The organism is Bordetella sp. FB-8, from assembly GCF_000382185.1.
In the GTDB taxonomy this organism is placed as follows: domain Bacteria; phylum Pseudomonadota; class Gammaproteobacteria; order Burkholderiales; family Burkholderiaceae_B; genus Bordetella.
In genome coordinates this window covers 1,375,850-1,431,132 of sequence record NZ_KB907784.1, presented here as the reverse complement: position 1 = coordinate 1,431,132, position 55,283 = coordinate 1,375,850, and the positions used below count along the sequence as shown (strand labels likewise).

Here is a 55,283-nt window from a genome sequence, read left to right as displayed (position 1 = left end):
GATATGGGTCGCACCATACTCCAGGGCGAGATCCTGACGGGTCTTGTGACGGCTCATGGCGATGATGCGCCCGGCTCCCATCTGCTTGGCCGAGAGCACACCCATCAGTCCCACCGCGCCGTCACCGACCACCACAGCGGTACACCCTGGCTCGACCCGTGCCGCGTTGGCGGCATACCAGCCTGTGCCGAGCACGTCGGAAGCCGCCAGCAAGCTCGGGACCAAGTCATCGCAGGGATGCTCAGCCAATGCCACGAGCGTGCCGTCTGCCAACGGCACGCGTGCCAGCGGCGCCTGCGCTCCGGTCATGAATTCGCGTTGCTCGCAGGAAGATTGGAAGCCAAAGCGGCAATGCGGACAGGTGTTGTCGGACAAGCAGAACGAACCGACGACGAACTGGCCCGGCTTGATCGAGGTAACCGCGCTGCCCACTTCGACCACGACGCCGCAATATTCATGTCCCATGTTTCTCGGTTCATTGACGTCGTTCAGGCCGCGATAGGGCCACAAGTCCGAACCGCAGATACACGTGGCCGACAGCCTGATAACAGCATCGGTCGGCTTGATGATTGTCGGCTCGGAGACCTCTTCGAAGCGAACATCCCGTGCACCATAAAGAACTGTAGCTTTCATACTGGTTTCTCCTTTGAGTCTGATCGGCTTATTGCGGGGCCAGGTCGCCAAACCAATAGGATGCGGTCACACCGCCATCCATGAGGAAATCACTGCCGGTGATGAATCCTGCATCCGGCCCCACGAGCAGCGCGCCGATATTTCCCACGTCATCGGACGCCTGTCGGCCCGGCCGACAGGCGTCCGTTCGATCATGCGGCGGCAACCCGCGCCGCGTGATCCGGTGAGTTCATCGTTGGCGAGCGGCGTGATGACAATGCCCAGGCTGAGCGGACGCAATGGGCTCAGGGGACATGGGGTGATGTGTGTATTGCACCCAACTTTAAGCGCTGCCATCTCAATCCGGTAGTCCATTTCAGCTTGCATCACTTTCAATTTGAAATTGATAATGCAATAACTTCGGATCGGCATTTCCGTCATAGGCCCGCCATGTCTTTCAATCACGTCAGAGCAATTGCCACGTTCTCCAAGGCTGTCGAACTGGGCAGTATCCGGCAGGCTGCATTGGCGCAGGGCGTAACCCCTCAGGCGGCCAGCCAGACGATCGCCCAGTTGGAGCAGCACCTTGGCGTGCGCTTATTGCATCGCACAACACGCAGCTTGGCGCTGACCGAAGAGGGCCAGCATTTCCTCGAGAACACGCAACCGGCCCTGGCGGCGCTGGATCGGGCGCTGGCGCTGGCCCGCGAAGGCAAGGACGAGATTGCCGGACCGCTTCGCATCGTGGGCCCCAAGTCGTCTTTTGCCCCCATTCTGATGCCGCTGCTCGATGAATTCTGTCGGAAGCATCCGGGTATCCAACCCGACGTCCAGCTCGATGACGGCCTGGGAAACTGGGTGCTGGATCGGGCAGACATCGGATTTCGGATCGGCACCTCGCCGGATGAAGGCGTGATAGGCCGACGACTGTTCCCAGTCCAGTTGATCCTGTGTGCCGCGCCGGCCTATCTGGCCACGCACGGTGTGCCGGCCTCGCTGGACGAGTTGTCAGCGCACCGCTGCAGCGTTTTCCGGCATCCGGCATCCGGCAAGATCACGCCGTGGTACCTCACCGTAAATGGCGAAATCGAACATCGGCAGATGTCTCCGGCGATCTCGACCAATGACACCGAGCTGGAGGTACAGGCGGTGCTGTCGGGACAAGCGATAGGCCAACTGGCCAGCTTTTCGATCGCGGAACACATCCGGGCCGCGCGCCTGGTTCCCGTGCTGCTCCCGCATAGGAGCGACCCTATCGGAGTGCATATCTACTACGGCAGCCGAGCAGCCCAGCCCAAGCGAGTTCGTGCATTTCTGGACCTTGCTGTCTCCCGGCTCTTGAATTGCTCGGACTATGTCTTGTCCAGCAAGGAACTGGCCGCGGCCGCGCAGCGATACAAACGCTCCCATCAGCGCCGGTAGGCGCGGCGCGGCATCGCTACCACGTGGCCATGGTAACGAGCCTGGTGCCTAAGATCCGCATCGATCCGTCCCGCGCCTCCGGACAGGGTCCGGGTAGCCGGGCATGGCGCAGCGCGCCAGATCATTGTTGCCAGCGGCTGGCCGCGATTCTTTTCCACGCTGCGCATCAGTAGATTTCTCAACCACCCGAGCGGGGCGGCTCCGTCCGGTCTCGCGTACGAGCGCATGTCATCGCCGGATTGACGCAAATCTGGCACGCGGAAACAGGCGCGCTGTGACCGGGCGGGCTGTCGTCTAACCGCGACGTCGGCGCAGCAGACCCAGCACCCTCCTGGCCGCATAAGGCAGCACCGCCAACGCGAGCAAGGCGGCCAGAACGGCCGGAGATACGGCATCGCCCAGGGACGTCACGCTGGCGAGTCGGGTGCCGACGCCGACATAGAGGGCCGTGGCCGGCAGCGTGCCCATCTGGCTTGCCCACCAGAAGGTCGACAGCCTGATGGAGGTCACCCCCATCAGCAAATTGATCAGCCAGGATGGAATGACCGGAATCAGGCGCAAGGACAGCAAGTACATCCATCCTTCGCGTTCGATGCCGGTATTGATCGCGCGCACCCGGTCCGGGAAGCGGGCGTGGACGAACACGCGCAGCAGATAGCGCGACATGCCGAAAGCCAGTGCCGCGCCGAGCGTGGACGCGAACGAGACCAGGCCGGTGCCCCACACTGCGCCGAACAAGGCACCCGCTGCGAGCGTCAGCACCGTCGCTCCGGGAATGGATAGTGCCGTCACGATGACATAGACGGCGCAAAAAACCAGCGAGGTCGCCACGGGATGCAAATCGCGTTCATGCGCGAAGGCGGCCTGTTGCGCCTTCAGGTAATCGATGGATAGGTAATGCAAGCCATCGGCCTGGACGAAGCCGATCGCCAGCGCCGCGATCAGCGCCAGCAGCGCGATCCGGCCTGCGCCGCACCGCGCGATGATCGACTTGCTGCGAGCATTGTTTCGGGAGCCGGATGCTGCTTGCATTTCAAGGGTTCATTAAGGCTTGGAGGACGACGGCGAGGATATCGCGCCTGACGCGCCTGTGCATCCATCCGCCGGCTTTTCCGGGTGGACAAGGCGATTACCGCAGACATGGCATGTAACAGCGACATCGCTCCGGCTTGCCGCCCGAACCGCCGAGTCGCGCACCGGACGGACGGTTTGTGTCGGCTTGCGCGGTGGTATCGTTGCTATGCAACTGGCGGCGTCACCAGACTAGCCAGCCTGTGGCTGGCTTTTGGCGGCGCGCACCGTACATTGACCAGAAAATCAATCCGCTCAGAATGAAGGAGAATCTCATGTCCGACGATATCGTGATCGTGGCGGCGCAACGAACGGCGGTTGGCAAATTCGGCGGCACGCTCGCCAAAACGCCGGCGGCGGAACTGGGCGCGCATGTGGTGAAAGGCCTGCTGGCCAAGACGGGGGTGGCCGGCGACGCCATTTCCGAAGTCATCCTGGGCCAGGTGCTGACGGCCGGCGTGGGCCAAAATCCGGCGCGTCAGGCCGTCATCAAGTCCGGCTTGCCGCAAAGCGTGCCGGGCATGACCATCAACAAGGTCTGCGGCTCGGGCCTGAAGGCCGTGATGCTGGCCGCGCAGGCGATCAAATGCGGCGACGCCGAGATCATCATCGCCGGCGGACAGGAAAACATGAGCGCCGCGCCGCACGTGCTGCTGGGTTCGCGCGACGGCCAGCGCATGGGCGACTGGAAGATGATCGATTCGATGATCGTCGACGGCCTGTGGGATGTCTACAACCAGTACCACATGGGCATCACGGCCGAAAACGTGGCCAAGAAGTACGGCATCACCCGCGAGATGCAGGACGCGCTGGCGCTGGCCTCCCAGCAGAAGGCCGCAGCGGCCCAGGATGCGGGCAAGTTCAAGGATGAGATCCTGCCGTTCAGCATCGCGCAAAGAAAGGGCGATCCCCTCGTCTTCGAGGTCGACGAGTTCGTGAACCGCAAGACCAGCGCCGACGTGCTGGCGGGCCTGCGTCCCGCCTTCGACAAGGCCGGCTCGGTGACCGCCGGCAATGCGTCGGGCATCAACGACGGCGCTGCCGCGGTGATGGTGATGTCGGCCAAGCGCGCCGCCAGCCTGGGCCTGCAACCGCTGGCCGTGATCCGCGCCTACGCCAGCGCCGGGCTGGACCCGTCCATCATGGGCATGGGTCCGGTACCCGCCTCGCAACTGTGCCTGAAGAAGGCCGGATGGAACGCGCAGGATCTGGACCTGATGGAAATCAACGAGGCCTTTGCCGCGCAGGCCTGCGCCGTCAACAAGGAAATGGACTGGGACACGAGCAAGATCAACGTCAACGGCGGGGCCATCGCCATCGGCCATCCGATCGGGGCGTCGGGCTGCCGCATCCTTGTGACCTTGCTGCACGAGATGAACCGCCGCGGCTCGAAGAAGGGCCTGGCCTCGCTATGCATCGGCGGCGGCATGGGCGTAGCGCTGGCGGTCGAGCGCGCCTGATTCCGATCTGGCCGCTCGCGGTTCGCTAGGAGCTCAAGCAACAGGCCAGCCTTTTGTAGGCTGGCCTTTTTGCGTCAAACGAAATCTGTGCCACTCGGCAAGATTGTCTAGAAAAGCACCTTAATGCCTTCGGGTGTCTGGATTTTGGCCGTGTATTTAAACGCCGAGCCTTGAATCACCGCGGGCGCGCCAGCAATGTTCAAAGTCCGATAAAGAGCCCCTATCTTTTCGGCATCCGGATGCTCGAGCACAAAGTCGAGCAGATTGCAGCCCTTCTGCGCTTCCGACGAAAAAGAAATGGTCGGTGCTCGCCACCCAGCCGCGCAAGCGGCGCCCTTCATCCCATGCTTTACGAACCGCTGCGCGATTGTCGAGGTCGAACCATCTAGGACCCACGACAGGTGGCGCCTTCTCGTCGATCTGGCGCGCCAGCGCCTGCCTTGCGCCGCGTAGCCGCCGCCGTCTAGTACGGCAGGGCGCGCCCCGACTTCTCCCCACGCCAAACGGCATCCGCGTTTGTCGTATGCTTGAAAGAACAACGACAAAGCGAGACACCTTATGAACCCCAACGAACAGAAGCTGCACTACCCCTTGGGCGATGTCCAGCCCGAGCCTGGCCTGACCTGCCCGATCGCCGACGGCGTGGCCTGGGTGCAGATGCCCCTGCCCTTTGCCTTGAACCATATCAACCTCTGGCTGCTGCGCGACGAGATCGATGGCCGCCAAGGCTGGACCATCGTCGACTGCGGCGTGGCGCGCGAGGACACCAAGGCCTTGTGGGAGCGCGTGTTCGAGACATCGCTTGACGGCCTGCCGGTGCTGCGCGTGCTGGTCACCCATATGCACCCCGACCATATCGGGCTGGCCGACTGGCTGTGCCAACGCTGGCAAGCGCCTTTATGGATCAGCATGACCGACTTCATGACGGCCTCGTTCTGGTCGTCGCGCGCCGGCGGCTCGGGCGCCGGCGGGGAGGGCGCGGTGGCGCATTTCGCCCGCCACGGCCTGGTCGACCCTGAATCGCAGGCCAAGATTCGCGAGCGTTCCAACTACTACCTGGGCCTGGTGCCTTCCGTTCCGCCGCGCTTCACGCGCCTGATGCACGGCGATACGGTGCACATCGGCAGGCATGACTGGCGCGTGATCACCGGCTACGGGCATGCGCCCGAGCACGTATCGTTGTTCTGCGCCGATCTCAATCTGCTGATCTCGGGCGACATGGTGCTGCCGCGCATATCGACCAACATCAGCGTGTTCGATCACGAGCCCGACGCCAACCCGCTGCCGCTCTACCTGAAATCGCTCGAGGCCTACGCCGATCTGCCCGAAGACACGCTCGTGCTGCCCTCGCACGGCCGGCCTTTCACCGGGCTGCACGAGCGCGTCCGGCAGCAGCAGGACCACCATGCCGAGCGGCTGGCCGAAGTGCAGGCCGCCTGCAAGGAAGGCCCCAAATCGACGACCGATATCGTGCCCGTGCTGTTCAAGCGCGCGCTCGATTTGCACCAGCTGACCTTCGCCATGGGCGAGGCGCTTGCGCACCTGCATGCGCTTTATTACGCGGGCAAGCTGCGGCGGCATCTCGGCGAAGACGGCATCATCCGTTTCACGGCGGCCTGAGGCCCCGCATCATGCAGACGCCCGCCGACCGCGGCGACGCGCAGCTGGAGAAGTGGCTGCGCGAGCGCTACAGCTGCCGCGCCTTTCGCCCCGAGCCCGTGCCGCGCGAAACCATCGAGCGCATACTCGAACTGGCACAGCGCACGGCCTCGTGGTGCAACTGCCAGCCCTGGCAGCTGGCCATCGCGTCGGGCGCGGGCATGGAGCGCGTGCGTGCCGCGCTCGCGGCCCGTCATGCGCAGGACGCGCAGGGCAAACGCGACTTCGGCGACCCCAGCGCCTACGAAGGCGTCTACCTCGAGCGGCGCCGCGAATCGGGCTACCAGCTCTACGAAGCGCTGGGCATCGCGCGCGGCGACCACAAAGCCTACGAGCGCCAGGCGGCGCGCAATTTCGTGCTGTTCGATGCGCCGCACCTGGCCGTCGTCACCAGCCCTGCCGAGCTCGGCGCGTACGGCGCCATCGATTGCGGCGGCTACGTGTCCACCTTCATGCTGGCCGCGCGCGCCAACGGCGTTGCCTGCATCGCTCAAGCCGCAATCGCACAATACCCGGACGTGCTGCGCCGCGAGCTCGGCCTGGCCGATAATCAACTTGTGGTCTGCGGCATTTCCTTCGGCTACGAAGACAGCGACCATCCCGTGAACCAATACCGAACCCGTCGTGCGCCCACGTCAGAAGCCGTGAGCTGGATCGACGCATAAAAGCCATGTCCGACTCTTCCAGACAGATAGCCACCTTCCTGGCCCACGCCGGCGCCGCCCCCTTCAACCCCGAGACCGGCGTCGCGCCGGTCAACCTGCCGCCGATGCGCGCCAGCACCGTGCGCTTTCGCGACATCGCCAAGCTGGAGCAGGCCCAGCGCCACCGCGCCGAAGGCGGCCGTCCGGCCAGCTACGGCATCTACGGCATGGACACGCACATCGCGCTGGAAAACATCTTCAAGGAGCTGGAAGACGGCGAATACTGCGCCCTGCAGCCCTCGGGCCTGGCCTCCATCGCCATGCTCTTCCTGGGGCTGTTGTCGGCGGGCGAGCACGCGCTGGTGGCCGATTGCGTGTACGGACCGGTCCATGAATTGAACAACGCCTTGCTCAAGCGCATGGGCGTGGAGATCACCCTCTTTCCCAGCGATGCCGCGCCCGGCGAAATCGAAAAGCTGATCCGGCCCAATACGCGGCTGCTGTATGTGGAGACGCCCGGTTCGCTGCTTTTCCAGATGATGGACATACCGGCGCTGGCCGAACTGGCCGCCCGGCGCGGCCTGGTACTGGCCACCGACAATACCTGGGGTTCGGGCTACATCTACCGACCGCTGCAGCTGGGCGCGCACGTCTCGGTGATCGCAGGCACCAAGTACATCGCCGGCCATTCCGACGTGATGCTGGGCGCGGTAGTGGCCCGCGACTCCGCGATCTTCCAGCGCATCGCCCGCACGCAATACGCCGTCGGCAACTCGATCAGCGCCGATGATGTCTGGCTCGCCCTACGCGGGGTTCGCACCATGCCCGTGCGCATGGACCAGCATGCCAGGCACGCCATGACCGTCTGCGACTTCCTGGCCGCGCGGCCCGAAGTCTCGCGCCTCTACAACCCCGCGTGGCCGCAGGACCCGGGCCACGCCTTGTGGCTGCGCGACTGCAGCGGCACCAACGGCATGCTGGCGGTCTCGCTCAAGTTCACGCCCGCGCAGGCGCGGCGCTTCGTGGAATCGCTCACGCTGTTCGGCATCGGTTTTTCCTGGGGCGGATTCGAAAGCCTGGTTCAACTGGTGACGCCGGGCGAACTGGCGCGGCACGCCTACTGGACCGAAGGGGACCTGGCGCTGGTACGCCTGCACATCGGCCTGGAAGACCCGCGCGACGTGATCGCGGACCTGACGCAGGCACTGGAAACCGCGAAAAAAGCCTGACCAATCCACCCTTTGCAGTCCGGCGTCCGGCAGGGCAAAGCGCAAAGACGAAACAAAAGAAAAAGCCGCATGGAACAAAACCCCATGCGGCCTTATGCCTGCGCGACTTCAATAAATTACTTGCTGCCGCGCGCCATCGGAATCAGCTTGTCGACTTCCTGCAGGGCGCCTTCATAGCTGTTGCCCGCCAGCACGGGCGAGGTCAGGTACTTGCCGCCCACGGCATAGGACGGAGTTCCATCGACATTGTAGATCTGGGTCAGCTCGTCAGCCCGCTTCACATCGTTCTGCACGGCGAAGGAATCGAATACGGCCACGAACTTGTCCTTATCCAATCCCTGTTTGACGGCCCAGTCGACCATGGGGCCCTTGGTGAACAAGGGGATGTGCTGGACGTGGATGGCATCGAACACCTTGGGGCTCAGATCCAGCCGATTCATGGCCTTGAGCGTGTAGTAAAGCTGCTGCATGGGCTTCATGCTCGCATTCCACGCCACCGGGATCTGCTTGAAAACGACATCCTTGGGTTCGGTCTTGATCCAGTCCAGCACCATGGGTTCCATGTGGAAGCAGTGCGGACAGTTATAGGCAAAGAACTCGAGCACCTCGATCTTGCCCGGGGTGTCGGAAGGCTGGGCGGGAGAAACGACCTGATAGGCCTGCTGAGCGGCCTGCGCCCGGCTGGTCGAAGCGAAGCCCAGGCCCGCGAGGGCGATCGTGGCGGCAACGAAAGCGCGCCGGGTAAGGGAACTGGCCTGCATACGGGACATGATGTGGGGTCTTCCTGAAAAAGTGGGGTTGGCGAGCCCGAAGATGGGACCGGGACATGGGCCCGGAAGTTCAATCGGCGGGGACTACTGGCGCACGACCGTCGATTGGATTTTGTTGTCGGACAGCGTGACGCGAGCGCGGTTCATGTCGTCGAGCCTGCCGTAGGGACCCACGCGCACCCGGTACCACTGCGTGCCGCCGACCTGCGCGCGCTGCACCGCGGCCTTCAGGCCTAGAAGCAGAATGCGGGCTCGCACCGACTCCGCATCGGCCGATTGCCTGTAGGCGCCGGCCTGCAGGAAATAGGCCTCGCCGGAAGCGGCCGGAGCAGGCGAGTTTTTGGACGCCGCAGCCGGCGGCAGGGACACGATCGGCGCCGGACTCGCCGCGGCCGGCTTGGCCTGCACGGAAGGGGCAGGGGCAGGAATCGGAACGGGCGCCGAGACCACCGGCGCAGGCGCGGCCGGGGTGGATGACGGCTTGCTGTCGGAAGGCGGAAGGGAGGCAATCAGCGCGCCCAGGTCGTCCGTTTTCTTGTTTGCCGCGTCCTCCTCGTCGCTGGGCACGGGAACGGGCGGCACCGTGACCGTGCCGCCGGAGAGTCCTTGATTGGGATTGACCTGGCTCAGGTCGGGCATCTTGCCCGGCTCGTGCTGCCGCGAAGCCCGGTCGACGAAAGGCATGGGCGCGCGCGTCACGTAGAAAGCGACGCCCGCCGCGATGGCCAGCCCGATCAGCAGACCGGCAAGCACACCGTACATCGTGCTGCCGACCGAAGCGCTGGAAGCTTTGCGTTGCGAGGCCATAGTTTGAAAGGGATCCGTTGACGGGCGGCTGCGAATTACATGCTCTGCGGCGCCGATACGCCCAGCAATGCCAGACCATTGGCCAGAACCTGGCGCGTGGTGTCAGCCAGGCGCAGGCGGGCAAGCTTCAAAGCCGTGTCCTCGACCAGTACGCGGCAGGCGGAGTACCAGGTGTGCAGATCCGCCGCGCAGTCGTTCAGCCAGAAGGCCACGTGGTGTGGCGCAAGCTCCTGTGCGGCCAGCGCCACCATGGCCGGGAATTCGGCCAGGCGCTGCATCAGCGCGAATTCGCTGGGCGCGGTGAGCAGCGCCGCGTCGGCCGCGGCGATGTCGGCCGCCGGCGCGCCCGAATTGGCGATCATGGTGCAGATGCGCGCATGGGCGTACTGGATGTAGTAGACCGGATTCTCGTTGCTCTTGGACAGGGCCAGGTCGATGTCGAACACGAACTCGGTATCGGCGCGGCGCTGCATGAGGAAGTAGCGCACGGCGTCGCGGCCCACATCGTCGATCAGGTCGCGCATGGTGACGTAGCTGCCAGCGCGCTTGGAAATCTTGACCTCCTCGCCGTTGCGCATCACCTTGACCATCTTGTGCAGCACGTAGGCGGGAAAGTCCTTGGGTATGCCTTCTTCCAGGCCTTGCAGTCCGGCGCGCACCCGCGCCACGGTGCCGTGGTGGTCGCTGCCCTGGATGTTGACCGCGTGGTGAAAGCCCCGCTCCCACTTGGCCTTGTGATAGGCGACGTCGGGTACGAAATAGGTGTAGCCGCCTTCGCTCTTGCGCATCACGCGGTCTTTGTCGTCGCCGGTGCCCAGCTCGGTGGTGCGCAGCCACAGCGCGCCGTCCTGCTCATAGGTGTGCCCCTTGGCGATGAGCGTCTTGACCGTTTCCTCGACGCGGCCCGATGTATAGAGCGCACTCTCGAGATAGAAGTTGTCGAAGCTCAGGCCGAAGGCCTGCAGGTCCAGGTCCTGCTCGCGGCGCAGATAGGCCACGGCGAACCGGCGGATGTCCTCGAAATCGTCGAGATCGCCGCTGGCCAGGATGGCCTGGCCATCGGCCGCCTGCACCGACTTGCGCGCGAGGTAGTCGTTGGCGACGTCGGCAATGTAGTCGCCCTTGTAGCCGTCGGCCGGCCATTCGGGCGCGTCCACGCCGATGCCGCGCGCGCGCGCCTGCACGCTCACGGCCAGATTGTGGATCTGGTTGCCCGCGTCGTTGTAGTAGAACTCGCGGGTCACGCTCCAGCCGCGGGCTTCGTACAGGCGGCAGATGGCGTCGCCCAGGGCTGCCTGGCGTGCATGGCCCACGTGCAGGGGACCGGTGGGGTTGGCCGAGACGAATTCGACCAGCACCTTCTCGCCCGTGGCCTGGGCACGACCATAGGCCTCGCCCTGCGCGGCCACGGCGGCGATCACGGCCTGGCGGGCAGAGACCGTCAGGCGCAGATTGATGAAGCCGGGGCCGGCGATCTCGGCAGCCTCGACCAACGCGCGCGAAGCGGGCTCGGCCATGAGAACGTCGACCAGCGCCTGGGCCAGTTCGCGCGGATTGCGCTTGGCCGGCTTGGCCAGCTGCATGGCGACATTGGTGGCGACATCGCCATGCGCGGCGACTTTGGGGCGCTCGAGCTGAACGTTCGGCTGCGCGTCAGGAACAAGGCGCGCGACTGAAGCCTGGATCAGGGAAATGAGTTGTTGCTGTTGCTCGGGGAGCATGGGGAAAATTGCGTTGGGAAATACGGTGAATCATAACCGCGAATCGTTCCCAAGCCCCGCACTAGCGGAGCCGGCCAGCTTGAGTTAGGGTTATAGATGAAATCATCTGGAAAGGAATTGCACGATGTTGATTAAATTTCATTCCAAAGCCTGCGCCGACGTCATGATGCGCGTGGACGATGCGACTCCGCTGCTGCGTGCCGCGGGCAAGGCAATCGGTGGCGATTTTCCCGTCCTGGGCGTATTCACGCACGACCAGCTGCCTGCCGCGATTGCCGGCCTGGAAGCCGCCGTGCATGCATCCCCGACGCCCATGCCCGACGACGACGAGATCGATCACCGCCATGCCAAGGTCACGCTGCGCCAGCGCGCATTTCCGCTGCTGGACATGATGCGCAAAGCGCTGGATGCCAATACCGACATCCTCTGGGAACGCGCGCACGGCTGAGCGCTTGCGCCCCTTCCCGCCAGCCGGCGCAAACCCCGGCCGGCCGCCGGCCTCAGCGTATCCCCGCCCGCATGAACGACTGCACGAATTGCCGCTGAAACAGCAGGAAGGCCACCAGCAGCGGCGCCGCGGACATCAGCGTGGCTGCGGTGATCACCGACCAGTCTATGCCCTGGTCGGTCGATGAGAACACCTGCAGCCCCACTGTCAGCGGGCGCGTGTTCACAGAATCGGTGATGATGAGCGGCCACAGAAAATTGTTCCAGTGCGTGCTCACCGACACCAGGCCGTAGGCCACGTACACCGGCCTGGCCAGCGGCACGAACACCTTCATCAGCACCTGCAGCGGGTTCGCGCCCTCCACCCGCGCGGCCTCCTCGAGTTCGCGCGGCACCGTCTTGAAAGTCTGCCGCAGCAGGAAGATGCCGAAGGCCGAGGCGAAATAGGGCAGGCCGATGGCAAACACCGTGTCACGCACCCCCAGCCAGCTTATCGTGCGGTAATTCTCGACCAGCAGGATGTCGGGCATCACCATCAGCTGCAGCAGCACCAGCATGAAGAGCGTGTCGCGGCCCCGGAACTGCAGGCGCGCGAAGGCGTAGCCGGCCAGCGTGGACAGCACCAGCTGCGCGGCCAGCACCATGGTCACCAGCAAGAACGTGTTGAGGAAGTAGCGCGCGAACGGTGCGGCCGCCCAGGCCCGGGCGAAATTGTGCAGGGTCAGCGGCGCGAGCAGATCAAAATGCGTGGCGTAGGCCGGCGGATGAAAGGCCGCCCAGAACGAATAGAACAGCGGCGATATCCACAGAATGCCCAGCAGCCAGGCACCCAGCGTGTCCAGCACACGGTTCGCGCGATGCATGCGGATCTTCATTGATAGTGTGTCTTGCGATCGAGCCAGCGGAACTTCACCGCGGCAATCGTGCAGAGAATAGCCAGCAGAACGACGGTAAGCGTCGCGGCATAGCCCGTGTCCCAGAAGCTGAACCCAACTTGATAGATGTAATAGAGCAGCAACATGCTGGCGTTGTCGGGTCCGCCGTGCGTCATCACCACGACGTGGTCGACCAAGCGAAAGGCATTGATCAGCGCATTGATCAGCACGAACAGCGTAGTGGGCATGAGTAGCGGCCACAGCACGCGCCGCAAGTACTGCCAGCGCGAGGCGCCCTCAAGCATGGCCGCTTCGCGCAGCGAAGGCGGAACCGCCTGCAGGGCGGCCAGGTAGAAGATCATGAAAAAGCCGGATTCCTTCCATATCCCCACGACCATGAGCGCGGGCAGTACTGTGTCGCGCCTGCCCAGCCAGTTGATGTCCGGCAGACCGAGTCCATGCATCGCCTGCGCGATCAGGCCGTATTGCGGGGTATAGAAGAAAAGCCAGATATTGGCCACCGCCACCATGGGCAGCACGGTGGGGGTGAAGTAGGCCATGCGCAGCAGGCCGCGGCCCGGCAGCCTGCCGTCGACCCACAGCGCCATGGCCAGCGCCAGCGCGATGGACACCGGAACGGTCCCCAGGGCGTAGACCAGGTTGTTGCGCAGTGCCTGCCAGAACACGTTGTCATCAAACAGGGCTGCATAGTTGTCCAGGCCCACGAAGCGGGACGGGCGGCTGCCCATGGGCGTGGAATGCAGGCTGTGCCAAAGCGTGGCCAGGGCCGGATAATGCGTGAACGCCGCGAGCAGAACGACGGCCGGCAGCAGCAGCAGCCAGCCATATACCGTTTGCATCGCACGGCTCATTCGCCCGCGTCCCTCGCCTGTCGGCCTTGGCTATTGTTGGTAGGGACGCAGCAGGCGATCGGCTTGCTTCTGCGCGTCTTGCAGGGCTTGCCTGGGCGTCTTGGCATTGGTCAGCATGGCCTGCAGCGCGTCGTTGAGCACCTTGGTCACGCGCTGGTTGTCGTGTGTGGAGAACTCGGCCACGCTCACGGCCAGTTGGTCGCGCGCGACGGCGGCGGCGGGCATCTTGGCGACGTACTGCTTCATTTTTTCGGTCTGCCAGGCGGCCGGCGTCACGGCCACGTAGCCGGTGGCGATGCCCCAGTCAGCCGCGTGCTCGGGCGTGGTGGCCCATTGCACGAACTTGAGCGCCGCGGCCTGCTGGGCCGGCGTGCCCGACTTGAAGATATAGAAGTTGCCGCCGCCCGTGGGACTGCCCCCGCGCTTGTTCCTGGGCATCATCGCCACACCGAAGGGAAAGCTGGCGTTGCTGGCGATGTTGGTCAGATTGCCGGTGGTTGTCCAGATCATGGCAGCCTTCTTCTCCAGGAAATCCTTGGGCGTAGTGCCCCAGTCAATGGTGCCCTTGGGCATGACGCCGTCCTTGTAGGCCAGGTCATGCCAGAACTGGGCAGCCTCGATCACGGCAGGCTTGTCCAGGTAGACCCGATTGCCGGCCTGGTTCATGAGCATGGCGTCGTTGGGCGTGGTGAGCGCCTGGAAGAGCCAGTAGGCGAAAGCGCCGCCCGAGGGGATTTCCAGGCCCCACTGCGTGACGTTGCCCGCGGCATCCTTCTTGGTGAGCTTGCTGGCGTCGCTCACCAGTTCGGCCCAGGTGGCGGGGCCGTGGTCCGGGTCGAGGCCGGCCTGCTTGAACAGGTCCTTGTTGTAGTAGGCAACGATGGTCGAGCGTTGGAAAGGCACGCCCCAGACGTGGCCTCCGGTTCGGCTGTTTTGCATGAAGGCGTCGTAGAAGCCGCCCAGCCACTTCTTGTCGGCATCGGTCTTCATCATGCTGTCGATGGGCACGATGGCGTTTTCGTCGACCAGCGTGAACATGTCGGTCGACAGGAGCACGGCCAGCTGCGGCGGCGTACCGCCCTTGAACGCGGTCAGGGCCTTGGCGATGGAATCCTGGTAGGAGCCCGAATAGACCGGCTTGATGCGGATGTCGGGGTTCTCCTTGTTGAACTGCGCCGCCATATCGTCGACGATCTTGGTGATGGGGCCGCCCACGGCCACTGGGTAGTAGAACTGCACGTCCACCGGCTGCTGTGCGTGAACGGGCAGGACCGCCGTGCCCAGAAGGCCGGCCGCAAGGGATTTCAGGACGATGCGTCGCATGGGTTGTCTTCCTCTGAATTGAGAGTGTCGTCGGCAAAGAAATGCTGGTGCCCGGCGTCCCAGGCCAAGCCAGTACGTACGCCGCGCTCGGCGCGCAGATGGCCGCCCACCCGCACCGCCACGCGGCAATCGCCCACGCGGCAGGTAGCGATGGAGTCGGCGCCGAAGTACTCCACGTCCTCGATCTGCGCCGGCAGGCCGGCGGCATCGAGCCGCACATGCTCGGGCCTCAGACCCAGCACGCGCGCGCCGCGAGGCGCCCCCGCGATGCCGGGTCCATGGGTTCCGCGAATGACGCGCTGGTCGAACATGGATTCGAGCGCAACCAGATTCATGGGCGGCGTGCCGATGAAGCGCGCCGCGAACGGCGTGGCCGGACGCGTGTAGAGTTCTTGGGGCGTACCTTGTTGTTCAATGCGGCCGGCATTGAGCAGTACGACCTGGTCGGCCATGCTCATGGCTTCGGTCTGATCGTGGGTGACGTACACCATGGTTATTGCCAGCTCCTGCTGCAGGCCTCGAATTTCACGGCGCATGTCTTGCCGCAGTTGGGCGTCGAGGTTGGACAGGGGTTCGTCCATCAGGCAGACGGGCGCCTCGGAAATAACCGCGCGCCCCAGGGCCACGCGCTGCTGCTGACCGCCCGAGAGCTGCGCGGGCTTGCGCTCGAGCAGCGTGGCCAGGCCCAGCAGGCCCGCCACGCGCGACAGACGGCGTTCATAGTCGCGCTTGGGTTCCTTGCGCACGCGCAAGCCGAACAGGATATTCTCGCGCACCGACAAGTGCGGAAACAGCGCATACGACTGGAACACCATGGCAACCCGCCGCTGAGCGGGCGCAAGCGCGGTGACGTCGCGTCCACCTATCAGGATGCGGCCGGATGTCGGCGTATCCAGGCCTGCGATCATGCGCAGAGTGGTCGATTTTCCGCAGCCCGAGGGTCCCAGCAGGGCCGTGAAGCTGCCTGCCGGCGCGTGCAGGTTCACGCCGTCGACCGCGACATTTCCCGCGTATTGCTTGCCGAGATTTTGCAGGACGAGCATCACGTGGCCGGAATCCTTGAAGACTTGGGGCTACAGAATGAAAACCTTTTCATTCTGCAGCCCCAAGATGACCGCCGCGTGTCAAATCGCCACTGCGCCTACTCGTCGATCAGCGCGCCGTCTTCATGAAACGGGTAGGGGCCCGGATAGCCGTCGATATAGGCATGGTGCGTATTGAGAGCGCCATCACACCAGTGGTGCAAATGAAATCCCGGGGGCTCCATGACGAAGGCCGAAGGCCCCTGGGGCCGCAGGTCCAGCACCACTTGATGCGCGGGACTCGGGCAGGTGGAAACCACCGTACCGCCGAAGCGGCGAAAGATGGTGCGATGCAGGTGGCCGCACAGGATGCGCTCGATATTCGGATGGCGCGCCACCAGCGCCTGCAGGGCCTGCGCACCTTGCAGCAGACCGATCTTGTCCATATGCCCGATGCCCGTGGCGAAAGGCGGATGATGCATGGCCACGATGGTGGGCCTGGCTGGCTGCTCGGCCAGGCGGTCCGCCAGCCAGGTCAGCCGGCGCTCGCACAGCGCGCCGTGGCTGGCCTTGGGCACCACGGTATCGAGTGTGATCAGGCGAACGGGAAGATCCTCGATCGTGTACTGCAGGAATTCCCCCGTCCCCTGCAAATAGGGCAGATGTTCGAACGACTGCGCAAGCTGCGTACGCTCGTCGTGATTGCCAGCTAGCAGGTAGTAGGGCATGCGCAGGCCGTCGAGCATCTGGCGCAAGTGCGCGTACTCGGCGGGCCGGCCGAAGTCGGTGAGGTCGCCGCTGACGATCACCCGGTCGGGCAGCGGATCCAGCGCATTGATGGCCTGAACGGCGGGCGGCAGATAGCGGTCGGTCTCGACCACACGATAGGCCTTCTGTCCGGGCATGCGGATATGCATGTCGGAAATCTGGGCAATGAGCATATTGTGCATCCTGAAATGATCTAGCAGGAAATCGAAGGCGTCTAGGATTGGACCAGCCTGACGCTGACCCTATCGCCTGCCTGGTGGACACTGTCGGCGGGCGTCACGGCCGAAAAGCGCTGCTCGTCAGGCAAGGCCAGCTCGTAACGCACCGAGCCGCCCAGGAAAAAGCGCGCCAACACACGCACCTGCAGCGCCCGGGGCTGCGGCGCCAACAGCACCGCGTGATGCGGGCGAAACGCCAGCTCGCCGACGCCCGGCGCCAGCAGACCGTCTTCGAGGGCGGCGCGCACATGGCACAAGGTGCCCAGGAATTCCCCCACGAAGTCGGTGGCCGGCTGGCGGTACAGCGCCTCGGCCGTGCCGATCTGCTCGATGCAGCCGGCGGACATCACGGCGATGCGGTCGCCCAGCATCATGGCCTCCTCCTGATCATGCGTGACGATGACGGTCGTGACACCCAGTTCGTGCAGCATTTGCGCCAGTTCCACGCGCAGGTGCTCGCGCAGCTTGGCATCGAGCGCGGTCAGCGGCTCGTCGAGCAGCAGCACGCGCGGCTCGATGGCCAAGGCCCGGGCCAGGGCGACGCGCTGGCGCTGCCCGCCCGACAACTGGGTCACGTTGCGCCCGGCGAATTCCGTCATGCGCACCAGCGCAAGCATGTCCATGGCGCGCCGCTTTCGGCTGTCGGCAGCCTGGCCGCGCACGCGCAGGCCGTAGGCCACGTTGTCGACCACGCTCATATTGGGAAACAGCGCGTAGTTCTGGAACACCACGCCGGCGCCGCGCTGCTCGGGCGGCAATTGCGTGACGTCTTCTTCGCCGTAGTAGATTTTGCCGCCCGCGTCGCTGCGCTCGAGCCCGCAGATCATGCGCAGCAGGGTGGTCTTGCCGCAGCCCGAAGGACCCAGCAGGGCGAGAATCTCGCCGCCGCTGACGCGCAGATCGAACGGCTGCAGGGCGCGCGTGCCATCCGGCCAGGTCTTGGCGCATTCGCTCAGGGTGATGGAAGTCTTGTTCATAGGGATAGGGCGTAGTCGGTCGCGTTATTTCAGGCGCTCTTGCCGGCGCCAGTGCGGCGCGCATCCAGCCCGGCCAACCACTGCAGGCCCACCAGCAGCGGCAGGAGCATCAGCAGAAAAACCAGGGTATAGGCGGAGGCCACCTCCAGCCGCATCGAGGCGTAGCTGTCGGCCAGACCCACGGGCAGGGTCTGAGTAAGCGGCGTATGCAGCAGCCAGGTCAGGTTGAACTCACCGATGGACAGCGTCAGCACCGTCAGGCCGCCCGTAAGAATGCCCGGCCGGGCATTGGGCACCACGATGGTCATAAAGCGCTGCAGGTGCGAAGCGCCCAGCGTGGCTGCCGCCTCGTCCAGCACCGCCAGGCCCGCTCCGGTCATGCTGGCGCGCGCCGAGCGCACCATGAAGGGCAGCGTGAACAGCACATGGCCGATGACAATGAACAGCGTACTGGTGCGCAGACCCCGCACCGTACCCCAGGAAATGATCAGCGCCAGCGCCGTGGCCAGGCCTGGCACGGCCACCGGCAGGGTCAGCAGTTCCTCGAACGCGCGTGCCAGGCGGCCGCGGTACAGCGTCAGCACCCAGGCGGCCGGCACGCCGGCGAGCAGACAGACGGCAAGCGTCGTCACGGCCACGATCAGTGATCGCCAGACGGTGCCGTCGTACATGTCCCAGACCTGTGCCACCCAGCGCAGCGTGAGCCCGCTGGAGACGCCCACGAAGTAGTTCTTGGTCAGGCCGGCAAGGATCGACAGCACCACCGGACCGACGAGAAAGGCCGCCACGGCCAATGTGATGGCCAGGCCCAGGCGGGTATCGGTTTTCGAGTGCAGCGCGCTCATAAATAATGCCTCCCGATCCTGGCGCCGTGTCGCCCCGGGCTGGGCGACACGCGCACCTGCCGGGGAAGGCGCCGAACACGCAATATGAGGCGGGGGATGGGCATCATGCGCCGGCTCCTCTTTCGTTCGATCCAGCCACGCTGTGCGCGACGAACAACACTGCCCAGGTAGCCAGGCCCAGCACGATGGACAGCGCCGCCGCGACCGGGATGTCGGCGTAGTTGGTGAACTCGTTGTAGATGGTCATGGGCAGCACGTCGATATTGGTGCCCAGCGTGAACACGGTGCCGAAGGCGCCCATATTGGTGGCGAAGCTCATGGCGCCCGCACCGATCAGCGCGGGCCGCAGCGCCGGCAGTTCGATGTCGGCAAAGCGCCGCCAGGCCGAGGCGCCCAGCGTGCAGGCGGCCTCGATCAGGCTGGCATCGAGCTGCATGGCCGCCGCTTCGATCACGCCTATCGTGCGCGGCAGCGAAAAATAAAGATAGCCCAGGAACAGGCCGCCCATGTTGTAGGCGAACACCAGCGAGTCGCCTGTCAGCCATTGGACGAACTGATTTATCACGCCCTGGCGTCCGGCCAGAAGAATGATCAGAAAACCCACCACCACGCCGGGAAATGACATGGGAAACATCAACAGCCCCACCAGCACGCGGCGGCCGGGAAACGCGCGATGCCAGGCCAGGAAGCGCCCGACCGGCAGGCAGATCAGCAGGGTGACCAGCATCGCGGCCAGCGATAGGGCGACCGTGTTCAAGAGGCTGCGCCAATAGCGCGGCGTGCTCACCACGGCCATGTAGGCCGAATGCCCATGCACCGGGCTGGCACCGCGCAGCGCCAACTCGGCCATGGGCAGCAGCCAGAACGCCAGGAACAGCGCCGCGGCCGGCGCGGCGAAGATCAGCCATCCGCGGCGCCGCATGGTCAGTGAACTTCCTTGGCGTAGCGGTCCGAGAAGGCGCGCTCGACGTCGGCCATCTTCTGGTAGTCCACCGTACCAGCGCGGGCATAGTCGCTGGCGGGCAGGAATTTCTTCTGCGCCTCGGGCGATATCGCGCTGGCACGCACCGGACGCAGGTAGGCGTTGGCCCATAGCGCCTGGCCCTTGTCCGACAGCACGAAATCCAGCACCTTGTGGGCGTTGGCAGGGTCCGGAGCATTGGCGACCATGGCCATGACATAGGGCACGGTGATCGTGCCTTCGGCGGGAATCACAAAGGCGACATTGGCGCCGTCGGAATATTTGGCGCGGTAGGCGTCGAAGTCATAGTCGAGCAGGATCGGAATTTCGCCCGAGAGCACCCGGGCATAGGCCGTCTGCTTGGGAACGATCGGCTGGTTCGCCTGCAGTTTCTTGAACCAGTCGATGGCGGGCGTGAAATTGTCCAGCGTACCGCCCAGTGCGCGGTTGACCGCCACGGCGCCCACATAGCCCACGAAGGCCGACGCCGGGTCCAGGTAGCCGATCATGCCTTTGTATTCGGGCTTGAGCAGGTCGGCCCACGACTTGGGCACCGGCTTGCCATGCAGCGCGGCCACATTGACCATGAAGCCCATGGTGCCCGAATGAATGGCGAACCACTTGCCGTCCGGGTCCTTCAGGCCAGCGGGAATGTCGTCCCAATGGGCCGGCTTGTATGGCTGCACCAGGCCTTGCTTGGCAGCCTGGATGCCGAAGGTCACGCCCAAGTAGGTCACGTCGGCCACGGGGTTGGCTTTCTCGGCCGCGATCGCGGCCAGAGCCTGGCCCGAATTCTTGTCGTCCGGCGGAACGACGACACCGGTGGCTTGCTTGATGGCCTTGATCTGACCGGCCCAATCGGCCCATTCCGGCGGGCAGTTGTAGCAGATTGCCGTCTCGGCGGCCTGGGCGCCCGTGGCACCGATCGCCAGGGCAAGCAGCGCGCCGCCCAGCGCGATGTTGATCATGCGTTTCATGGAGTCTTTCTCCTCGCGGTACGAGTGGATGTGGGGGGCGCGGCAACCGTGCCCCCCGGGAGAATCCGGTGCGGCAAACGCACCGAACGGATTTGGCCTCCTTGCAGGCAAGCCAATAACTGGGCGCAGGCCGTGGCGCCGATCTGGCGGCTGGGCTGTTCCACGGAAGTCAGCGAAGGCACCATCAGCGTTCCGATGGCCGTGCCGTCGAAACCGCACACCGAGAGATCGCGCGGCACGGCATATCCCATGGCCACCAGGTGCTTGATGACCGAGGCGGCCAGCAGGTCGTTGGAGCAGAACAGCGCCGTAGGCGCATCCGGGCCGCTCAGCGCAGCCTGCAGAACGTCGCGGTCGGCCGCGGTATGCGCCGGCATGACGAGGTGCCCGACCTCGCCCAGACCCAGCGCGAGCGCTTGGGCGCGCGCCCCGTCCAGGCGCCGGCGGGCGCGGTCGGACTCGGGCAGCGGGCCGGTGGCGACGGCGATGCGCCGATGGCCCAGCGCGGCCAGGGCCTGCATCATCTCGCGCGCGGCGGCGCGGTTGTCGACCGAAACGAAGGGATGCTTGCCGGACTCGTTGTAGACCAGCATGTGCGGCATATCGACCGCCTGCAGCATCTGCAGGGCCGCGTTGCGCACCGGCGTGCCGACGGTAAGTATGAGTCCATCGATCTGGTGGTCGAGGAAAGCCTGCACCACCGTGGCCTCGACTTCGGGCACGTAACCGGTGGTCGCCATCATGACGCTGTAGCCTGCCTGGCGTGCGTGCCGCTCGGCGCCTTCGAAGCATTCGGCGAAGACGGGGTTGCTCAGCGTCGGCAGCAAAAGGCCGATGGTGCGCGTGCTGCCGGCGCGCAGGCTGCGGCCCACGCGGTTGGGGCGAAAGCCATCGTTGCGCGCCACCGCCTTGATGCGCGCCAGCGTGGCCGGCTTGAGCAGCTCGGGCTGATTGAATGCGCGCGATACGGTCGCGGGAGACACGCCTGACTTGCGGGCGACCTCGACGATGGATGAACGGCTGGCAGCTTTACGGGGCACGACGCGGCACCTGGGTTCGACGCTTGACTGAAAACGTTTTCATTTCAAGCGGCCAGCTTACGCCGCGCATGTGACAAGTCCATGTCACCCGGCCATGCTGCACTGCGCTATTCTTCGTGCCAGCGGTCTTCAGCCAACATGATGCGGTTGTGTCCACCTCCGGCCGGAATCATGGGAAAGCAGTTTTCCTGCGCCATGACCACCGCATCCAGGAAATACGGGCCGGGATGTTCCAAGCAGCGCGCCAGCGCCGCGTCCAGCTGCGCGGGATCACTCACCCGCTCGGCCTGCCAGCCGAAAGCGCGGGCCAGCGCCACGAAATCGGGCAAGGCCTCGTTATAGCTGTGGCTGTAGCGCCCGCCGTGTATCAACTCCTGCCATTGACGCACCATGCCCATGTAGCCGTTGTTGCACAGCACGACCTTGACCGGCGTTCGGTGCTGGGTCGCCGTGGCCAGTTCCTGGATGTTCATCAACACCGACGCATCGCCGCTCACGCACACCACGGTCGAAGTGGGGTGCGCGATCTGCGCGCCGATCGCGGCCGGCAGGCCGTAGCCCATCGTGCCCGCGCCGCCCGAGGTCAGCCAGCGGTTGGGGCGGTCAAAGCGCAGGTACTGCGCGGCCCACATCTGGTGCTGGCCCACGTCGGTGGACACGATGGCGTCGCGCTCTGCCAGGGCGGCATCGAGGCGGCGCATCAACTGCTGCGGCAGGATGGCGTCCGCGCTTTCGACATAATCCAGGCAGCGCTGCGCGCGCCAGCCTGCGATGCGGGACCACCAGTCGCCCAGGCGCTCGAGCGGCAGCTCGCGCTGCTTCAATCCTTCGCGCAGCGCCTGCACCAGGGGCAGAGCATCGCCCACCAGCGCCACGTCCACCCGCACCACCTTGTTGATCGAGGCCGGGTCGATGTCCAGGTGGATCTTGCGCGCGCGCGGACAGAAGTCGGCCAGCTTGCCGGTGATGCGATCATCGAAACGCGCGCCCACGCACACCACCAGATCGGCCTGGTGCATGGCCAGGTTGGCTTCGAGCGTGCCGTGCATGCCCAGCATGCCCACGAATTGCGGGTCGCTGGCAGGAAAGGCGCCCAGGCCCATCAGCGTCAGCGTGCACGGCGCGCCGGTGGTCCGCACCAGTTGCGCGAACGCGGCGCAGGCCTGGGGGCCGGCGTTGATCAGTCCGCCACCACCATAGAACACCGGCCGGCGCGACTGCGCGATCAGCTCCACGGCGCGCTGCACCGCGCCCTGGGCAATGCGCTGCTCGCGCTTGCCCGCCTGGCGCTGTGCGCTCAGCGCGGCCGTGCGCGGCGCATCGCCGTCCCGATCCTTCGACGCCGCGACGGCCAATTGCACGTCCTTGGGAAAATCCACCAGCACGGGGCCGGGCCGCCCCTGCTGCGTCAAGGCATAGGCACGCGCGACGACGTCCGCCACGTCGCGCGCATCGCGTATCTGCACATTCCACTTGGTCACCGAGCGCGAAATGCCCAGCGCGTCGCATTCCTGGAAGGCATCGGTGCCGATGGCCGCCGTCGCGACCTGGCCACTCACGCACAGCACGGGTATTGAATCGCACCAGGCGTCGAGCAAACCGGAAGTGGTATTGGCCATGCCCGGGCCGGAGGTGACGAACACCACGCCCGGCTTGCCGGTGCTGCGCGCATAGCCTTCGGCCGCGTGCACGGCGGCCTGCTCGTGGCGCACCAGCACATGTCGGATACGCGGCTCGGCATGCAGGGCGTCGTACAGCGGCAGCACCGCGCCGCCCGGATAGCCGAACACGGTGTCGACGCCGCAGGCGATCAAGGCGTCGAGCAGGCGGCGCGCGCCGTTGGCGGCCGGTTGTTCGTCGCTGGCATCGGCGCAGGCCACCCCGTCCAGGGTGGCCAGCAGGGGGGCGGGAAGGCGATCGTTCATGCTGACCATCTTATCGGCCAAATCGAAGAATTTTCGTCTTATTTTCTTCTATTTAAAGAACTATCAAGTAAATTAATCTTCAAATTTTAGAATATAAAGAAAATGCACCTGGACAAATTCGATCTTGCCATTCTCAAGGTCCTGCAGGACGATGCCCGCGCCAGCCTGAACGACATCGGCGCGGCCGTGGGACTGTCGGCCACGCCCTGCTGGAACCGCATCAAACGCATGGAGCGCGAGGGCGTTATCCGCGGCTACACGGCGGACATCTCTCCCGAGGCCCTGGGCTTCATGGATACGGTCATCGTGCACGTCACGCTGGAGAGCCACAGCGACGCCACCCTCTACGAGTTCGGCAGGGCGTTGGCCGAGATCCCCGAGGTGCTCGAGGCCTTTTTGGTGTCGGGCGACTACGACTACATCATCCGCATCGCCGTGCGCGACACGCGCGACTACGAGCGGTTGCTGCGCGAACGGCTTTATCGCATCCCCGGCATACGCCACAGCAAATCGGGCTTCGTGCTGCGCAGCCTGAAGCAATCGCGCCTGCCGCTGTCGGCGGTCGCGCCAGCGGCATGAGCCCCCATGGCGCGCGTCGTCGCCAGGCAACACCCCTATCCTATAATTCGCGCTCACGTGCCCGCGACGGGCTCGCGTCTTCAGCCCCCCCACATGACTATCGACACCGAAAAGCCCTGGCACATCGTGCGCCGCTCCAAGCTGCACGGCAACGGCGTGTTCGCCACGCGCAAGATCCCGGCGGGCACACGCATCATCGAATACACGGGCAAACACATCTCCGACAAAGAGGCCGACCGGCGCCACCCCACCAATCCGGATGATCCTTTCCATACGTTCTTCTTCTCGCTGTCTTCCGGCAAGATCATCGACGGCGGCGACCAGGGCAACGATGCGCGCTGGATCAACCATGGCTGCGAACCCAATTGCGAGTCGCAGGAAAGCAAAGGCGGCAAACGCGTCTATATCGTCGCGGCGCGGGACATCAAGCGCGGCGAGGAACTGTCCTACGACTACGGCCTGGTGATGGACGGGCGCATCACCAAGACGCTCAAGGAAAGCTACCGCTGCCTGTGCGGCGCGCCTTCCTGCCGCGGCACCATGCTGGCGCTGCCCGGCAAGAAAAACAAGAAATAAGCCAAGCGTAAAATACGCCTGGGCCGCGCGCCTTGCGCGGTCCAACAGTACGTCTTCAGGGCGGGGCGAAATTCCCCACCGGCGGTATGCCGCGCAATGCGGCGAGCCCGCGAGCGCCTGTCCCCGATGCGGATCCGCATCGGGGACAGGGACAGCAGATCTGGTGCGATGCCAGGGCCGACGGTCATAGTCCGGATGAGAGAAGATGTGTCGACGCGATCACGGCGCGGGCAGTTGCCCGCGCCAGTGCCGTTGCGTTCGGCTGTCAGCAGCCCTGGAACGTTTTTCGCAACCCTTAATCCGCGAGAACGAGGCCGACCTCATCGTCGCGGCCGACACCCTCACGACACCCGTCATGGCCCAGCTGATCCGCGATGGCAGCGGCATCGTCTGCCTGTGCCTGCCCGGGCAGACGCTGGACCGCCTGGGCCTGACGCCCATGGTGGCCGACAACGGCAGCCGCCACGGCACGGCGTTCACCGTATCGGTCGAGGCGCGCCAAGGCGTGACCACGGGCGTTTCGGCGGCCGACCGCGTCACGACCATCAAGGCGGCCGTCGCGCCGGATGCGGCGCGCGCCGACCTCGTCAGCCCCGGCCATGTATTCCCGCTGCGCGCGCAGCCCGGCGGCGTGCTGGCCCGGCGCGGACACACCGAGGGATCGGTCGACCTGGCCAGGCTGGCAGGCCTGAGTCCGGCCGGCGTGCTGTGCGAGCTGATGAACCCCGACGGCACCATGATGCGCGGCGAGGAGCTGGCCCGTTACGCCGCGGCAAACGGGCTGGCCGCGTTGCATATCGCCGAGCTGGCGCAACACATGCGCGGCCTGCAGGACGAACAGGCCGCTAGCGCCGGCGACTTGGCCCGCGCTGCCTGAGCGCAATGCCTGAAATCGCCGCGGCCAGTCAGGCCGCAGCGGCGATTTGCCGCAGGCAGGCCTGCGCGTCACCCACGATCACGCGCGCCGCGCAGGCCAGCATGAGATTCACATTCAGACCGAAATCCTCGACCGTATAGCCCTGCGCATCGACGATGCGCGCAGCCTCGCGTCCCGTTCCTGCCTGCGCCACCAGCGGGCGGGCATCATCGGTATAGGCCCATACCGGCTTGCCCAGGGCCGCGCCATACCCCACCTCGAAGGCCGTGCCGGAATCGGGTTCGAGGCCGCGAAACGCGTTGAGATTGGCCATGATCAGATCGGCCCTGCGTATCAGGCCGATGTTCTGCTCGTAGATCCACTGCGCCGCCGCGCGGCCGGCAAGACCGGCGGGCAGGGCGTTATCCAGTGGGTAGAATCCATCAAAGCCGTGCGCCAGGCACAGGGCCTTGAGGCGCTCACCCTGCCGCGCGGCGTCGGCGCGAAATACGTCGAACCCCGCCAGATAGATGCCGCGCATGCGTCATGCCCCTTTCGAAACGCGCAGATCCCGCATGACATTCATCCTTGCCGTGCGGCGCGCTGCGCCAGATAGACCTGGATGTGGACGTAGGCCGCGCGCAGATACGGCACTTGCAGCCCCAGCCCGTCTGCGCGCTGCACGAGGTCGCCGATGAGATGCTCGCCCTCGATCTGCCCGCCCTGGCGCAGGTCGCGGAACATCGAGGCTGTCGCGCCGGAGGCGGAATCGGTCAGCATGCCCGCCGAAAACGCCTCGGCCTTGGGCCGCATGCCATGCCCATGCCCCTGCGCGATGCGGTCGATTTCACCGAGCAGGCTGCGCATGAACGGCTCGCCGCCCGTGGAGCGGACGATCTCCCCCACGCTGCCGCGCATCAGGCAGGTGGCCGCAGCCAGGGTCGACAGGAAGATGTATTTCTCCCAGATGTCCTGGTTGATGTCGTCGCTGGGCTTGGTCTCGAAAGCGGCGGGTTCGAGCGCCTTGCGTAGGGCCTGGCACCGTTCGCTCGTGCCGCCCGCGCGCTCGCCGTAGATGATGGCGCCCAGCGGCCCCATGATCACGATCTCGCCCTGCGGCCCCATGGTGGCCATGACGTGGCACAGGCCGCCCAGCACGCGTTGCTTGCCGAAGGCCGCATCGAGCGCGTCGTAGTGGCGCATGCCGTTGAGTATGGGCAGCACCACCGCTTCGGGATTCTGCTGCATGGCCGGCCTGATCGCTTCGATGGCGCCGTCCAGGTCGTAAGCCTTACAGCTCAAGATCACCACATCGTAGGGACCGCCCGGCGCGTCCGCAGTCGCCAGCCGGGGCTGGATCACGTCCATGCCCTGGCCGGTCTTGATGCGCAGCCCCTTCTCGCGCAGGAGCGCCGCGCGCGCCGGACGCACCAGGAAAGTCACGTCCACGCCGGCCTGCGCCGCCCGGCCGCCGAAAAAACCGCCGGTGCCGCCGGCGCCCAATACCAATATCCGCATGACTTGCTCCGCGCGTGCTCGCGCATGGGTGAGGAGCATCTATTATGCTGCGTCCTCATCGATCATTTTTTCGATGAGATACCAAAGATCGCGCGAAACCGGCGCCAGCGGTATCTCGGCTGCGCTGCGCATATTGCTCACTGGCACGCCCTTTCGCGCTGAGCGCCATCTGCCCGAGACGCAATGAGCGCTTGAGGCGGCTCGGCGCACTCATGGCGGGCGCTATGCGCCGCCCCGCTTCTTGATCCGTATGACGGCCTGCCTGGACTCCTCGGTCTGCGGCAGCGCGGCCAGCTCGCCCAGCGTAAGCGGCTTGGTCGGGAATCGCAGGCGGAAGTAACCGACATCCGGCACAGGCACGCCGCGTTCGTCGGCAATCAGTTCGCTCACTGTCAGCCCGCAGAAGCGTCCTTGGCACGGCCCCATTCCGCAGCGCAGGAAAGCCTTCATCTGGTTGGGTCCGGAACAGCCTAGCGCCACGGTCTGGCGCACCTGATCGGCCGTGACTTCCTCGCAGCGGCACACGATGGTGTCGCCCGTGGGGCGCCGATAAGCATCCGGCGCCTTGTAGAGCGCATCGAAGAAGGCGCGTCCGCGAACCGCGTGTTCCAGTGCCTTCCAGTACGGCCGGGCATCCTGGTCGCGCTGGGCGGCATCGAGATGGCCCAGCTCGCAGGCTGCATTCAAGGCAGCCAGCAGGCCGCGGTATTGCGCGGCCCGCGCCCCCGCGATGCCTGCGCCGTCGCCGGCGATGCCGATTCCCGGCACCGAGGTCGTGCCCCAGACATCGACCTTGGGCTGCCAGCAATCCATGGCCGGATTCCAGTCGTGCTCGATGCCCGCCGCGCGCGACAGGTTTACATTGGGCACCACGCCCTGGTGCAGCATCAGCTGATCGGCCTCCAAAATTTCGCTACGCCCGTCGACGATCAATTGCACCGATTCGAGCCTGTCTTTACCCAGCGCCTTCAGGCCCATGACGCCCTTGACGATGGGAATGGCGGCCTTGACCTCGCGCAACAGCTTCAGGCCCTTGCCGAAATAAGGCGAGCGCAGAAAATCGAAAGCGTACGGCAAGGCCTGTCGCAGCCGGCCCGGTGGCGTGATCTCCAGGATGCGCTCGACCTTGACGCCCGCATTCAGATACTGCCAGGCGATCAGATAAAGCAACGGGCCACAGCCGGCTAGGACCGTGCGCCCACTTGGCACCAGCCCCGCGGACTTCAGCAGGATCTGCGCCGCGCCGGCCGTGACCACGCCGGGCAGCGTCCAGCCCGGAATCGGAAACGGGCGCTCCTGTGCGCCGGTGGCCAGCAGAATGTGCCTGGCATGCAGCAGGCGCGCTTGGCCGCCCACCGAGTAGCCCACCTCGAAGCCGGCATCGGGATCGGGCGCTGTCATGCGCGAGACGGACCACACCGTAGCGCCGGGTTCGTAACGCGCGCCGCTGGCCTTGAACGGCGCCAGCAGACTCGCGCCGTGCCAGTAGTCAGCTCCCAGGATGCGTTTGTCGATGACCGGCGTGGTGGTGATGCCGCGATAGATCTGCCCGCCAGGAGCCGGCTGCTCGTCCAGCAACAAGGTGTCCACGCCCAGCGAGGCGCAAGCCGCTGCGGCCGAGAGGCCGGCCGGCCCCGCGCCCACGATCAGCAATTCGCATTGCGTAATCTGCATCATCGCACCTCGCGCGCGCCGTGCTGGCGCTCGACGTTCATGCCTTGCTCCACCTGCGTCATGCATGCTTGCCGATTGGGTCGGCCGTCTATGGTGACCAGGCAGTCATAGCAAACGCCCATCATGCAATAAGGACCGCGCGGCACTTCGTTGACGACGGTATCGCGGCACGCATCGCGGCCGCTGGCGAACAGGGCCGCCGCCACGCTGTCGCCCGCGCGGCAGGCCACATCCAAACCGTCGACCGTGATGCGCACCGGCGCGTCCACGGCCTGGCGCTCGGCCTCAGCCAGCCTTTTGAACATGAAACCTCCGGGTAGAAAACGGCGACATGTCTTCATCGAGCATGCCACCCGCGATCATGGGCGCCATCTTGAGCGCATGGGCCCCGGCCAGTGTCACGCCGCTATGGCAGGTGACGACGAAAGCACCGGGACACGTGGCAGATTGTTCGTAGATGGGAAAGCCATCGGGTGACATCACCCGCAACGCCGACCAGGTGCGCACCGCGCGCACATCGCGCAGCGCGGGCAGCATGCGCACGGCCCGATCAGCCAGCGTGCCCAGAATGGGCAGCTTCACCGCATCGTCGGCAAAACCGGCCTCTTCCTGGGAGTCGCCGACCAGCCAGCTGCCCTCGTCCATCTGCCGCAGGGTCGCGATAGGTGTATGAAGCACGCGGCGCGTGCGCTCGAGCGCGATGATCTGTCCGCGCTGCGGTCGCACCGGAACATCCAGGCCGATCTGCCTGGCCATTTCCTTGTTGCCCAGGCCGCAGGCCACGACCAGCTTGCGCGATCGCAGCACGCCCTCAGGCGTGTCGAGCGAAAATAGGCCGTCGTCGAACCGGATGCGCTGCACCGGGCAACGCGGCAGATAGCCGATTTTTTCTCGGGCGAACGCAATGTGCAGCGCGCGCAGCAGCTTGAGCGGATTGGCAATGCCGTCGAGCGGTGTCCAGCATGCTCCGCGCACATCGGGCCCCGCACCCGGCATCATGTCGCGCAGCTCCTGGCGATCGAGCATCTTCCAATCGTAGGGCTGCATGCCCGGCTGCGCCATCAGGTCGCTCATATATTCGATGCGTGCCTGAAGCTCCTGGTCGCTCAGGCAAAGATGCAGGCCGCCGTTCTGCTCCAGATGCACATCCACGCCGGTCTTGTCGAACAGCTCTCGCGCCAGTTGCGGCCAGGCCGCAGCCGAAGCCTGCGTCCAGGTCGAATAGCGGGCCATGCCCATGCCCTTGCTCTGCACCCAGACCAGGCCGAAATTACCGCGCGAGGCGCGGTAGGCGACGTCGCCCTCGTCGAGCACGGCCACACGATCGAGCTGGCGGCGCAATCCATAGGCCACGGCCGCCCCCACCAGGCCACCGCCGATGACCAGGGCGTCGTAGAGGCCATCGCGCGGCGCGACGATTGCCGTGGGCCGAAGGCTCGTTGCGTGATTCATTCGTGTCCCTTTTTCCACAAGCAGCGTTTCCAGCCCGATGTTGAATCAGATGGCCTCGATGAACTCCGGACTCTGTGTGATTTCACGGAAATGCCGCAAGCGCAATGCCATGGTCGTCAAGACGATAGCGCAGCGCCCAAGGGCAACAATACCGCTTCCGTGAGGGGATTGAAGCACTGCAGAGATGCCCATTCCGAAATCACTATAAACGGAACGAGTACGGTCAGACCCCTGCGGCCTGCTGGATCGCGGCCACGTCGCGAGCAGGCCGGGCCTCGCGCTCCCAGGCTTCATAGCCGCCCAGCAGCGCCCAGGCATCGCCGTATCCGGCGGCCCTTAGCCGCGCCGCCAGACTGGCGGCGGAGATTTCGTTGGGGCAGGCGCAATACACGACAATGAGGCTGTCGTCCCGCAGGCCCAGATCGGGAATGGGCGCGTTCACTTCGGTGACGAGGGCGCCCGGAATGCGTGGCACCGAATCCACCGGACCGGGCCGCACGTCGATCACCACCGGCACGCGGCCGCTGGCCTGCCATTGCAGTAGTTCGCCGACCGATAGGCGCGGCACGACGCGCAGGCCACGTACCAGCGCCCAGCGGCGCAAGGCGCGCACGGCCACATAAAGCACCAGCACCAGAGCCAGCAGCAGCAGGCCCCATTTGCCGTACCGGCCTATCAGGCCGACGACGCGGCCGACCGTGTCACTGAACAACGCCCCCAGCAACAGTCCGGAGCCGCTCCAGATGAGGGCGCCGAGCAACTCGAACGCCACGAAGCGGCGATAGGGCGTACCCGCATATCCGTTCATCACGTTGGTGAGCGCCCCCGCGCCGGGCAGGAACTTGGAAATCAGCAGCGCGAACACGCCGACCCGCAGAAACCGGCTCTGCGTCTGGCGTATGCAGGAATCCCGCGACAGCGACACCTTGCAGATCATGCGCAGCAGGCTGCCGCCGTGCCGCCCGCCGGCCCAGTACCAGGCCGAATCGGCCAACCAGCAGGCCAGAATGGCGAGCAGCCAGGCCGATCCCCAACCGGCCGGGCCGCTGAACACGGCCCCCGACGCGACCAAGGTGGGATAGGAAGGAATCGGCAGACCGGCCTGCTCGATCAGCACATTGAGGAAAACCAGCCAACTGCCGTAGCTGTGCAGCAGCGTCTGCAGATTTTGCATGGCAGCCCCGAAAAGCCTCGCGTGTTTATTGGGGATAGGTGCCCGGCACCAGAATGCTCTTATCCACGTCCGCGATATGCTTGCGGCCGCACAGCGCCATGGTCACGTCCATTTCCTTGTAAAGGATCTCCAGCGCACGGCTCACGCCGGCACGGCCGAACGCGCCCAGGCCGTACAGGAAGGCGCGGCCTATCATGGTGCCGCGCGCGCCCAGGGCCACGGCCTTGAGCACATCCTGGCCCGAGCGGATGCCGCTGTCGAGCCACACCTCGATCTTCGAGCCCGCCGCGTCCACGACCGAAGGCAGCACCTCGATGGTCGAGCGGGCGCCGTCGAGCTGGCGACCGCCGTGGTTGCTGACGATGAGCGCGTCGGCGCCGCTGTTTGCGGCCAGCCGCGCGTCCTCCTCGTCCAGAATGCCCTTGATGATGAGCTTGCCGCCCCAGCGTTCCTTGATCCAGGCCACGTCGTCCCAGGACAGGCAGGGATCGAACTGTTCCGCCGTCCACGAGGACAGCGAGGACAGGTCGCTCACGCCCTTGGCATGGCCCACGATGTTGCCGAAGGTGCGCCGACGCGTGGCCAGCATGCCCAGGCACCAGCGCGGCTTGGTAGCCAGATTGAGAAGATTGCGCAGCGTGGGCTTGGGCGGGGCCGACAAGCCGTTCTTGATGTCTTTGTGGCGTTGGCCCAGGATCTGCAGATCCAGTGTGAGCACCAGCGCCGAGCAGTTGGCCGCCTTGGCACGGTCGATCAGGTTCATGACAAAATCGCGGTCGCGCATCACGTAAAGCTGGAACCAGAAGGGCTTGCCGGTGGCGGCGGCCACATCCTCGATCGAGCAGATGCTCATGGTCGAAAGCGTGAAGGGCACGCCGAAACGGTTGGCGGCCTGCGCGGCCAGCATCTCGCCGTCGGCGTGCTGCATGCCGGTCAGGCCCGTGGGGGCCAGCGCCACGGGCATCGCGACGTCCTGGCCTATCATCGTGGTCCGCAGCGAGCGGCCGTCCATGTCGACCGCCACGCGCTGGCGGAACTTGATCTTCTGGAAATCGCTTTCGTTGGCGCGGTAGGTGCTTTCCGTCCAGGCGCCGGAATCGGCGTAGTCGTAGAACATGCGCGGTACGCGCTTTTGTGCGAGGACGCGCAGGTCTTCGATGGTGGTGATGGTGGAAAGGTTCTGGCTCATTGTTGTTCTCGCCATGGTTCTTCGTTCAGAGGCCGCCGAGAAGGCAAAATATCGTTTCGAAGTATAGAAGAACCCCGATTTTCCGGCCTCCCGTGCGCAGGCCGCGCAAGGACCCCTCATGCCAGACCCGCATATCGAATCCCTGCTCGTCACCGTCCATGGCAAGGTGCAGGGCGTAGGTTACCGCCACGCCGCCGTACGCCGCGCCCACATGCTGGGCGTCACCGGCTGGGTGCAGAATCTGCCGAACGGCACGGTCGAAGCCCTGGTGCAGGGCACGCCCGACCAGGTCGACCAGATGCTGGAGTGGATGCGCCGCGGCCCGCCGGCTGCGGCGGTGAGCGAACTCGATACCCAGCGCCAGTACCTTGACAAGCGCTATGGCCGCTTCGAGCAGGTATAGCGTGCCCTGCGGCACCGGCGCGCGCGCCTACGGCGCAGGCGCCCGCTTCCAGAACTGCGTGGCCTGTTCGAAGGCGTGCGCCAGCTGCAACACGCCCCATTCGTCGCGATAGCGGCCCACGATCTGCAGGCCCACCGGCAAGCCCTGCTCGGTAAAGCCGCAAGGCACGGAAATCGCGGGATGGCCGGTCATGGTGACGTAGTAGCTCGAACGCATCCAGTCGATGTAGTTGCGCATCGGCGTGCCGTCGATCTCGGTGGGGTATTCGGTTTGCACCGCGAACGGCGCCACCTGGCTCACCACCCCGATCATGAATTCGTACTTCTGCATGAAGACGTGCGTGCGCTCGAATAACGCGGCCCTCTCGCGCTCGGCGTGGATCAGGGCCGAGGCCGGCTGGCTCATGCCCAGCTCGGTGTTCCAGATCACCGTCTGCTTGATCATCTGGCGATGATCGCGCACGGCCTCGCCCTGCGAGATGGCAAAGAGCTGCGCGCGCAGCGCGTGAAACGCCGCGTCGGCATCACCGAAATCGGGGCAGGCCTCTTCCATTTTGCAGCCCAGCTGTTCGAACACCGGCAACTGCGCCTGGATCGCCCGCAGTACCTGCGGCTCCACCGGCAGGCCGCCCCAGGACAGGGCGCAAGCGATGCGCGTGCCGGCAAAGCCGCGCTCCAGCGCGCTGGCAAAGCGGAACGGGTCCTGTTCGAGGCTGAGCGGATCGCGCGCATCGGGGCCGGCCAGCGCGGCCAGCATCAGCGCGGCATCGGCCACCGTGCGCGCCATGGGGCCGGCCACCGTCAGCGTGCTATAGGGGGTGGCCGAGGGCCACTGCGGCACGCGGCCCGGCGAAGGGCGCAGGCCCACCACATTGCAGAAACCGGCCGGGTTGCGCAGCGAACCGCCCATGTCGGTGCCATCGGCCAGGGGCAGCATGCGCGCGGCCAATGCCGCCGCCGCGCCGCCGCTGCTGCCGCCGGGCGTGCAGTTCAAGTCATAGGGATTGCGCGTGGCGCCGAACACCGGATTGAAGGTGTGCGAACCTGCACCGAATTCCGGCAGATTGGTCTTGCCCAGCGTGATCGCCCCGGCCGCTTGCTGGCGCGTTACCGCCAGGCTGCTGCGCCCGGGCACGAAATCGCGATGCACGGGCGAGCCGAACGTGGTGCGCATCCCGGCCGTGAGAAAGCTGTCCTTATGCGCCACTGGCAGGCCGTGCAGCAGCCCCAACGGTTTGCCGCCAGCCTGCGCCGCGTCGGCGGCAGCGGCCTGGCGCAACGCGCCTTCGGCATCCAGTGTGACGATGGCGTTGACCGCCGGATTGCGCGCCTCGATACAGTCCAGATGCGCCTGAACCAACTGCCGGGCACTCAAATTCCCGGTTTCGATCTCGGCGCGCATCTGCAGCGCCGTCATATCGCATATCGACTTACTATCCATGCTGCCTCCCTGTCGCCAAATCACTATACGCCCATGCACCTGCAAATCCTGTCCGACCTGCATCTGGAAGCCAACCCCGATTTCGCCTTCACGCCCGCCCCGGGCGTGGACGTGCTGGTGCTGGCCGGAGACATCGGTTCGTATCAGGCGGGGTCGGCGCTGGACGGGGCGGATTTCGGCCTGGAGCGTTACGCGCCGCGGGGGCGCGGGGCCGGCTGGCCCCGCGTGCTGTATGTACCCGGCAACCACGAATTCGACGGCCTGGATTTCGACCAAACCACGCTGCGGCTGCGCCAGACCTGCGAACGTCTGGGCATCCTCTGGCTGGAAAGGGAAGAAGCCATCATCGACGGCATCCGCTTCGTCGGCACCACGCTCTGGACCGATTTCCAAGCCCTGGCTGGCCGTCAGAAGACCGAGACGCACCGCCTGCAACAGCTCGAGAAAGCCTACCGCGCGGCCAATTTCTATCTCAGCAAGAACACCACGCTGCGCGGCGGCCAACCCGTGCTGGCCGAGGATATGCGCCAGTTCGGCGTGGACTGCCAGGCTTGGCTGCGCCAGGCGCTGTCCCGGCCCTACGCTGGCACGACGGTGGTGGTGACGCATTTCGCGCCGACCCTGCGCAGCGCCGATCCGCGCTATGGCCTGACGCCCGGCACGGCAGGGTTCTGCAACGCGCTGGACGATCTGCTGCCCTATGCCGATCTATGGATACATGGCCATCTGCATTGCCCGCATGACTATCGCGTAACGGGGCAACGCGGCGGACGCGCGGTGTCCTGCCGCGTCGTGGCCAACCCGCTGGGCTACGTGAGCAAGGGCGAGCAGGAAGGCTTTCGGCCGGACTGGGTGATCGAACTGCCTTAGGGCCTGTCAACACCAGAAGGGCCGCGCACGCGCATCCCCGCTAGAGACCCAGCTCCGACAGCCCCGGATGGCCATCGGGCCTGCGGCCCGAGGGCCAGAAGTATTTTCTGCCTGCCTCCTCGATGGGCAAGTCATTGATGCTGGCATGGCGATGCGTCATCAGGCCGTGCTCGTCGAACGCCCAGTTCTCGTTGCCGTAGCTGCGGTACCACTGGCCCGAGTCGTCGTGCCATTCGTAGGCAAAGCGCACCGCGATGCGGTGGCCGTCAAACGCCCACAGCTCCTTGATGAGCCGGTAATCCAGCTCGCGCGCCCATTTGCGCTCGAGAAAAGCCTGTGCCTGCGCGCGCCCCGAAATGAACTCCGCGCGGTTGCGCCAGTGCGTATCGGGGCTATAGGCCAGTACGACGCGGGCCGGCTCGCGGCTGTTCCATGCGTCTTCGGCCAACCGGATTTTCTGCAGCGCGGTTTCGCGGGTAAAGGGGGGCAGGGGAGGGCGCGATTGCATGATGGCTCCTGTCAACGGCACATAAGGTCTGCCAGTTTCTCCCTTGCATCATGGAATGACAACTCCATACCGATGCGCTGTCCTCGCCGCACGAGACTGATGCCGTGCTTCGTATTGACCCGGTAAGGCCCGTTGGCGCCCTCGAACGGCCGTGCGGCGGTAGCGATGATGGCTGCATCGCCGAACCCGAGCGGCAGCACCATGACGCGCGACTGCATGCGCGGGCGTTGCTCAGTCATCACGAACTCTCCGCCCGTGAAATCCTCGCCCGGCTCGGACAGCAGCGCAACGACCTGCATGGGAAACACCCATGCGCCATCGCCGCGCTGATGCAGCGGCATGGCGTCCCCGGAGCCAAGACGATTCACGCAGAACTGCGCGTGACCCTGCCCCGCTTCCCGGTTGAGCCGGGCAAAATCATCCAGCCTTGCCGGATAGCGGCGGCCGATGCCCAGGATTTCGCACCAGCGGTTCGCCAGGCCTGCCAGACGGCGATAAAGGGCAACGCGCAAATCCTGCAATGGAGCCGGCAAGCCGATATCGAAATGCAAGCAATCGCCGCGACCCGTCTTCGCGCAGGCAAACAACTCGCGGTTTCGCGCTGGCCTCTCCAGAATGCCGCGGGCCAGGCCGTGTGCCAGATCCGTGCCCAGCAAACCGGGCAGCACGGCGTAGCCTTCGGCATCCAATTGCGCACAAATGGCGCGCCAGTCCAGGCGGTCGACGAGTGTGGCGGATTCCGCCATAAAGCGCTCCCTGATCATGTCGCGGCTTCACGCCGCATCATGAAAAATGAGACCCAAGGTATGGCGCTTGCCGTCATGAACGCGGCCGACGCCGTGGCGCATGTTCGCCCTGCGAACGCCGCGCCGGCCCGCAACAGGCCGTTGATGGACCGCGAATACCACCGCATCGCCCTGGCGCAAGGGAACCACCTCGGCATGCTGTTCGCTTGCCGTGGTCTGGGTCATCACGAATTCGCCGCCGGCAAAGTCCCTGCCCGGTTCCGACAGCAGGATGGCTACCTGCAAAGGGAAAACGTGCTCACCGTAGAGATCCTGATGCAGACAGTTGTAGTCTCCCGCGCCGTACTCAAGGATCAGCGGCGTCGGCCTGAGCTGGCCGGCCTGGTGGCAGCGCCGCAAGAACACATCCAGATCGTCGGGGTACTGGATGTCCGTGCCCAGTTGCCGGTTCCAGCGGTTGGCGATCGGCACGAGCCGCGGATACAGCGCATGGCGCAGCCGATCGAGCAGCAGCGGCAGGGGATACGCGAAGTATTTGTATTCGCCGCGCCCGAATCCGTGGCGAGCCATGACGACCCGCGAACGATAGCCCGAATTTTGGGGATACCGCGCCGCCAGCGCAGCGCACTGGTCGACGGCCAGCAGACCAGGCAGAACGGCATTTCCGCGGCAATCGAGCGCGCGTTCGAGTGCCATCCAGTCATAGGTCGCGGATTTCATGGCGGATCGCTCACCGGATCGAAGAAAAGAGCGCAGTCTAGGAGTCTTCCCGGCCCTTGGCACTCCGATTCTTGCGATTGGCTTTTTGCGCCTGGCCGGCTCCGGCTGTCTTATAGTCTGCAGGTTCTTCTCGAAACGGCAAACGCGTGAGAGACATGCACGCACTCAAGCACCTGGCCGGGCCCGACGACATCGCGGGCGACGGCGGCCGGACGCACGCGCCATCAGCGCGTGCGTCACAATGGACTGAACGCATCCGATCGAACGGGAGCAGAGAGCAGACCCTCATGAAACAGACCACCGATCTCCCTCTTGGGCAATCCGCCCAAGCAAGCCATGCAGCGCATGCGTCCAAGAACCGGGCTCTGCTCGAAAGATTCCACCAGATCCGCGCCTACACGCAGCGAATTGCCGAACCTCTCGATGAAGAAGACCAAGTCGTCCAATCGATGCCCGACGCAAGTCCGACGAAATGGCATCTGGCCCATACCTCCTGGTTCTGGGAAACGGTGGTCCTGCAGCCCCATCTGCCCGGCTACGCCTTGTTCGACGCCGGGTTTGCCTACCTCTTCAACTCCTACTACGTCTCGCTGGGTCCCCGCCATCCTCGGCCGCAGCGGGGCCTGCTGAGCCGGCCGTCGCTATCGCGGGTTCTGGCCTATCGCCGCCACATCGACTCCCACCTGGAGCTGCTGCTGCGCACGGCATCGGCGCAACAGCTGCGGGAGATAGCGCATCTGATCGAACTCGGGTTGGCCCACGAACAACAGCATCAGGAGCTGATCCTGATGGACATCCTGCATTTGTTCGCCCAGTCTCCGCTGCTCCCCGCCTACCGGACTGATTGGCCGCTGCCGGGCACCGGACGAACGGGTACGTTCCAGCGGCACGAAGGCGGACTCGTCTTGATCGGCAACGCGGGCGCGGTGTTCGCCTTCGACAACGAACGGCCTCGCCACAGGACATGGGTGGACGCGTTCGAGATCAGCGATCGCCTGGTCACCAATCGCCAATGGCTGCGCTTTATGGCCGATGGCGGCTATTCGACGGCCCGCTACTGGCTGTCGGACGGCTGGGATCACGCCCGCACGCAGGGATGGGAAGCTCCGCTCTATTGGCGGCCATCGCCGGATGAGGATGACCGATGGTCGGAAATGACCTTGGGCGGATTGCAGCCCCTGGCGCTTGACGCGCCGGTCGGCCACATCAGCTATTACGAGGCCTCGGCATACGCGGCCTGGGCGGGCGCGCGGCTGCCTTTCGAGGCGGAATGGGAGATCGCCGCCGAGGCGGGCCTGCTCGAGCAGGCAGACGACGCCGCGTGGCAATGGACGCAAAGCCCCTACGTTGCCTACCCCGGCTTCAAGACCGCGGACGATGCAACCGGCGAATACAACGGCAAATTCATGAGCGGCCAAATGGTCCTGCGCGGCGGCGCATTCGCGACTCCGGCCGGCCACGCAAGACCGAGCTACCGGAATTTCTTCAGGCCGGAACAGCGGTGGATGTTCTCCGGCGTGCGCCTGGCCCGCGACATCGCGGCGCACGCCGGCGCAGAGACCGACCGTGAGCCATCCGGCGCCGGCGAGTTCGAACGCGACGTGATCCAAGGATTGTCCAAGCCGCAGAAGTCGTTGAATCCGAAATATTTCTACGACGCACAAGGGTCAGCGTTGTTCGAGCAGATCTGCCTGACGCCCGAATACTATCCCACCCGCGCCGAGACCGTGCTGCTCAAGAACATCGCCGACGAACTCGCGGCGCAACTGCCTGAAAACGCCACGCTCGTGGAGTTCGGCAGCGGCGCCAGCGAGAAGACGCGCATCATTCTCGACGCGGCCAGACAGGTGCGCACCTATGTTCCGATCGACATCAGCAAGACGGCGCTGGCTCAGGCCAGGCAACGAATCGAACAGGCCTACCCGACTCTCGCGGTATGTCCTATCGAGGCGGACTTCACCCGGGAACTGGTTTTGCCCGACATACCCAAGGACGGCACTGCCGTGGGGTTTTTCCCCGGCTCGACGATAGGCAACTTCGAGCCCGCCGAGGCCATTGGGTTCCTGCGCTGCGCACGTGGCTTGCTGGGCGACGATGCAAAAATGATCGTCGGCGTCGACATGATCAAAGACCCTTCGACCTTGATAGACGCCTACAACGACGACGACGGCGCGACGGCGCGGTTCAATCTCAACCTTCTCGAGCGTATCAACCGGGAGCTGGGAGGAAATTTCAATCCCGCCGCGTTCGCGCACACCGCGACCTGGAACGAACGTCTGAGCAGGATCGAAATGCATCTGGTGAGCCTGGCCCGGCAGATCGTGCTGGTGGCGGACCGCCTGTTCAACTTCGCTCCCGGCGAAAGCATCCATACCGAGAATTCGCACAAGTACAGCATCGCATCTTTCGGGGCCTTGGCGGCTGCCGCGGGCTGGGCCGTTTCCCGCTCCTGGATTGGCGACACCCCCGAGTTCGGCGTTTTCATGCTGGCCAATGCGGTCGGCGACCGCTGAACGCTGCAGGCCGTGACTTCGCTCTTCTTGTAGATACTCACCCGCAAGAAACGGAGTGCGCCGATCAGGGCGTGCCGGCAGACTGCCGTGGTCAAAAGGACCACGCATCATGCCATCACACCCGCTTCCCCGCTCTATCCTGAATCTTTCCTGGTCGAACCTAGCCGCGCAGTCTGCCGAGCAACTCAGCCTGGCCGCGGCGCCGCTCGTCGCCGTGTTGTCGCTGGCCGCCGGCACCGCGCAGATCGGCATCCTGACGGCCTTGCAGACTCTGCCCTTCCTGCTGCTTTCGATGCCGCTGGGCGTGCTGGCCGATCGGCTGCCGGGTCGGCGCCTGATGGTCTGGAGCGAAGGACTGCGCCTGCTGGCGCTGCTAGCCACCTTCGCCTTGTTGTTATCGTCGGGGCTGACCATCGCGGGGCTGGCTGCCCTGGGTTTCATCGGTGCCGTCGGCACCGTCGGCTTCAGCGTGACGGCACCGGCCCTGGTGTTGTCGCTCGCTCCGCGCCAAGCGTTGGGACGGGCCAACGCCAGGTTGGAATTGGCCCGCAGCATGGCCTTCGCCGCCGGTCCCGCGGTCGCGGGAGTCCTGGTTTCCTGGGTCGGCGCATCGGCCGCCTATGCCCTGGGCACCGCCCTGTCGGCCACCGCAATGTATTTTTTGCTGCAGCGAGCCGCTCCCGGATCGGCGGCACCGCACGCGCCACGCCGGCGTGCACGGCGCCAGCACGCATTGCGTGATGTCGCCGAAGGCGCGGCCTTTGTCTGGCGTGACGCATTGCTGCGGCCGATCATGATTACGGGGGTGATCTTCAACATTGCCTGGTTCGTCCTGCAAGTCGTCTATGTACCCTACGCCGTCCATGCGCTCGGCCTGAACGCGGGCGAGGTGGGCGGCACCATGGCGCTGTATGGCGTGGGCATGTGCATCGGGGCGCTGCTGACCCCGCGCATCCTGGCCCGTCTGCCCTTGGGACGGGCCATCCAGATCGGCCCTGTCTGCGGCGCGCTGGGCGCCGCGAGCCTGGCGACGACCTTGCTAATCCCCAGCGTCTGGCTGGCCGGGCTGTGCTTCTTTCTGCTGGGAGCGGGTCCCATCGTGTGGACCATCGCGACCACGACGCTGCGTCAGAACGTCACCCCCGACGCCTTGCTCGGGCGCGTATCCGCGCTCTTTCTCACTGTCAACACCGGCGCACGCCCCATAGGTGCCGCGCTCGGCGGCCTGATCGGCGCGCACTGGGGCGAGCCGGCCTGCCTGATGATCGCACTGGCGGGCTTCGCCGTTCAAGCCCTGGTCATCACTTGCTCAGGCGCCGCGGCACTGCGGCAAATGCCGGTATCGGCCGCATAAAAGACGCACTCTACGGCGGCGCTAGGCGGCGCTAGGCGGCGCTGCCCAAGGCTAGCATTGCCAGCCCTTCGCGCTCGCGCAGATAATCGCGCACGAAGCCGCCAAAATCACACGCCCCGGCACATGATCCGCGATGGCCCGTGCATCGCTACCTACCGCTATCAATTCGATAAAAGAACTGCCGAACTGGAGCAGCCTGATTTCGGTACCCCAGCGATGACGGTTACGGGCGCCCACCTGAAAGCCCATGCCTTGGTACAGCGCCTGGGCAGCATCGAGATCGCGCGGCAACCACCGCATGGTCGATCCGTCGCGGCATAGGGTTCATCCGGTCTCTCCCTGTCAACAATTCACGGGCACGCCGTAGGTGCTGACGATCCGCGCATCCTGCTGCGCTGCGGAAAACAACTCCCACATCAGCCCATTGACGTCGATGCTGCTCGAATAGCCCGGCACCGAGTCGTCCTCGAACCCGACGTGCCGCAATTGGCCGGCCTTGCCCGGCATCTCGTTGATCGAGAAATTGAGCAGATCGGTGCGCCACATCGCGTACTGGCCTGGCACGACCGCGGACGGCGCCTGTCCGAGGCGGGCACTGTAGTCGGAAATGGATGCTTCGAGGTTGGCAACGGCCAAGGCGATGTGAAAGCGCTTCATAACAGACTCCAGTATTGGGTTGGGTCTGCCAGTGTAGGGATGCCGCATCGGCTCAAACAGCCCAGCCGGCATACTGGTATGGACATTACCCGTTTACCCGGGCCTGCTCCACGAAGCGGCCTTCGGACCGCCCGCTACACGCCATAGTGACTCAGGAACAGATCGGCACTGGCCGCCGCCAGTTTCTTCTGCGCCGCCGGTGTCAGCCGCGGCTGACCCATCGCCAACTGCGGCCAGAAGGCGACACCCTTGACCAGGCATTCCAGCTGCTTGTATGCCTGCGCGGCATCGCCGGCCTTGAGCGCGCCGTGCTTCTGCGCGGCGCGGATCCAGTCCAGCATCGCGTTATCCTTCTGGCCGATGCGGTCCACCATTTCGCGGGCTCGCTCCGGCGAGTGCAGCGCGGCGGCGATCGCCACGCGCGCCAGCGCCAGGAAATTGTCGTCGGCCAGCATCGCGAGCTTGCTCTGCAGCAGCTCGATCAACTGCTCGCGCACCGGCCGCCGCGGCTCGTACGCGCGCCGCGGCTCGCTCGCGCTGCTCTCCCACAGAATATCCAGGATGGCGGCGAACAGTTCGTCTTTGCTTGCGAAGTGGTTGTAGAGCGTGCGCTTGGACACCTCGGCGCGCGCTGCCACTTTGTCAACGCTGGTGGCCTCGAAGCCGTTGGCGCGGAACTCGGCGATCGCCGCCTGAATGATGGCATCGCGCTTGCGATCGGTGAGTCGGGATGGGGAAGTCATGCAAAATTTTACACCGATCAGTGTACTTTTTCATGGAACGCCCGTACACTAAAAACTACACGGTGCAGTTTACTTAAAACTCCGAGCCCAGCGCTTTCAAAAAACCGGACACCTCCATGACCTGCCTTGGCTCGCGCGCCATCCAGACGCCCCCGACCGACACCGCCGCCTCGCCGCAACATCGCAACGGTAAGTTCCACAATGCCGTCCCGCGCGTGGCCCCGGGCTTGCGCAAGACATTGGCCATCGCCTGGCGCGTGTTGACGCAAAAACCCGACAACACCATACCGCGCTCGCCTGTTCCGGTGCGGGCGCTGAACGCCGACACCCTGGGCGCGGCGCCCGAGGCCAGCGTGTTTCGTCTCGGCCATTCGACGCTGCTGCTCAAGCTGGCAGGCGAATTCTGGCTCACCGATCCCGTGTTTTCCGAGCGCGCCTCGCCCGTGCAATGGGCCGGCCCCAGGCGTTTTCACCCGCCGCCGATCTCCATCGCCGAACTGCCGCCCATCAAGGGCGTGATCCTGTCGCACGACCACTACGACCACCTGGATCGCGCCGCCGTGCTCGAACTCGCCCCCAAGACGCAGATGTTCATCACGCCGCTCGGTGTCGGCGAACGGCTGATAGCCTGGGGCATCGCGCCGCAGAAGGTGCGCCAGCTCGACTGGTGGCAGCAGACCTCGCTGGCCGGCGTGAATCTGGTGGCCACGCCTGCGCAGCACTTCTCGGGACGCAGCCTCAAGGACAGCGACTCGACGCTATGGGCCTCGTGGGTGATTCTGTTCGGCGGTCTGCGTGTGTTCTTCAGCGGCGATACCGGCTACCACGCCGGCTTCAAGACCATCGGCGAGCGCTTCGGTCCGTTCGACATCACCTTCATGGAGACCGGGGCCTACGACGCGCACTGGCCTGAGGTCCACATGCAGCCCGAAGAAACGCTGCAGGGCCACCTGGACTTGCGCGGCCGTTGGCTGATGCCGCTGCACAACGGCACCTTCGACCTGGCTATGCATCCTTGGCACGAACCGTTCGAGCGCATCCTGGCCCTGGCGCAGGCGCATGGCGTGCCCCTGGCCACCCCGACCATGGGCGAGCTGCTGTCGCTGGCGCAGCCGCACGCGGGCGAGCGCTGGTGGCAGGCTGTCGATGCTACCGAGCGCATCGTGGCCGCAGCGCTGACGGCTTGAAGGGAATCAAACCATGCCGATCTCGGTCATCCTCACCGGCGCCACCGGCATGGTCGGCGAGAGCGTGCTTCTTCTGCCTGGGCGTCTCATCGGTCGGCATGAGCGAAGCACATTACACGTGCGTCACCTACGACCTGACCCTGCGCTTCGCCCGCGCACTGGAATGGCAGAACCCCGACGCGGCATTCTGTTATGTGAGCGGCGCCGGCACCAATTCCACGGAACGCGGCCGCGCGATGTGGGCGCGGGTCAAGGGGGCCGCCGAGAACGAATTGCCGCGCTTGTTCAGGCGCGCCGCGATGTTCCGCCCGGCCGTGATGCGCGCGACGCCCGGCCATAAGCACCTCAAATTCTGGTGCCGGGCACTGGCCTGGACCTACCCGATCGCTGGTCAGTTTTAAATGCGCCTCAACATTTGATGACGCCTGCTTCGAACCATTTCGGCCAATTTTTGAATTCATCAAATCCAAGTGCAACCCGGGTGCCACTGCATGAGTTTCTTTAATAAATAACGCACACCTTTTAATAGAATTGGCCAAATGAGTTATCCCAAGCCCTGGAAAAGCTACTCGGACCAACTGGATCAGTTGATCGACCGAGGCATGGTCGTCACCGACCGGGCTCGCGCGCTGGATTACTTAGAACGCATCGGCTACTACCGCCTCAGCGGCTATTGGTTCGCTTTCCGCGAACGCAGCGAACCGTTGTGTCTGTTGGATGAGCATGGCCGCAAGCCAAAGAAGGTGCGCGAAGAGCGCATCGCCCTAGATGCCTTCCGGGCTGGGACCACCTTTCAAAATGCGGTGGATCTGTACGTGTTCGACAAGCAGCTTCGGCTGCTGGTCATGGACGCGCTGGAGCGCATCGAAGTGGCGTTGCGTGTGGACGTGTCTCACACCTTGGGACAGCTTGACCGCTTTGCCTACCTGAAGCCCGAGCTGTTACACGACGAGTTCAGCGTCAAGCTGGACAAGGATTCAGGCGTGACGCGGCACCACGAGTGGCTGGGCAAGCACGCGCAGTTGATCGGCCGCTCCAGGGAGGAATTCGTTCGACACAACCGGGCCAAGTACGGCCTGCCGCTGGCGATCTGGGTTGCATGCGAGGTGTGGGACTTCGGCACGCTTTCGACGTTGTTCAATGGCATGCGCGAAGCGGAGCAAGATGAGATTGCCAGCCAATACGGTGTGAACAATGGCCGGGTGTTCGCGACATGGTTGCGCAGCCTGAACTACCTGCGCAATGTCTGTGCGCACCATAGCCGTCTTTGGAATCGGAACGTCGTCGACCAGCCGAAGCTACCGTCATCGGCCGAGCAGGCCTGGGTCACACCGTTTGAGGCTGATGCGCACGCGCGGGCGCGCTGCTTCTTGCTCTTGAAGATCACACGGCATCTGCTGGGCGTGGTCAACCCTCGGTCGAGCTGGCCTGATCGGATGAAAGCGCATCTACTCGCCTTCCCTGATCTCTCTCACCTCGGCCTGAACCTGGCGGGCATGGGCGCCCTCAGTGGCTGGGAGGCAGGCTGGTGAGTTCAGGCAATAAAAAACCCCTCAGCAGCTTCCCTGCCGAAGCAGAGTCACCGAGAGGGGCCGTGTTGATGCAAATTGTAGGCTACCGGGCCTGTACCGTCAACGTCCGTACTTGTCCGCAGACATGCACCAAGGTCTAGGAAAGCGCGCAATTAGGGAGGAAGAGATGGCAATTTAGTTGATTCGCGCAGGATCTCACGGCGAATACGAACAGAAGTTCATCCAGGAAGGTCGGGTCTATGTGACCTGGGATGAGCTGAACCTTGACTTATCCAAGCTGCACCAGCGAGGCGAGCTGACCGCTGAAATGACCCAGCGCTACCCGGAGGCCAAGCCCAAGGCTGTCCTGAACTGGGTCAGTCAGGTCTGGCCCTTCGCCCACGAGATGCAGAAGGGCGACCTCGTGGTGTTGCCCCTGAAAACTCAGCCTGCGGTCTACATCGGCGAGATCACAGGGGACTACCACGCCGAGACGGCTGGCCCGAACCCCTTCTTCCACTGGCGGGCTGTGAAGTGGATCGGCGAGGCCATCCCGCAGACGCAGACCTAGACGAGCTGGCACGCGACCAAATCGCCGCGCTGGTTTCCGCGCGCTTCAAAGGGCACGGCCTGACCCGACTGGTTGAGGGCATCCTGAAAGCACAGGGCTACACCACCTACCGCAGCCCGGAGGGAGCAGACGGCGGTGTGCTGATCAGGGCCTGTTCGTGGCCTGGGGTGGCTTCAAGGGCAACGTGCAGAAGGAACTGGCCTCCCAGTTCTTTCGGCTGCGGCTTTGGACGCAAAAGGAGCTGCTCGAACAACTGTTCGAGCAGTACGAGCACTTGGATGAAGACATCAAGGCTGAGCTGCCGTTAAAACGGGTCTGGATGGTAGCCACGCAGGACGAGGGTCTTTGATCACACTTGCCATTGAACGAAAAAGGGAACGCAAATGCGTTCCCTTTTTTAATGCCTTTTGAAAACAGGTCGGTATTCAGAAAGGTCTCACTTTATACGTCGAAAAAGCCTCACGTTTTTGGCGAAAGTCTCACTTTCTATGACGCCTGACAGCTTATTGCGATCCCCGAAAACCATCACGCATCGATATTGCTCGCCAACAAGGCATGAGCCTCGATGAACGCGCGCCGCGGTTCCACATCGTCGCCCATCAGCGTCGTGAACACCTCGTCCGCCGCGATGGCGTCCTCGATCTGCACGCGCAGCAGGCGGCGCACCTTCGGGTCCATGGTGGTTTCCCAAAGCTGCGCGGGGTTCATCTCGCCCAGGCCCTTGTAGCGCTGCTTGGAGATGCCGCGCTCGGCTTCGTTGCGCAGCCACTGCATGACTTCGCGGAAATCGCCGACAGACTGTTCCTTGCGCTTGTCGCCTTCGCCGCGGCTGACCACCGCACCTTGCTGAACCAGATTCAGGAAAGTCTGGGCCGACCTGGACAGCACGGCATAGTCGGCGCCCTGCACGAAGTCGGTGTCGATCACGCTCACGCGCACATTGCCGTGATGCATGCGCTTGACGACCAGGCGGTGTTTTTCCGAAGCCTCGTCGTGTTCGGCAACGACGTCCACGCCATTGGTCGAGCCTTCGACGTGCAGTGTGTCATACAGGCGCTTGGCCGAAGCCTGGGCGGCGGCGGCGTCGGACAGATCGACCTGCACGCCCTCGGCCAGGGCCGACAGGGCGCCCACGTCGAAGACGCGCGACAAGCGCGAGATGACGGTATCGGCCAGCACGTACTGCCTGGCCAATTCGGCCAGCGCGTCGCCCTCGATCAAGGCCGCGCCCGCGGCCGGCATCAGCCGGGCATCCTTGAGCGCCAACTGCATCATGTACTGCGCTTCCTCGACATCATCCTTGAGATAGCGCTCGTCGCGGCCGAGCTTGACCTTGTAGAGGGGCGGCTGGGCGATATACACATGGCCGCGCGCCACCAGCTCGGGCATCTGGCGGTACAACAGCGTGAGAAGCAGGGTGCGGATGTGCGCGCCGTCCACATCCGCGTCGGTCATGATGATCAGGCGGTGATAGCGCAGCTTGTCGATATTGAAGTCGGGGCCGATGCTGGTGCCCAGCGCGGTGATCAGAGTGGTGATCTGTTCGCTGGCGATCAGGCGGTCAAAGCGCGCCTTCTCCACGTTCAGCACCTTGCCGCGCAGCGGCAGAATGGCCTGGAATTTGCGGTCGCGGCCTTGCTTGGCCGAGCCGCCGGCCGAGTCGCCCTCGACGATGTACAGCTCGCACAGGGCAGGGTCCTTCTCCTGGCAGTCGGCCAGCTTGCCGGGCAGGCCGGCGCCTTCGAGCACGCTTTTTCTGCGCGTCATTTCGCGCGCCTTGCGCGCAGCCTCGCGGGCCCGGGCGGCCTCGACGATCTTGCCGCACAAGGCCTTGGCGTCGTTGGGGTTCTCGAGCAGCCAGCTCTCCAGCGAACGCGCCACGGCGTCTTCCACGGCGGGCCGCACCTCGCTGGACACCAGCTTGTCCTTGGTCTGGCTGCTGAACTTGGGCTCGGGCACTTTGACCGACAGCACGCAGGCCAGGCCTTCGCGCATATCGTCGCCGGTGGTCTCGACCTTGGCCTTCTTGGCCATTTCATTGTCGGCAATGTACTTGTTGACCACGCGGGTCATGGCCGCCCGCAGCCCGGTCAGGTGCGCGCCGCCGTCGCGCTGCGGGATGTTGTTGGTAAAGCACAGCACGGTTTCGTTGTAGCTGTCGTTCCACTGCATCGCCACTTCGACGCCCACCTCGGTGCCGCCGGCGTTCGAGTGGGTGGCCACGGCAAACACATTGGCGTGCAGCACCGTCTTGCTGCGGTTGATGTATTCGACAAAGCCCCTGACCCCGCCCGAGAAGGCGAAGTTCTCTTCCTTGCCCTGGCGCTGGTCGACCAGGCGGATCTTGACGCCGTTGTTCAGAAACGAGAGTTCACGCAGACGCTTGGACAGAATCTCGTAGTGGTACTCGATGTTGTTGAAAATCTCGGCATCGGCCAGATAGCGCACTTCCGTGCCGCGCTTGCCGGTGCTGCCGGTAACCGCCAAAGGGGCCAGGCGCTCGCCGCGCTTGAATTCCATCTGATGGACCTGGCCATCGCGGTAAATCGTCAGCTTCAACCATTCGGACAGCGCGTTGACGCAGGACACGCCCACGCCGTGCAGGCCGCCGGACACTTTGTACGAGTTTTGGTCGAACTTGCCGCCGGCATGCAGCTCGGTCATGACGATTTCCGCCGCGCTGCGGCCGAATTCGTCGTCTTTGTGGATGGCGGTGGGAATGCCGCGGCCGTTGTCGGTGACCGAGATCGAGTTGTCGGTATGAATGGTGACGACGATGTCGTCGCAATAGCCCGCCAGCGCTTCGTCGATAGCGTTGTCGACCACTTCGAACACCATGTGGTGCAGGCCGGTACCGTCGGACGTGTCGCCGATGTACATGCCGGGACGCTTGCGCACGGCCTCCAGGCCCTTGAGCATCTTGATCGAGTCGGCGCCGTAGTTTTCGCTGGCAGTGTTCTGTGGGTCGGACATGGTTGAATCTTCAGTCATTCAATGGATACGGGGCTTGCGCACAGGGCAAGCGCATCGCGAAAAGCTCGCGCGAACCTTAAATGCGCATGGGCATGACGACGTACTTGAAGTTCTCGTCGTCGGGCAGGGTGATGAGCGCCGACGCATTGGCGTCGGGCATAACGGACCAGCGGATGCTCTCGGTCTTGAGGTTGCCCAGCACGTCCAGCAGGTAGCCCACGTTGAAACCCACGTCCAGCGCTTCGAACGTGTAGTCGATGTCGAGTTCTTCCTGCGCCTCTTCCTGCTCGGCGTTGGTCGAGGAGATCTTCATCACGTTCTGCGCCAGCTGCAGGCGCACGCCCTTGAACTTGTCGGTGGTCAGGATGGCGGCGCGCTGCAGGCTGCCCTGCAGGGCTTCGCGGCTCACGTCGAAGTGGCGCGTATAGGAAGTGGGGATCACGCGCGTGAAGTCGGGGAACTTGCCCTCGACCAGCTTGGAGACCAGCTCGACGTCGCCAAAGCGAAAGCGGATCTGGCCAGGGGCCACGTCCACCGCCACGGGTTCGTCCGAATCTTCGAGCAGGCGCTGCATTTCCAGCACGGTCTTGCGCGGCACGATGACCTCGTGCTTTTCGGCGATGCCCTCGGCCTTGGTGGCGCAATGCGCCAGGCGGTGCCCGTCGGTGGCCACCGAACGCACGAAACCGGGTTCGAACACCAGCAGCATGCCGTTCAAGTAATAGCGGATGTCCTGCTGCGCCATGGCGAAATGCACCATATTGAACAGGTGGCGCAGCGTGCGCTGCGGCAGTGTCAACGACACGCTCCACTGCTCGGGCTGCGCCACGGTGGGGTATTCACTGGCGGCCAGGGTCTGCAGGGCGAAGCGGCTCTTGGCCGACTGCACCGTCATCTTGCCGGAGGCCAGCGACATTTTCACCTCGCCGGTGTCGGGCAAGGCCTTGAGGATGTCCAGCAGCTTGCGCGCGGCCACCGTCGTCGATTCGTTGTCGGAACCCACGCCGAAATCGGCATGCGTGGTGATCTGTACTTCCAGGTCGGTGGCAATGAAGGACACCTTGCTGCCTTCCTTGCGCATCAGGATGTTGGCAAGGATCGGCAGGGTGTGCCGCCTTTCAACGATGCCCGCCACGGTCGAGAGCGGTTTCAACAATGCGTCGCGCGTGGTTTGTACGAGTTGCATAGTCATCCTTTTAGAGTTTGTTCCAACACGTGCAGGGTATGGTTCAGCTCCGCTTGCTTGGCGCGGGCATCGGAAATCTTGCGGACCGCGTGCAGCACCGTGGTGTGATCGCGTCCGCCAAACAGGTCGCCGATCTCGGGCAAGCTCTTCTGGGTCAGCTCCTTGGCCAGGTACATCGCCACCTGACGGGGCATGGCGATATTGGCCGGCCGGCGTTTCGAATACATGTCGGCGACCTTGATTTTGTAGAAATCGGCCACGGTCTTCTGGATGTTTTCCACGGTGACCTGGCCGCTGGAGACAGAGAGCAGGTCTTTGAGCGCATCCTTGCTCAGATCCACGGTGACCTCGTTGCGGCCGTGAAAGCGCGCATAGGCCAGAACCTTGCGCAGCGCCCCCTCGAGCTCGCGCACATTGCTGCGCAGATGCTTGGCGATGAAGAAGGCCACCTCCTCGGGCAGGGTCGCGCCCTCGATTTCGGCCTTGCGCAGCAGAATGGCCACGCGCATTTCCAGTTCGGGCGGCTCGATGGCCACGGTCAGGCCGGAATCGAAGCGCGAAGTCAGCCGGTTGTCGATGCCCGACATTTCCTTGGGATAGGTGTCGCTGGTGATGATGATCTGCTTTTTCTGCGCCACCATCGCCTCAAAAGCGTAGAAGAACTCTTCCTGGGTGCGCTGCTTGCCGGAGAAGAACTGGATATCGTCGATCAGCAACAGGTCCAGGGAATGGTAGTAGCGCTTGAAGTCATCGAAAGTCTTGCGCTGGTAGGCCTTGACCACGTCGGCCACATACTGGTCGGCATGCACATAGCGCACGTGCGTGCCGGTACCGGCCGCCACCATGGCATTGCCGATGGCGTGGATGAGATGCGTCTTGCCCAGGCCCACGCCCCCATACAGAAAGAGGGGGTTGTAGGACGTGCCGGGGTTCTCGGCCACTTGCAGCGCCGCGGCGCGGGCCAGCTGGTTGGCCTTGCCCGTGACGAAGTTCTCGAAGGTAAGGTCGGTATTCAGGCGCGAGCGCTCGTACACCACGCCGGCGGCGTCGCTGGGGGGCTGGGGCGCGGGCGCTTGCGCCGACACGGGCCTGGACGCGCTCGCGCCGTAGCGGGCGGGCGGCGCAGGGGCGGCGGGCGCAGGGGCTGCCGGCCCGGCGGAACCGGCGCGCGGCGTGGCGCCCGAGGAGGAGGGCAGCTCGAAAGACACCTGTACCGGCCGCGCAAACCACTCGGAGGCCAGCGCCTCGATCTGGTGGGAAAAATTCTTGCGTACCCAATCCAGCTTGAAGCGGTTCGGCGCGGCCACGCGCAAGAGGCCCTGAGCCTCGTCGAAGGCCAGCGGGACCAGCGGCCGTATCCAGGCACTGATTTGTTGGGGGGGGAGCTCCTGCTCAAGACGACTGACGCAGGTCTGCCAAAATTCGTTCATGTCGCTCTTGTTCTAAACCTCGATTCTAGCCTACCCCGGCGGGTTATCCACAGGCCGGGGCTACCCTGGCCCTTGCGTCCCTCTCTAACTGTTTGACAGTGCTAGTTTTTCTTGTTGAAATAGTGGGCTTTTGCCGAATTGTCGAGGCCGCTCCTACCGGGATTGGCCTCTTACCTTTGTTCTTTGTGGAACGCACATGAAACGTACCTACCAACCTTCCGTTACCCGTCGCAAGCGTACCCACGGGTTCCGCGTGCGCATGAAAACCCGTGGCGGCCGTGCCGTTCTGAACGCTCGCCGCGCCAAGGGCCGCAAGCGCCTGGCCGTCTAGAGCCGGGCAGGCCGCCCTGCGGCTGTCTCTGGTTTAGACCCAAGGCCTGCAAGTCATGTCGCGCGCCACGCTTCCTGCGCAAGCGCGCTTGCATCGCCCCTCCGAGTTTGCCGCTGCCCTCAAAGGCCGGCGCCTCGCCCGAGGGGCGTTTTTCGTTGTGAGTGCCGCCTCCGCGGCGGCCCCGGACGCAAAGCCCGCCGGTTCGGCTGACAGTGCCGCCGAAACCAGCCGCTTCGGCGAGCAACCTGCCTGCGCGCGCCTGGGCCTGGTCATCGCCAAGCGCTACGCACCGCACGCCGTCACCCGCAATGCGCTCAAGCGCGTCATCCGCGAAGCCTTCCGGACCCAGCGGCTGGCGCTGCCCGCGCGCGATTATGTCGTGCGCCTGCAAAGCAGGATCGCGCCGATATCGCTTACCGAGCTCAAGCGCGCGGCACGCGCCGAAGTCGATGCTCACTTCGAGCGCATCGCAAGATGAACGGCCCTCTTCCAGACTCCCGTCCGGACGCGACCGGCCTGTTGACGCGCCTGCTGCTGATCGCCCCCATCCGGTTCTACCGTTTTTTTCTCAGTCCCTGGGTAGGCCAGCAATGCCGCTACACACCCACCTGCTCGGCCTATGCCATCGAGGCTATCGAACGGCATGGACCCTGGATCGGCCTGTGGCTGGCCGTGCGCCGCATCGGCCGCTGCCATCCCTGGGCGCCCGGCGGCCTGGATCCGGTGCCGGACCCCCGCCCGGGTAACAAAGACTGCCGCTGCAACCCTCCGAAACCGGATCGACATTAATTAACGCTACACTGGCAGGCTTTGCTGGCCTTGTGCCCGCTGCTACCGGTAGCCATCTTCTGAAACCATGGATATTCGCCGAACCGTCCTCTGGATGATTTTCTCGTTTTCCCTGCTGTTCCTATGGAACAACTGGGAAATCCACAACGGCAAGCCCTCGATGTTCGGGCAGGAAACCGCCGCCACGCCAGCCAGCCCCGGCACCACGCCGAACGCGTCCATCCCCAGCGCTGCGACCGGCGCCGCGCAGCCCGGCAACGTGCCCGCCACAACCGCCGCGCCCGCTGTCAGCTCGGCCCCGTCGGCCAAGGTCGTGGTCACCACCGACGTGCTGCGGCTGACCTTCGACACGACCGGCGCCCAGCTGGTGCGCGCCGAGGTGCTCAAGTATCCCACCGACGGCCAGCCCACCGTGCTGTTCGATCGCTCGCCCGCGTCCACCTATGTGGCGCAATCGGGCGTGGTCGGCGCGCCGGCCAACGCGCCGGGGTTTCCCACGCATCTGACGCCGTTCCATCTAGTCTCGAACCAGCTGGACCTCACCGGCAACACGCTGCCCATCACGTTCGAGGCCGAGTCGGGTGGCATCAAGGTCACCAAGACCTACACCCTGCATCGCGGCAGCTACGACATCGATGTGCGCAACGACCTGACCAACACGGGCAACACGCCTCTGTCGCCTTCGCTGTACCTGCAGCTCGAGCGCGACGGCAACGATCCCGTGGGTACCACGCGCTTCTATCACACCTTTACCGGCATGGCGGTGTATTCGGAGCAAAACAAGTTCCAGAAAATCGCCTTCTCGGATATCGAGAATAACAAGGCCGACTACATCAAGAAGGCCGACAACGGTTGGATCGGCGTAGTGCAGCATTACTTCGCCACCGCCTGGATTCCGCCGCAAGGCCAGCAGCGCGCCATCGATGTGCTGCAGGTACAGCCCAATCTGTACGCGATCCGCACCATCGAGCCCGTGGGCCAGATCGCGCCGAACTCCACCGCCAGCGTCGACACGCATCTGTGGGTCGGCCCGCAGGACCAGAAGGCCATGTCCGCCGCCGCGCCGGGCCTGAACCTGGTGGTCGACTACGGCTGGGTCACCATCGTCGCCAAGCCGCTCTTTGAGCTGATGACCTGGCTGCACACTCTGATCGGCAACTGGGGCTGGACCATCGTGGCCTTGACTGTGCTGATCAAGGCCGTGTTCTTCCCGCTGACTGCCACCAGCTACAAATCCATGGCCCGCATGAAGGCTGTGGCTCCCCGGATGCAGGCGCTGAAGGAGCGCTACGGCGACGATCGCGTCAAGCTCAACGCGGCCATGATGGAGATGTACCGCACCGAGAAGATCAATCCGCTGGGCGGCTGCCTGCCCATGGTGATACAGATCCCCGTGTTCTTCGCGCTGTACTGGGTGCTGTTGAGCAGTGTGGAAATGCGCGGCGCGCCGTGGATCCTGTGGGTCCACGACCTCTCCGTGCCCGATCCCTTCTACATCCTGCCCGCGATAATGATGGGCACCATGTTCCTGCAAATCCGCTTCAATCCCAAACCGCCAGATCCGGTGCAGGCCAAGGTGATGATGTTCATGCCCCTGGTGTTCGGCGCGGTGATGTTCTTCGCTCCGGCCGGCCTGGCTATCTACTATTGCGTGAACAACACCCTGACCATCCTGCAGCAGTGGACCATCACACGCGGGCTGGCCAGACGGGCGACGAAGGCGGCCAATAGCTGACGCCTGTCGTAGCGACGCCCTGAAAAATCGGGCCGACACCTTGGTGGTGTCGGCCCGATTTTTTATTGCCCTGTGCATCAGGCATGCGATTAGCGTCGGACTCCGCGCCTACAGGCCTTAGATTTTTTGATATGCCATCATCAAGTAAATCAATTTCTCCTTATCATTGATCGCTCCTATCATTGCTTGAGACCTCCCCGGCGCGCCTGGCCCCTCGCCACCGCCAATTGCAGCGGGAGGACGTTTTCCTTGCCGCAGGCCTGTGCCCGGCTTTACGAATGGAGCAAGCGATGACCGACAATACAGCCCAGTGTCCCTTTCACCACGCAGAGGGTGGCGGCACGACGAATGACGATTGGTGGCCCCAGCGGTTGCGCGTCGATCTGCTCGCCCAGCACTCGAACAGGACCGACCCGCTGGGCGAGAAGTTCGACTATGCGCAGCAGTTCAAGCAACTGGACTACGAAGCGCTCAAAGCCGACCTGCGCAAGCTGATGACGGACTCGCAGGAGTGGTGGCCGGCCGACTTCGGCCACTACGGCCCGCAATTCATACGCATGGCCTGGCATGGCGCCGGCACTTACCGCACGGGCGACGGCCGCGGCGGCGCCGGCCGTGGCCAACAACGCTTCGCCCCGCTGAACTCCTGGCCGGACAACGTCAACATCGACAAGTCGCGCCGCCTGCTGTGGCCCATCAAACAGAAATACGGCCAGAACATTTCCTGGGCCGATCTGCTCATTCTCACCGGCAACGTCGCGCTGGAAACCATGGGTTTTCGCACGTTCGGTTTTGCCGGTGGCCGCGAGGACACCTGGGAACCCGACAACGACGTCTACTGGGGCGCCGAGAAAGAGTGGCTGGCCCTCACAAACAATCCGCACAGCCGCTACTCGGGCAAGCGCGACCTGGAAAACCCGCTCGCTGCCGTGCAGATGGGCCTGATCTACGTC

57 protein-coding genes, 2 pseudogenes and 1 riboswitch (2 of these 60 running past the window's edge) are annotated in these 55,283 nt (G+C 64.7%); of the genes and pseudogenes, 24 read left to right on the top strand and 35 right to left on the bottom strand.

Annotated elements, in window-relative coordinates:
• A protein-coding gene (locus H143_RS0106835; protein ID WP_019937486.1) for a zinc-dependent alcohol dehydrogenase family protein crosses the window boundary here: on the bottom strand, window positions 1-633 show its 5' portion. 384 nt of this gene lie to the left of the window's left edge; only the first 633 of its 1,017 coding nucleotides appear in the window; it begins with the start codon at window positions 631-633; the stop codon falls past the left edge of the window.
• Window positions 634-661: 28 nt separating this feature from the next.
• Window positions 662-903: pseudogene (locus H143_RS21975) on the bottom strand (SDR family oxidoreductase); the annotation flags it as partial.
• 159 nt (window positions 904-1,062) lie between these two features.
• On the opposite strand from H143_RS21975, the gene H143_RS0106825 reads away from it, so the two are divergent.
• A complete protein-coding gene (locus H143_RS0106825; protein ID WP_019937484.1) occupies window positions 1,063-2,034 on the top strand; it encodes a LysR family transcriptional regulator in 972 nt (323 codons plus the stop codon).
• Window positions 2,035-2,328: 294 nt separating this feature from the next.
• Here H143_RS0106825 and H143_RS0106820 read toward each other — a convergent pair whose 3' ends face one another.
• Complete coding sequence (locus tag H143_RS0106820) at window positions 2,329-3,066, bottom strand: TVP38/TMEM64 family protein (RefSeq protein WP_019937483.1); 738 nt, start codon at window positions 3,064-3,066, stop codon at window positions 2,329-2,331.
• Between the two features lie 314 nt (window positions 3,067-3,380).
• On the opposite strand from H143_RS0106820, the gene H143_RS0106815 reads away from it, so the two are divergent.
• Entirely contained in the window at window positions 3,381-4,565 is a 1,185-nt protein-coding gene (locus H143_RS0106815) for an acetyl-CoA C-acetyltransferase (protein WP_019937482.1), read from the top strand.
• A 107-nt stretch (window positions 4,566-4,672) separates the two neighbouring features.
• Here H143_RS0106815 and H143_RS22905 read toward each other — a convergent pair whose 3' ends face one another.
• Window positions 4,673-5,110 carry a hypothetical protein gene (locus H143_RS22905; RefSeq protein WP_155803342.1) on the bottom strand — a complete coding sequence of 146 codons (438 nt, stop codon included), beginning with the start codon at window positions 5,108-5,110 and terminating at the stop codon, window positions 4,673-4,675.
• 13 nt (window positions 5,111-5,123) lie between these two features.
• Here H143_RS22905 and H143_RS0106805 point away from each other — a divergent pair, with 13 nt between their 5' ends.
• From H143_RS0106805 to H143_RS0106795, 3 genes are read left to right on the top strand one after another with little or no spacing between them, the layout of a single operon-like run.
• Entirely contained in the window at window positions 5,124-6,185 is a 1,062-nt protein-coding gene (locus H143_RS0106805; protein WP_019937480.1) for an MBL fold metallo-hydrolase, read from the top strand.
• 11 nt (window positions 6,186-6,196) lie between these two features.
• Entirely contained in the window at window positions 6,197-6,889 is a 693-nt protein-coding gene (locus H143_RS0106800; protein WP_019937479.1) for a nitroreductase, read from the top strand.
• Between the two features lie 5 nt (window positions 6,890-6,894).
• Complete coding sequence (locus tag H143_RS0106795) at window positions 6,895-8,097, top strand: PLP-dependent aspartate aminotransferase family protein (protein ID WP_019937478.1); 1,203 nt, start codon at window positions 6,895-6,897, stop codon at window positions 8,095-8,097.
• A 116-nt stretch (window positions 8,098-8,213) separates the two neighbouring features.
• On the opposite strand, the gene H143_RS0106790 is transcribed toward H143_RS0106795, so the two are convergent.
• The 3 genes from H143_RS0106790 to argS form a co-directional block, all read right to left on the bottom strand.
• A complete protein-coding gene (locus tag H143_RS0106790) occupies window positions 8,214-8,858 on the bottom strand; it encodes a thiol:disulfide interchange protein DsbA/DsbL (protein WP_019937477.1) in 645 nt (214 codons plus the stop codon).
• 93 nt (window positions 8,859-8,951) lie between these two features.
• The gene (locus H143_RS0106785; protein WP_019937476.1) at window positions 8,952-9,674 is read right to left on the bottom strand and encodes an SPOR domain-containing protein; all 723 of its coding nucleotides are present in this window, start codon (window positions 9,672-9,674) and stop codon (window positions 8,952-8,954) included.
• 35 nt (window positions 9,675-9,709) lie between these two features.
• Window positions 9,710-11,395, bottom strand: coding sequence for an arginine--tRNA ligase (gene argS / locus H143_RS0106780; protein ID WP_019937475.1), 1,686 nt, complete (start codon window positions 11,393-11,395; stop codon window positions 9,710-9,712).
• Between the two features lie 124 nt (window positions 11,396-11,519).
• On the opposite strand from argS, the gene H143_RS0106775 reads away from it, so the two are divergent.
• Entirely contained in the window at window positions 11,520-11,843 is a 324-nt protein-coding gene (locus tag H143_RS0106775) for a DUF1840 domain-containing protein (RefSeq protein ID WP_019937474.1), read from the top strand.
• A 52-nt stretch (window positions 11,844-11,895) separates the two neighbouring features.
• On the opposite strand, the gene H143_RS0106770 is transcribed toward H143_RS0106775, so the two are convergent.
• From H143_RS0106770 to ilvB, 11 genes are all read right to left on the bottom strand, one after another.
• Window positions 11,896-12,717, bottom strand: a complete 822-nt coding sequence (locus tag H143_RS0106770) for a carbohydrate ABC transporter permease (protein ID WP_019937473.1) — start codon at window positions 12,715-12,717, stop codon at window positions 11,896-11,898.
• Window positions 12,714-13,577, bottom strand: coding sequence for an ABC transporter permease subunit (locus H143_RS0106765; RefSeq protein WP_019937472.1), 864 nt, complete (start codon window positions 13,575-13,577; stop codon window positions 12,714-12,716). The genes H143_RS0106770 and H143_RS0106765 overlap by 4 nt, the downstream gene beginning before the upstream one ends.
• Before the next feature lie 42 nt (window positions 13,578-13,619).
• Window positions 13,620-14,912: an ABC transporter substrate-binding protein gene (locus tag H143_RS0106760; RefSeq protein ID WP_019937471.1), complete on the bottom strand. Its 1,293-nt coding sequence runs from the start codon at window positions 14,910-14,912 to the stop codon at window positions 13,620-13,622.
• Window positions 14,894-15,955: an ABC transporter ATP-binding protein gene (locus H143_RS0106755; protein ID WP_019937470.1), complete on the bottom strand. Its 1,062-nt coding sequence runs from the start codon at window positions 15,953-15,955 to the stop codon at window positions 14,894-14,896. The genes H143_RS0106760 and H143_RS0106755 overlap by 19 nt, the downstream gene beginning before the upstream one ends.
• Window positions 15,956-16,053: 98 nt before the next feature.
• Window positions 16,054-16,875, bottom strand: a complete 822-nt coding sequence (locus tag H143_RS0106750) for a phosphodiesterase (protein WP_026349801.1) — start codon at window positions 16,873-16,875, stop codon at window positions 16,054-16,056.
• 41 nt (window positions 16,876-16,916) lie between these two features.
• Window positions 16,917-17,897 carry an ABC transporter ATP-binding protein gene (locus H143_RS0106745; RefSeq protein WP_019937468.1) on the bottom strand — a complete coding sequence of 327 codons (981 nt, stop codon included), beginning with the start codon at window positions 17,895-17,897 and terminating at the stop codon, window positions 16,917-16,919.
• Window positions 17,898-17,926: 29 nt separating this feature from the next.
• The gene (locus tag H143_RS20130; RefSeq protein ID WP_019937467.1) at window positions 17,927-18,742 is read right to left on the bottom strand and encodes an ABC transporter permease; all 816 of its coding nucleotides are present in this window, start codon (window positions 18,740-18,742) and stop codon (window positions 17,927-17,929) included.
• A 103-nt stretch (window positions 18,743-18,845) separates the two neighbouring features.
• Entirely contained in the window at window positions 18,846-19,664 is an 819-nt protein-coding gene (locus H143_RS0106735) for an ABC transporter permease (RefSeq protein ID WP_019937466.1), read from the bottom strand.
• A gap of 2 nt (window positions 19,665-19,666) precedes the next feature.
• Window positions 19,667-20,671 (bottom strand): ABC transporter substrate-binding protein, encoded by a 1,005-nt coding sequence (locus tag H143_RS0106730; protein ID WP_369751164.1) that lies wholly within the window; start codon window positions 20,669-20,671, stop codon window positions 19,667-19,669.
• 5 nt (window positions 20,672-20,676) lie between these two features.
• Window positions 20,677-21,720 carry a LacI family DNA-binding transcriptional regulator gene (locus H143_RS20125; protein ID WP_033365405.1) on the bottom strand — a complete coding sequence of 348 codons (1,044 nt, stop codon included), beginning with the start codon at window positions 21,718-21,720 and terminating at the stop codon, window positions 20,677-20,679.
• Between the two features lie 107 nt (window positions 21,721-21,827).
• Window positions 21,828-23,654, bottom strand: coding sequence for a biosynthetic-type acetolactate synthase large subunit (gene ilvB / locus H143_RS0106720; RefSeq protein WP_019937463.1), 1,827 nt, complete (start codon window positions 23,652-23,654; stop codon window positions 21,828-21,830).
• A 93-nt stretch (window positions 23,655-23,747) separates the two neighbouring features.
• Between ilvB and H143_RS0106715 the strand changes: the two genes are divergently transcribed.
• The 3 genes from H143_RS0106715 (at window position 23,748) to ribB (ending at window position 25,677) form a co-directional block, all read left to right on the top strand.
• The gene (locus H143_RS0106715; RefSeq protein ID WP_019937462.1) at window positions 23,748-24,224 is read left to right on the top strand and encodes an Lrp/AsnC family transcriptional regulator; all 477 of its coding nucleotides are present in this window, start codon (window positions 23,748-23,750) and stop codon (window positions 24,222-24,224) included.
• Window positions 24,225-24,317: 93 nt separating this feature from the next.
• Entirely contained in the window at window positions 24,318-24,800 is a 483-nt protein-coding gene (locus tag H143_RS0106710) for an SET domain-containing protein (protein ID WP_019937461.1), read from the top strand.
• A 47-nt stretch (window positions 24,801-24,847) separates the two neighbouring features.
• Window positions 24,848-25,011: riboswitch (FMN riboswitch) on the top strand.
• The gene (gene ribB, locus H143_RS0106705; protein ID WP_019937460.1) at window positions 25,006-25,677 is read left to right on the top strand and encodes a 3,4-dihydroxy-2-butanone-4-phosphate synthase; all 672 of its coding nucleotides are present in this window, start codon (window positions 25,006-25,008) and stop codon (window positions 25,675-25,677) included. Its footprint overlaps the riboswitch before it by 6 nt.
• A 28-nt stretch (window positions 25,678-25,705) precedes the next feature.
• On the opposite strand, the gene H143_RS0106700 is transcribed toward ribB, so the two are convergent.
• The 7 genes from H143_RS0106700 to H143_RS0106665 form a co-directional block, all read right to left on the bottom strand.
• Window positions 25,706-26,197 carry a nucleoside 2-deoxyribosyltransferase gene (locus H143_RS0106700; protein ID WP_019937459.1) on the bottom strand — a complete coding sequence of 164 codons (492 nt, stop codon included), beginning with the start codon at window positions 26,195-26,197 and terminating at the stop codon, window positions 25,706-25,708.
• 41 nt (window positions 26,198-26,238) lie between these two features.
• Window positions 26,239-27,174, bottom strand: coding sequence for a 2-dehydropantoate 2-reductase (gene panE, locus H143_RS0106695; protein ID WP_019937458.1), 936 nt, complete (start codon window positions 27,172-27,174; stop codon window positions 26,239-26,241).
• Between the two features lie 222 nt (window positions 27,175-27,396).
• On the bottom strand, window positions 27,397-28,851 hold the full coding sequence (locus H143_RS0106685) for an NAD(P)/FAD-dependent oxidoreductase (protein WP_019937456.1): 1,455 nt from the start codon (window positions 28,849-28,851) through the stop codon (window positions 27,397-27,399).
• Window positions 28,848-29,153 carry a (2Fe-2S)-binding protein gene (locus H143_RS0106680; RefSeq protein ID WP_019937455.1) on the bottom strand — a complete coding sequence of 102 codons (306 nt, stop codon included), beginning with the start codon at window positions 29,151-29,153 and terminating at the stop codon, window positions 28,848-28,850. The genes H143_RS0106685 and H143_RS0106680 overlap by 4 nt, the downstream gene beginning before the upstream one ends.
• Window positions 29,134-30,300 carry an FAD-binding oxidoreductase gene (locus tag H143_RS0106675; RefSeq protein WP_019937454.1) on the bottom strand — a complete coding sequence of 389 codons (1,167 nt, stop codon included), beginning with the start codon at window positions 30,298-30,300 and terminating at the stop codon, window positions 29,134-29,136. Before H143_RS0106675 ends, H143_RS0106680 begins: the two co-directional genes overlap by 20 nt.
• A 223-nt stretch (window positions 30,301-30,523) precedes the next feature.
• Window positions 30,524-31,474, bottom strand: coding sequence for a VTT domain-containing protein (locus H143_RS0106670; RefSeq protein WP_019937453.1), 951 nt, complete (start codon window positions 31,472-31,474; stop codon window positions 30,524-30,526).
• Between the two features lie 25 nt (window positions 31,475-31,499).
• Complete coding sequence (locus H143_RS0106665) at window positions 31,500-32,663, bottom strand: alpha-hydroxy acid oxidase (RefSeq protein WP_019937452.1); 1,164 nt, start codon at window positions 32,661-32,663, stop codon at window positions 31,500-31,502.
• 118 nt (window positions 32,664-32,781) lie between these two features.
• Between H143_RS0106665 and H143_RS0106660 the strand changes: the two genes are divergently transcribed.
• A complete protein-coding gene (locus H143_RS0106660; RefSeq protein WP_019937451.1) occupies window positions 32,782-33,066 on the top strand; it encodes an acylphosphatase in 285 nt (94 codons plus the stop codon).
• A 27-nt stretch (window positions 33,067-33,093) separates the two neighbouring features.
• On the opposite strand, the gene H143_RS0106655 is transcribed toward H143_RS0106660, so the two are convergent.
• Complete coding sequence (locus tag H143_RS0106655; RefSeq protein WP_026349799.1) at window positions 33,094-34,506, bottom strand: amidase; 1,413 nt, start codon at window positions 34,504-34,506, stop codon at window positions 33,094-33,096.
• 33 nt (window positions 34,507-34,539) lie between these two features.
• On the opposite strand from H143_RS0106655, the gene H143_RS0106650 reads away from it, so the two are divergent.
• On the top strand, window positions 34,540-35,376 hold the full coding sequence (locus H143_RS0106650) for a metallophosphoesterase (protein WP_019937449.1): 837 nt from the start codon (window positions 34,540-34,542) through the stop codon (window positions 35,374-35,376).
• Between the two features lie 40 nt (window positions 35,377-35,416).
• Here the strand turns inward: H143_RS0106650 and H143_RS0106645 are convergent, their stop codons facing one another.
• The 3 genes from H143_RS0106645 to H143_RS0106635 are packed head-to-tail and all read right to left on the bottom strand — an operon-like array spanning window position 35,417 to window position 37,350.
• On the bottom strand, window positions 35,417-35,884 hold the full coding sequence (locus tag H143_RS0106645; RefSeq protein WP_019937448.1) for a nuclear transport factor 2 family protein: 468 nt from the start codon (window positions 35,882-35,884) through the stop codon (window positions 35,417-35,419).
• A gap of 11 nt (window positions 35,885-35,895) precedes the next feature.
• Window positions 35,896-36,630, bottom strand: coding sequence for a 2OG-Fe(II) oxygenase (locus H143_RS0106640; RefSeq protein WP_026349798.1), 735 nt, complete (start codon window positions 36,628-36,630; stop codon window positions 35,896-35,898).
• Window positions 36,631-36,657: 27 nt separating this feature from the next.
• Window positions 36,658-37,350, bottom strand: a complete 693-nt coding sequence (locus H143_RS0106635) for a 2OG-Fe(II) oxygenase (protein WP_026349797.1) — start codon at window positions 37,348-37,350, stop codon at window positions 36,658-36,660.
• A 287-nt stretch (window positions 37,351-37,637) separates the two neighbouring features.
• Here H143_RS0106635 and egtB point away from each other — a divergent pair.
• From egtB to H143_RS0106625, 3 genes and pseudogenes are all read left to right on the top strand, one after another.
• Window positions 37,638-38,888, top strand: a pseudogene (gene egtB / locus H143_RS23245) (ergothioneine biosynthesis protein EgtB); the annotation flags it as partial.
• A complete protein-coding gene (gene egtD, locus H143_RS23240; RefSeq protein ID WP_369751163.1) occupies window positions 38,868-39,863 on the top strand; it encodes an L-histidine N(alpha)-methyltransferase in 996 nt (331 codons plus the stop codon). The pseudogene egtB and the gene egtD, both read left to right, overlap by 21 nt.
• Window positions 39,864-39,972: 109 nt before the next feature.
• Window positions 39,973-41,217, top strand: a complete 1,245-nt coding sequence (locus tag H143_RS0106625) for an MFS transporter (protein ID WP_019937444.1) — start codon at window positions 39,973-39,975, stop codon at window positions 41,215-41,217.
• A gap of 51 nt (window positions 41,218-41,268) precedes the next feature.
• Here H143_RS0106625 and H143_RS0106620 read toward each other — a convergent pair whose 3' ends face one another.
• From H143_RS0106620 to H143_RS0106610, 3 genes are all read right to left on the bottom strand, one after another.
• Window positions 41,269-41,517 carry a VOC family protein gene (locus H143_RS0106620; protein ID WP_026349796.1) on the bottom strand — a complete coding sequence of 83 codons (249 nt, stop codon included), beginning with the start codon at window positions 41,515-41,517 and terminating at the stop codon, window positions 41,269-41,271.
• A 42-nt stretch (window positions 41,518-41,559) separates the two neighbouring features.
• Complete coding sequence (locus H143_RS0106615) at window positions 41,560-41,874, bottom strand: hypothetical protein (RefSeq protein ID WP_019937443.1); 315 nt, start codon at window positions 41,872-41,874, stop codon at window positions 41,560-41,562.
• 134 nt (window positions 41,875-42,008) lie between these two features.
• Entirely contained in the window at window positions 42,009-42,617 is a 609-nt protein-coding gene (locus H143_RS0106610) for a TetR/AcrR family transcriptional regulator (RefSeq protein ID WP_019937442.1), read from the bottom strand.
• Window positions 42,618-42,733: 116 nt separating this feature from the next.
• Here H143_RS0106610 and H143_RS0106605 point away from each other — a divergent pair, with 116 nt between their 5' ends.
• From H143_RS0106605 to H143_RS22895, 5 genes are all read left to right on the top strand, one after another.
• Window positions 42,734-43,804, top strand: coding sequence for an MBL fold metallo-hydrolase (locus tag H143_RS0106605; protein ID WP_019937441.1), 1,071 nt, complete (start codon window positions 42,734-42,736; stop codon window positions 43,802-43,804).
• A 98-nt stretch (window positions 43,805-43,902) separates the two neighbouring features.
• A complete protein-coding gene (locus H143_RS20120; RefSeq protein ID WP_019937440.1) occupies window positions 43,903-44,205 on the top strand; it encodes a hypothetical protein in 303 nt (100 codons plus the stop codon).
• A gap of 138 nt (window positions 44,206-44,343) precedes the next feature.
• Window positions 44,344-45,336 (top strand): Abi family protein, encoded by a 993-nt coding sequence (locus H143_RS0106595; protein WP_019937439.1) that lies wholly within the window; start codon window positions 44,344-44,346, stop codon window positions 45,334-45,336.
• A 178-nt stretch (window positions 45,337-45,514) separates the two neighbouring features.
• Entirely contained in the window at window positions 45,515-45,886 is a 372-nt protein-coding gene (locus H143_RS22900; RefSeq protein WP_231378467.1) for a restriction endonuclease, read from the top strand.
• Between the two features lie 157 nt (window positions 45,887-46,043).
• Window positions 46,044-46,235: a hypothetical protein gene (locus tag H143_RS22895; RefSeq protein WP_231378466.1), complete on the top strand. Its 192-nt coding sequence runs from the start codon at window positions 46,044-46,046 to the stop codon at window positions 46,233-46,235.
• 176 nt (window positions 46,236-46,411) lie between these two features.
• Here the strand turns inward: H143_RS22895 and gyrB are convergent, their stop codons facing one another.
• The 3 genes from gyrB to dnaA all read right to left on the bottom strand — a co-directional run bounded on the left by gyrB (window position 46,412) and on the right by dnaA (window position 51,475).
• On the bottom strand, window positions 46,412-48,859 hold the full coding sequence (gene gyrB, locus H143_RS0106585; protein ID WP_019937438.1) for a DNA topoisomerase (ATP-hydrolyzing) subunit B: 2,448 nt from the start codon (window positions 48,857-48,859) through the stop codon (window positions 46,412-46,414).
• A 76-nt stretch (window positions 48,860-48,935) separates the two neighbouring features.
• Entirely contained in the window at window positions 48,936-50,045 is a 1,110-nt protein-coding gene (gene dnaN / locus H143_RS0106580) for a DNA polymerase III subunit beta (protein WP_019937437.1), read from the bottom strand.
• Window positions 50,046-50,047: 2 nt separating this feature from the next.
• Window positions 50,048-51,475 (bottom strand): chromosomal replication initiator protein DnaA, encoded by a 1,428-nt coding sequence (gene dnaA / locus H143_RS0106575; protein WP_019937436.1) that lies wholly within the window; start codon window positions 51,473-51,475, stop codon window positions 50,048-50,050.
• A 196-nt stretch (window positions 51,476-51,671) separates the two neighbouring features.
• Here dnaA and rpmH point away from each other — a divergent pair, with 196 nt between their 5' ends.
• The 5 genes from rpmH to katG all read left to right on the top strand — a co-directional run.
• A complete protein-coding gene (gene rpmH / locus H143_RS0106570) occupies window positions 51,672-51,806 on the top strand; it encodes a 50S ribosomal protein L34 (protein WP_003800771.1) in 135 nt (44 codons plus the stop codon).
• 55 nt (window positions 51,807-51,861) lie between these two features.
• Window positions 51,862-52,284, top strand: coding sequence for a ribonuclease P protein component (locus tag H143_RS0106565; RefSeq protein WP_019937435.1), 423 nt, complete (start codon window positions 51,862-51,864; stop codon window positions 52,282-52,284).
• Between the two features lie 41 nt (window positions 52,285-52,325).
• Complete coding sequence (gene yidD, locus H143_RS20110) at window positions 52,326-52,595, top strand: membrane protein insertion efficiency factor YidD (protein ID WP_033366154.1); 270 nt, start codon at window positions 52,326-52,328, stop codon at window positions 52,593-52,595.
• A gap of 67 nt (window positions 52,596-52,662) precedes the next feature.
• Window positions 52,663-54,330 carry a membrane protein insertase YidC gene (gene yidC / locus H143_RS0106555; RefSeq protein ID WP_026349795.1) on the top strand — a complete coding sequence of 556 codons (1,668 nt, stop codon included), beginning with the start codon at window positions 52,663-52,665 and terminating at the stop codon, window positions 54,328-54,330.
• A gap of 290 nt (window positions 54,331-54,620) precedes the next feature.
• Window positions 54,621-55,283 carry the beginning of a catalase/peroxidase HPI gene (katG, locus tag H143_RS0106550; RefSeq protein WP_019937432.1) on the top strand. 1,491 nt of this gene lie beyond the right edge of the window, so the window shows 663 of its 2,154 coding nt (coding positions 1-663); the start codon lies at window positions 54,621-54,623; the stop codon falls past the right edge of the window.

Coding starts and splice junctions, on each gene's coding strand:
- H143_RS0106825 (WP_019937484.1), top strand. CDS start 1,063: ATGTCTTTCAATCACGTCAGAGCAATTGCCACGTTCTCCAAGGCTGTC.
- H143_RS0106820 (WP_019937483.1), bottom strand. CDS start 3,066: ATGCAAGCAGCATCCGGCTCCCGAAACAATGCTCGCAGCAAGTCGATC.
- H143_RS0106815 (WP_019937482.1), top strand. CDS start 3,381: ATGTCCGACGATATCGTGATCGTGGCGGCGCAACGAACGGCGGTTGGC.
- H143_RS0106805 (WP_019937480.1), top strand. CDS start 5,124: ATGAACCCCAACGAACAGAAGCTGCACTACCCCTTGGGCGATGTCCAG.
- H143_RS0106800 (WP_019937479.1), top strand. CDS start 6,197: ATGCAGACGCCCGCCGACCGCGGCGACGCGCAGCTGGAGAAGTGGCTG.
- H143_RS0106795 (WP_019937478.1), top strand. CDS start 6,895: ATGTCCGACTCTTCCAGACAGATAGCCACCTTCCTGGCCCACGCCGGC.
- H143_RS0106790 (WP_019937477.1), bottom strand. CDS start 8,858: ATGCAGGCCAGTTCCCTTACCCGGCGCGCTTTCGTTGCCGCCACGATC.
- H143_RS0106785 (WP_019937476.1), bottom strand. CDS start 9,674: ATGGCCTCGCAACGCAAAGCTTCCAGCGCTTCGGTCGGCAGCACGATG.
- argS (WP_019937475.1), bottom strand. CDS start 11,395: ATGCTCCCCGAGCAACAGCAACAACTCATTTCCCTGATCCAGGCTTCA.
- H143_RS0106775 (WP_019937474.1), top strand. CDS start 11,520: ATGTTGATTAAATTTCATTCCAAAGCCTGCGCCGACGTCATGATGCGC.
- H143_RS0106770 (WP_019937473.1), bottom strand. CDS start 12,717: ATGAAGATCCGCATGCATCGCGCGAACCGTGTGCTGGACACGCTGGGT.
- H143_RS0106765 (WP_019937472.1), bottom strand. CDS start 13,577: ATGCAAACGGTATATGGCTGGCTGCTGCTGCTGCCGGCCGTCGTTCTG.
- H143_RS0106760 (WP_019937471.1), bottom strand. CDS start 14,912: ATGCGACGCATCGTCCTGAAATCCCTTGCGGCCGGCCTTCTGGGCACG.
- H143_RS0106755 (WP_019937470.1), bottom strand. CDS start 15,955: ATGCTCGTCCTGCAAAATCTCGGCAAGCAATACGCGGGAAATGTCGCG.
- H143_RS0106750 (WP_026349801.1), bottom strand. CDS start 16,875: ATGCTCATTGCCCAGATTTCCGACATGCATATCCGCATGCCCGGACAG.
- H143_RS0106745 (WP_019937468.1), bottom strand. CDS start 17,897: ATGAACAAGACTTCCATCACCCTGAGCGAATGCGCCAAGACCTGGCCG.
- H143_RS20130 (WP_019937467.1), bottom strand. CDS start 18,742: ATGAGCGCGCTGCACTCGAAAACCGATACCCGCCTGGGCCTGGCCATC.
- H143_RS0106735 (WP_019937466.1), bottom strand. CDS start 19,664: ATGCGGCGCCGCGGATGGCTGATCTTCGCCGCGCCGGCCGCGGCGCTG.
- H143_RS0106730 (WP_369751164.1), bottom strand. CDS start 20,671: ATGATCAACATCGCGCTGGGCGGCGCGCTGCTTGCCCTGGCGATCGGT.
- ilvB (WP_019937463.1), bottom strand. CDS start 23,654: ATGGTCAGCATGAACGATCGCCTTCCCGCCCCCCTGCTGGCCACCCTG.
- H143_RS0106715 (WP_019937462.1), top strand. CDS start 23,748: ATGCACCTGGACAAATTCGATCTTGCCATTCTCAAGGTCCTGCAGGAC.
- H143_RS0106710 (WP_019937461.1), top strand. CDS start 24,318: ATGACTATCGACACCGAAAAGCCCTGGCACATCGTGCGCCGCTCCAAG.
- ribB (WP_019937460.1), top strand. CDS start 25,006: ATGTGTCGACGCGATCACGGCGCGGGCAGTTGCCCGCGCCAGTGCCGT.
- H143_RS0106700 (WP_019937459.1), bottom strand. CDS start 26,197: ATGCGCGGCATCTATCTGGCGGGGTTCGACGTATTTCGCGCCGACGCC.
- panE (WP_019937458.1), bottom strand. CDS start 27,174: ATGCGGATATTGGTATTGGGCGCCGGCGGCACCGGCGGTTTTTTCGGC.
- H143_RS0106685 (WP_019937456.1), bottom strand. CDS start 28,851: ATGATGCAGATTACGCAATGCGAATTGCTGATCGTGGGCGCGGGGCCG.
- H143_RS0106680 (WP_019937455.1), bottom strand. CDS start 29,153: ATGTTCAAAAGGCTGGCTGAGGCCGAGCGCCAGGCCGTGGACGCGCCG.
- H143_RS0106675 (WP_019937454.1), bottom strand. CDS start 30,300: ATGAATCACGCAACGAGCCTTCGGCCCACGGCAATCGTCGCGCCGCGC.
- H143_RS0106670 (WP_019937453.1), bottom strand. CDS start 31,474: ATGCAAAATCTGCAGACGCTGCTGCACAGCTACGGCAGTTGGCTGGTT.
- H143_RS0106665 (WP_019937452.1), bottom strand. CDS start 32,663: ATGAGCCAGAACCTTTCCACCATCACCACCATCGAAGACCTGCGCGTC.
- H143_RS0106660 (WP_019937451.1), top strand. CDS start 32,782: ATGCCAGACCCGCATATCGAATCCCTGCTCGTCACCGTCCATGGCAAG.
- H143_RS0106655 (WP_026349799.1), bottom strand. CDS start 34,506: ATGGATAGTAAGTCGATATGCGATATGACGGCGCTGCAGATGCGCGCC.
- H143_RS0106650 (WP_019937449.1), top strand. CDS start 34,540: ATGCACCTGCAAATCCTGTCCGACCTGCATCTGGAAGCCAACCCCGAT.
- H143_RS0106645 (WP_019937448.1), bottom strand. CDS start 35,884: ATGCAATCGCGCCCTCCCCTGCCCCCCTTTACCCGCGAAACCGCGCTG.
- H143_RS0106640 (WP_026349798.1), bottom strand. CDS start 36,630: ATGGCGGAATCCGCCACACTCGTCGACCGCCTGGACTGGCGCGCCATT.
- H143_RS0106635 (WP_026349797.1), bottom strand. CDS start 37,350: ATGAAATCCGCGACCTATGACTGGATGGCACTCGAACGCGCGCTCGAT.
- H143_RS0106625 (WP_019937444.1), top strand. CDS start 39,973: ATGCCATCACACCCGCTTCCCCGCTCTATCCTGAATCTTTCCTGGTCG.
- H143_RS0106620 (WP_026349796.1), bottom strand. CDS start 41,517: ATGCGGTGGTTGCCGCGCGATCTCGATGCTGCCCAGGCGCTGTACCAA.
- H143_RS0106615 (WP_019937443.1), bottom strand. CDS start 41,874: ATGAAGCGCTTTCACATCGCCTTGGCCGTTGCCAACCTCGAAGCATCC.
- H143_RS0106610 (WP_019937442.1), bottom strand. CDS start 42,617: ATGACTTCCCCATCCCGACTCACCGATCGCAAGCGCGATGCCATCATT.
- H143_RS0106605 (WP_019937441.1), top strand. CDS start 42,734: ATGACCTGCCTTGGCTCGCGCGCCATCCAGACGCCCCCGACCGACACC.
- H143_RS20120 (WP_019937440.1), top strand. CDS start 43,903: ATGAGCGAAGCACATTACACGTGCGTCACCTACGACCTGACCCTGCGC.
- H143_RS0106595 (WP_019937439.1), top strand. CDS start 44,344: ATGAGTTATCCCAAGCCCTGGAAAAGCTACTCGGACCAACTGGATCAG.
- gyrB (WP_019937438.1), bottom strand. CDS start 48,859: ATGTCCGACCCACAGAACACTGCCAGCGAAAACTACGGCGCCGACTCG.
- dnaN (WP_019937437.1), bottom strand. CDS start 50,045: ATGCAACTCGTACAAACCACGCGCGACGCATTGTTGAAACCGCTCTCG.
- dnaA (WP_019937436.1), bottom strand. CDS start 51,475: ATGAACGAATTTTGGCAGACCTGCGTCAGTCGTCTTGAGCAGGAGCTC.
- rpmH (WP_003800771.1), top strand. CDS start 51,672: ATGAAACGTACCTACCAACCTTCCGTTACCCGTCGCAAGCGTACCCAC.
- H143_RS0106565 (WP_019937435.1), top strand. CDS start 51,862: ATGTCGCGCGCCACGCTTCCTGCGCAAGCGCGCTTGCATCGCCCCTCC.
- yidC (WP_026349795.1), top strand. CDS start 52,663: ATGGATATTCGCCGAACCGTCCTCTGGATGATTTTCTCGTTTTCCCTG.